The following is a 57,419-nucleotide window of genomic DNA, read 5'->3' on the forward strand; positions in this document are numbered from 1 at the left end:
CCAAGCCTGGTCGCTGAGAACGCAATACGGCTTCGTGCATGCTCGGTGCCCGTCAACTCCAGTCGCCAAGGCAGCAAGCTGATCGTTAATCGCCTGCCTTGCCCGACCGTGGGGCCGCGCAGCGAAACGATCAGCCTCTCAATGGCGCTGGCGCCAACACGTACTCAGACACGGCTCCGAACACCAACGATAAGTCAATCTTTCCTGAATTTTTATAGTGAACGCTTCGTTAACGCTTGTCCCCTAGCGTGGCGCACAGGGCGGGCTGTTTCGCTTGGTCGATTGATATTCCGGGAAATTGTGGATGCCGCGTAAGTACATGTTTACTCGCGCAAATTTCTTCCGAGCCTCCGCCCGGCAGTACGGCGGTCGATGCCGGACGGCGACGACCGCAAGCGGCGCGCGAGCAAGCACGAAGAAGAGACCGGCGTTTACCAAGACTCCGTTCGTTAATCTTCGTTAACCAGGGTCCAATGTCGTGCCGAGAAGTGCAGGCAAGAATAGTCAACGAACGCGGTGCCTGACCACTCGCGAAGTGGCGCCGGCGCATTCGGCTGGCAATTCCTCGCGTCTCAGTGGTGGCCGCCTATTGGGCGCTTTGGCCGTCACAGCGACAATCGCGCTCGCTGGCTGCTCGACCATGCCGACCTCGGGACCGGCAAGCTCCTATGTCCGCGCGGGGCAGACCGACCCTGAAAGCGTGCACTATGCTCTGGTACGTCTGACGACCGACACCGAGAGGGTGCTGGTGCGCAACTCTACGCGGATCGACCGCGTTTTCACGGATCGCCGCGGCCCGCCCGAGATTCGCTTTGGCATCGGCGACACGGTGAGCGTGACGTTGTTTGAATCGATGGCCGGTGGCCTGTTTACTCCGACCGAAGCCGGTACGCGTCAGGGTAATTACGTCAACTTGCCCAATCAGGCCGTGAATTACAAAGGCAACATCACGGTTCCGTACGGTGGCTCCATCCGCGCCGCGGGCCGGACACCGGACGAAGTCCAGAATGCAATCGTGAAGTCCCTGCAGGATCGTGCGATCGAACCACAGGCGGTGGTTGCGCTGGTGGATCAGAAGGCAACCTCGATCAGCGTATTGGGCGAGGTCGGACAGCCTGCGCGTTTGCCTGCAAGCGCCAGCGGCGAGCGGCTGCTCGACATCATCACGCGGGCGGGCGGCCCCAAAAATCCCGGCTTCGATACCTGGGTGACCCTCGAACGCGATGGACGGCACGGTACTGCACCGTTCGGATCGCTGCTCAGCCAACCGGCAAACAACATCTTTGTTCGTCCCCAGGATACGGTCTACGTGTACACGCAGCCGCAAACCTTCCTCGCGATGGGCGCCGCCGGGCAACAGGGGCAGTTCTCGTTCGGGGCCTGGCGCCTGTCACTGGCCGAGGCCATGGCGAAGGCGGGTGGCCTTAAGGATGATCACGCTGACCCTGGGTCGGTGTTTATCTACCGAGGAGAACCACGCGAAGTTGCCAAGCAGCTCGGCGTCGACTGCACTCGCTATAGCGGGCCCCTTGTCCCCGTTATCTATATTCTCGATTTGAGAGATCCCGGCGGGTACTTCATCGCGACAGAATTCGAGATGCGGAATAAGGATGTCATCTTCGCGTCCAACGCAACATCTGTCGAAGCGACAAAGTTCATGACTTACCTTCGGATGATCATCGGCACCGTGAGCGATCCAATCGTCGCCGGGATCGATGCCTACACGCTGAAGGGACTCGCCAACGGCAGCATCTCCGGAGCGACAACCATCGTTACGTCGTCCCGATGACATCAATTGGCTTGGCGGAATCGACTCCCGCGGCAGGTATGCTGCCGGCAACCGAATCCGCCGAGGCAACTGTCCGCGACCGGTGGCCCCGCCTTCACGGACACATTCCTGCGCTCGACGGAGTGCGGGGACTTGCCATCGTGTTGGTGATGCTACTGCACTTCGTCGGCAACACGTTGCCGACCAACGCTGTCGAGAAGATCGTCGTCGGAATCACCAACTACGGCTCCTATGGCGTCGAGTTGTTCTTCGTCCTGTCCGGCTTTCTCATCACCGGAATCCTCTATGATTCACGGGAGGAGCCGAACTTCTTTCGCAATTTCTATATACGGCGAGTGCTGCGTATTTTTCCGCTCTATTATGGCGTGCTCGCGCTCGTCTTCTTCGTCGCTCCGCTTTTGAGCCCGCTGCGTGGTCCGACCCTCGACTATCTGATAGATCGCCAGGCCTGGGCCTGGCTGTACGGAGTCAATGTCTACATCGCATGGAACGGTGACTGGTCATTCTCGTATCTGGAGCATCTCTGGTCGCTTTGCATCGAAGAACATTTCTATTTCTTCTGGCCGCTCGTCGTATATCTGGTCGCGAAGCAACCGAGAAAGTTGATTGTGGTCAGCCTCGGCCTATCGGTCGCTGCGATGCTCGCTCGCCTGGGCGGCTCCTTGGCCGGACTTAGCTGGTGGACAACCTATGTGTTGACACCGTTTCGGCTGGACGGTCTGGCACTCGGCGCCTTTCTCGCCGTGGTGGTCCGACAACAGGGCGGACTTCAGCGACTTGTGGGCGCCCTTCCATACGTTGCGACCTCTGCATTTGCCTTGCTATCCCTGACTTTCATCTGGACGCGCCTGGTGACCGACCAAGGTAACGCTTTCGTCCTTCCGGTTCGGTCTTCCATCATCACCGTGCTGTTGGCTTGTCTCCTCATCTGGGTGCTTGTTGCGCCAAGGCGTTCCTTGGTATCGCGCCTTTTCTGCAGCCGACCCTTGATGCTTCTCGGGACCTATAGCTACGGCCTATACGTCTACCATCACTTCATATCATACTACCTTGTGACTCATCGAACCGAACTGACACTCGGCGAATGGCTTGGCTCTCACAGCGCAGCCGTGGCAATACAGGCGACAGCGGGCGCGCTCGTCTCGCTGCTAATCGCTTATCTGAGCTATGAATTCGTCGAAAAGCGCTTCCTGGACCTGAAGCGGTTCTTCAACGCTCGGCGCGCCGTTGCTGCTGGCGAAGCGTTGGCGCCTTCCCATCCGTACCGCAACTGATGGCGAGCCTCGTACGGTAAAAACCCTCGAGAGCGTGAGCTGCTGAACTCCAGGCATACTTGCTTTCGGCCAAAAGCCTTGCGGAACGTCCGAGATCCGCAGCGCGATCGGCATCGCCCAGCAGGCCGCTGACACGGGCGGCAAAGCTCTCGACATCGTCCGCGATCATGATGTCACGATCCGGCACGGCCTCGATCCCCTCGGCGCCCAAGGTTGTCGAGACGATTGCCTTGCCCATCGCCATAGCCTCGACAATCTTAAGCCGTGTCCCGCCTCCCAATCGCAGAGGGACGACGACGACTGCCGCCTCGGCGAGATGCGGTCTCAAATCCGGCACGAAGCCGGTGAACTCGATTCGGGGACCTGCCAGCGCTAACAGGGCGGAGGGCGGCGAACCGCCAATGATCTTGCAACGCGCATCCGGATGGCTGGCCGCGATGCGCGGCCATATATCGTTGATGAAGTGGATGACACCGTCGACATTCGGTGCATATGACAAGAGGCCAAAGAACACGACAGTGCGTCCGTCAGGCTTCGGATCGTCGGCACGCGGGCGATAGAACTCGATATCCGCGGCATTTGGAATGACAGTAGTCCTGGCTTCCGGCATTTCTTCAAGCAGCCGACGTTCGTCAGTCGCGCTGCACAGATAGACGCCATCCGCGTCACGATAGGTCCCGAGCTCCTCCTTCCGAAGCTTGCGCCAATTGACCTCGGAATAAAGGCGACGAAACAGACTGTCGCCGCTTTGGGCGTACTGGCGGGCAAGGTCGTAGTCGATATTGTGAGAATCCACGACCAATACCGGAAGCTTCTCTCCTGCCGGCGCCTTGCGCAGCTCGTAGTGTCCAAGGAACGTGAACTCGAGATTAACCACGTCGAAGCGCGTCGACCCCAGCAAGTCGTCCAGCGTCTGACGCACTACGTCTGCCGTGATTCGCAAACGCTCGAAGCTGAGGGGCGATACCAGGGAGCGCAGTTGAAGCAGGCGCTTCGGCATCCCATCGCGACCGAACGGGTTACGCACGAGCACCACCTTGCGGCAGTAGGCCTGCATGGCAGTTCGGCATTCCTCGATGTCGTGCTCGTCATCCACGAGCATGACTGACGTCAGGTCGTGACGTTGAGCCAATTCCGTCATCAAACCGTGCATGCGTGCCTGCGCGCCGATCCGCGGCGGGCTCGCAGGCATCTGTGACACGAAGAGAACATTTAGGCGGTCTGAGTGCATCGATCCAAACCTGCCTGCCACATCGGCAGGTACTGAGATGCTCGCTGGGGCCCACATTCACACAGCTCGGCTTACTCAATGCTTAAGCCGGAGCTTTGCGTTAATAGTTGCCGCGTTCCTCTTAACGAAACAATGATAGAAAGGCGGCGTATCCATTTATCCGCTTGGATTTTCGACGTAGAAGCATTGCCGAAGCAGTCTTGGTAGGTTCTCCGCAACGTTACCTCGTGCGGGCCAGCTCAAGCTCAAGCCGCGAAGGCGACGATTGAATGTGCGGTATCTCCGGTATCATCGGCCGGCTTGACGAAAACAACCGGGCCGCGCTCGCTCGGATGAGCAAGGCCATGATCCATCGCGGGCCGGACGGCCATGGCTCGTGGGCTTCAACGCCGGATGCCCGCGGCTGGGGTGTCATGCTTGATCACCGCCGTCTCTCGATCCTTGATCTGTCGTCCGCCGGCGCTCAACCGATGGTGGACGATACAACCGGGCACGTGATTTCGTTCAACGGCGAAATCTACAACTATGTCGCCCTGCGCAAACGCCTCGAGAGCGAAGGACAATCTTTTCGGTCTAGCGGCGACACCGCCGTCATGCTGCGGGCACTCGGGCTGCATGGCCTGGAGGCAGTCGGATGGCTGCGCGGCATGTTCGCATTCGCAAGCTGGGATCCGCAACAGCGACGACTTCTGCTCGCGCGCGACCAGCTCGGCATCAAGCCGCTCTATATCGCACAGTCCAGTAATCCGAACACGACGTGGTCGCTGATCTTTGCATCCGAACTACGTGCATTGCTGGCCTCAGGCTTGCTCGGAACGCCGCGCCTTGATCCGCAGGCGGTTGCGAGCAATGTATGGAACGGGTTTGTTGTCGGCCCTTGCACCACGGTCCAGGGTGTTGAACTTCTTGCGCCGGGTCACTACGCCGAGTTTGACGGGGCAGGCCGTAAAATAAGCGAGCACGATTTCTGGCGCATTCCCGGAGAGTCGCCAAAGCCGACAATGGACGAAGCGACGCTTGCCTCGATCCTCGACGAAGGGATGAGGCTTCACCTCGCCAGTGATGTGCCGCTCGCGGTTTTCCTGTCGGGCGGCATCGATTCCTCCGCGATGGCGAATCTCGCGCAACTGACCGCTGACGCCCCGGTTCATACTTTCACGCTCGCGTTCGAGGACCAGCAGTTCAACGAAGCGCCGTTCGCAAGGCAGACCGCTGCGGCAATCGGCACTCAGCATCATGAGGTAGTGTTGTCCGAGCAGCGGTTCGTCGACAGTCTGGACGACGCCCTCGATAGTCTCGACCAGCCAACCTTCGATGGACTGAACGCCTATTTCATCTCCCGGGCTATTCGCGAAGCAGGCTTTACCGTCGCGCTGTCGGGAACCGGGGGCGACGAGCTGTTCGGCGGGTATCCGACGTATCGCGATCTTCCGATCTTGCAGCAGTGGTGTCATCGGGGCCGCGCCTTTCCAAGAAAATGGCAAGCCAAGGCTGCAGCCTTGCTGACATGGCCCTTGCGACGATCCTCGCATCCCGTAGCGCCTCAAACGCGCTGGGCGAAGCTTCCGGATATGGTCGATCGTAGCGAGGATCTGCTGGCGTTATACCAGATGGCCTACGCACTCTTCCTGCCTGGATTTCAGGGTGAATTGCTTGCACCGGATTTCGCGAGCGCGCTCGTGGACGGCCTTCCCGACGCGATGCGCCGGCGGCTGATGGCCGAAACGGCAGGCCGTACCCCTGTTTCCGCTATTAGCGTGATGGAACAACGTCTCTTTTTGGGTGAACGCCTCCTGCGCGATAATGATGCAGCAAGCATGGCCAGTTCGCTCGAGCAGCGCGTTCCGCTGGTCGACCACGTATTGTTTGAAAGCGTCGACGCCCTGTCGGACCAAGCGCGATATCAGCCCTTGGGGCGCAAAGATATGCTTCGGCGGATCGGATTGCGCGGTCTCGATCCTGCGCTCTTCGAGCGCCCAAAGACCGGCTTCGTCATGCCCTTTGACCGGTGGATTCGCCGCGGATTGAAGGACGCCATGGATCGGACCATGCGCGATCCGCAGGCGATCGCGCCTACGGGCCTAAATCCCGCCGCGGTCGAGCGACTTTGGCGAGCCTTTCTCGACGGAGCGCCCGGCATGTACTGGTCGCGGGTCTGGTCCATCTACACGTTTGTCCGTTGGTGCCATCGCAACGGCGTTTACGCATGATCAGCGAGTGCCTTCACCGGCTTTCCCGCCGTTCGCTCTGACCATTCGTCCAATCGATAACGTCGAACTCGAGCCCTCGCTTCAGCATCTCCGCCTCAAGATCGGTGGCATGCCGCTTCCATTCGGCCGTCGACCGGACTCGGAATTTGGGATCTTTGCCGCTTGCCTCGAATTCATCGTCGGCCTCGAGCGCGCCGCGGATAGCTTCATATATCATCCTCAGACTGGGATCGGTGATGGCGCCGCAGGCCATTGGTTTCAGTGTCTCGATCTCGTCGAAGTTTTTGCTCATGACTATGGTCGATCCTCATCCACGCGCGCTAGCGCGCCTTCGATGACCTCGATCTCCTCGCGAAGGATATCGCTCACAATCGACGGCTTGAACCCTGGAATGGTGTGCATCTGAACATCATCCAGCAATTGCTGACGATGGTGCCTCAGCTTTTCCAAGGCTTGGCGATCCTTCAATGAAACGTAGCCGGCAACGATCTGCTCGATGGCTTTCATCGGAAATGCGCTCTACAATAAGAATAACGTACTGCAATCTCTCGAATAAACTGGCCAAATCGCTTCCTGACAAGACCCCCGCCTTTGTGCTCGTGCGGTAGCGTTAACGCTCAGCCCGTAAAAACCCGGACCCTCCACGAAATGATTTCGCCGCCGTTTGTCGGGATCCGGCAAAGCGAAGACGTCAGTTCGATCGTCGTTGCCGAGTCACTTCCACGCAACGCGACGGGGAAGGTGCAGAAGAGCCTGTTGTGCGACCGCTTCGCCGATATCTCCTCGGCGGAAGTTCAGCAGCGAATCTGAAACGGACTCCTGCGACCCGCGACATGATGCCCGTCGCGCGGTACTGCGGATCCTCGAAGATAGCAGCGATGCTGTGGGCGGCGTTCCGTTCACCGGCCGCGAGCGACGTGCGTGACGCCAGTCAGGAGTGGCGCATAACGACACCCGTCGGCGTGGCAAAGCCCTGGAGTGTCTTGATCCGCTTCTCGAGCCACCAGCCGAACTCCGGCGACCAATCTTCGAAACGGCTGTTGATGCCGAGATCGTGCGCCCAGTGGTGGGCGATGTTGGGATTGAACTGCGACTGCCGCCCGACGGCAATGAGGTCGGCCTGGCCTTTTTGAAGGATGGCCTCGGCCTGCTGCGCCTCGAGAATGATGCCGACGGCCATGGTGGTGATATCCACCTCCTTGCGCACGCGCTCGGCGAAGGGAACCTGGAAGCCAAGGCTGCGCGGCACTTGCGCTGCCGTAGCCGCGCCGGAGATTCCGCCGGAGGAACAGTCGACGACGTCGACGCCGCGCGCCTTCAGCTCGTGCGCGAAGGCGACCGTATCATCCATGTTCCAGCCCTCGACGGTGCCGTCGACGGACGAGACGCGCACGAACAGCGGCATGTCCGCCGGCATTTCGCGGCGCACCGCCTCGACGATCTCGAGCGGCAGACGCATGCGGCCAGCGCGGTCGCCGCCGTACTCGTCATTGCGTGTGTTGGAGACCGGCGACAGGAACGAGGCCAGCAGATAGCCGTGCGCGGTGTGGATCTCGATGGTGTCGAACCCGGCGGCAACCGCTCGCCTTGCAGCGGCTGCCCAGGTACCGACCATGGCCTTGCACTCGGCAGTGGTCAATTGCCGTGGCGTCAGCCAGCCCTTGGCGACCGGCTCGGCGGTCGGGCCGACCGGCTGCCAGATCCTGGCGCCGGCTTTCAGATTCTCCTCGGTCAGCGGCCCCATGCCCTGCATGGCGGACTGTGCCGACGACTTGCGGCCGCCATGGCCGATCTGGATGCCGATCGCCGTCCCCTGACGCTTCATGAAGGCGACCAGCGGCTTGAAGCTCTCGGCCTGCTCGTCAGTCCAGATGCCGAGATCGTTTTCGTTGGTGAGCCCGACTTCCTCCACCGCCGTCACTTCGACGAAGACGAGCCCGAATCCACCGAGCGCATAGCGACCAAGATGAACGAGATGAAACGCTCCGCAGGTATTTCCCGGTTCGCAGCTGTAATGGACCATCGGCGGCACGACGAGACGGTTCTTCAGCGTAAGGCCTCGAATCGTGAGTGGCTGGAACAGCATCGGCCGCTCGTCTTCTTTGCCGTTGATCATTTCACCACTCATGGAACTGTCTCCTTGCATGCTATGGCCGTCCGGTCGTGCCATGGACGGCAAGTCTTCAGGTACGTCTTGGGGGCCCCAGCGACGCGCGCGGGATGAACTCGTTGGGCACGAGCACGCGCCGCGGCTCGCGCGGACCGTCGTTTCGGATGCGATCGAGCAGCATGCCGGCCGCAATCCGGCCGACCTCCGCCTGATCCCAGCCGATGATGGCGACCGCCGGCGAGACGAGCTCGGCGAGTTCGGAATGGCCCGACGCGATCAGCGACACGTCCTCCGGTATCCGCAGGCCTCGCCCGCGCACCGCGCGCAGCACGCCAGACAGCATGTCGATGCCGCCGGAAATGATCGCGGTCGGAGGGTTGCGCTGGCCGAGCAATGCCGAGGTGATACGAAATCCCGCGCCGGGCAGGAAGCTCCCCGCGTGAACGAGCGAAGGATCAGGCTCGAGATTTCGCGCGGCAAAAGCCTCCTGATAGCCGCGAACGCGTTCGCGCGCCGGATAGAGCCCGGCGTCGCCGGTGATCAGCGCCACGCGCCGATGACCGAGATCCAGCAAATGACTGACCGCGACGCGCATCCCTTCAGCGTGATCGGCCATAACGGCATCAGTCCAATCCGGCTGATCACGATCGATCAGCACGATCGGAATATCGAGATCGCGCAGGAAGGCCTCGAACTCACCGGCGACCGGCGTGTACGGCCCCATCATCACGCCGTCGGCCTGCCGCCGCGACAGCCGGCTGAGCAGCTCCCGCTCACGCTCCTTGCGGCCTTCCGAGTTGGAGATGAGCAGCGAGAAGCCGACCTCGTCCAGCACGTCGTGCGCGGCTTTGACGAAACCCGCGAGTTGCGGAATGTTGATCTCACGCAAGATGCAGCCGATCGTGTGGGTCGACCGGATGCGCATGCTCTGCGCCACCGCGTTCGGCGTATAGCCCAGATCGTCGATTGCGCGCTGGACCTTCCGGCGGATGTCGGGATGGACGGTGGCATTGGCATTGAGCACCCGCGACACCGTGCCGGTCGAAACGCCCGCTGCGGTCGCCACGTCGCGGATCGTCAATTTGCTTCCGCGACCTGCCGTTTGCTGTTCTGCCATCACCATCACCGGGGCTGAGACCTCAATCCCCTGCACAATACGCGGAAGCCAATTCGGCCGCAGGTGCTATCAGCCGGCCGAAGGCAAATGATTTGTGCATTTCTCCACCGTGATCCAAACGGCCTGGCCTCCCGTCCTTGTTCCGGAACGATCAGATGGCGTCGGCTTCGACGATATTGCGGCTCATACTTCGAACGCCCACTGCTCCGCCACCAGGCTGTATCGGCCTGCCTCGCGCCGCATATGTCCGAACCCGGGGAAATGCAGATGCATGCCGCCGACCAGCATGTCGTCAGTGACCACCATGTCGAACATCATCTGACGAGCGGCCGCGGCGGCCTCGGGGTCGGTGTCGAATTCCATCGTCACTTCCGGACGTGCAACCTGGATCTCCGGCACATGGACCGTGTCCCCCCAAACCACCATTGATTCGCCGCCGCACGATACGACATAGGCGGCGTGGCCGGGGGTATGACCGTGGATCGGGATCGCCGTGACGCCCGGGAGCACCTCGCCCTTCCGGAAAGTCTTGACGCGATCGGCAGCCATATAGGGCTTCAGCTGGGTGCGGCCGGCCTCGAAATAGCGGCGCCGGGGCCGCTCGGCCGCCTTGGCCATCGCCTCATCGTTGAACCAGTGATTGATCTCGTTCTCATGGACGATGACTTCCGCATTGGGAAACAGCCGCGTTCCGGTTGCGGCATCTGTCAGCCCGTTGGAATGGTCGGGATGAACATGGGTCAGCAGCACCGCGTCGACCGAGGCCGGATCGATGCCGGCGGCAGCGAGATTTGCCGGCAGGCGGCCGCAGGTCGGCCCCATCAGATCCGCTGATCCGCAGTCGATCAGGTAGGTCCGGTTGTCCATGCGCACGGCAAAGGCGTTGACCGAGATGCGCGGCGGCGAGGTGCGATGATCGCGCGCCAGAATGGCTTTGGTTTCCTCCTCGGGGATATTGCGAAAGATCGTGTATCCCATGTCGACGTAACCATCGCTGAGGCCTGTGACCAGCGCATCGCCAAGCTTGCGGTGATAGACTCCTGCGACTTGCGTTGAGGGTGAAGTGCTCATTGTGCGTCCCCTTGCCAAAATCTTGCAACGATCGCTGCATCGTCGCGCCTGTGGTGCCAGCTCCGGCCCACGCCAAGTTGTGCCTTCGACCAGAGCCTGATCTGCATCAGCGCGTAGGCCCAGGTGACGGCAAACACGTCCATCACGGGAGCGCCGGCGATGCGATGGACGCCGTGACGAACAAGGAGTTCCGCCAGCACACCTTCCGCCGGAATGATGACGTCAGCGCCGCGCGCCACCAGGCGCTCGGCCGCGGCCGTGAAATTTGCGATGACCGGAGCCGGGTCGGCGTAAGCACGCGCCAGCTGCGGCTCGTCGAGCGGCGGATCCATCGCCGCGACCTCCAGCACACGCGCGGCGAGCTTGTGCTTGTCGACCGCAACCTTGGTCATCCACTGCACCGCCGGCGCATTGGAGATCAATGCCACATAGCTGCCGAGCGAGCAGCCGACCAGCAGGCCGCTCTCGGTCAGCGAGGCGACGGGAATATCCACCGCGGAGCGGATCTCGCGCAGAAACGGTTCGCTGAACGAACCGATCACGAAGGCATCATAACCCTGCCGCTCGGCCGCGATCGCATTGTCGATCACCCGGCTGAGAATGCGGTGATAGGCGAATGCATTGCCGAGCACCGCAGTGGCCGAAGCGCCGGCGTATGATCCGGACGGAAGCCCGTGGACGACGACCTCGGCGTCGTCGCCAAGAATTTCCGCCGCATGGGCCTCGAGCGCGCGCTTGTAGACTTCGAGATGATCGAGCTCGTTGACCGACTGGTGCCAGATGCGCGGCGTCGATCCCTTCCCAGCCATTGCCGCGCTCATGCGTCGCTCCGGTCGTTGGTCAGGCGCAGCGAACGGATCGACCTGAGGTCCTCGATATTCCAGAGCTGCTCGAACAGGGCGTCGGCCTCGCCTTGCTTGAACACCCGGGTCGCGCAGTCCATGAACTTATCCTGCAGTTCGTCGCGCGAAAGCGGGCGCTGCCAGCTGCCCTTGGCATGAACCACCGGCGCGTGCTCAAGCACTTCGCCCGATGTCAACACGACGCTGACGCAGTCGGCCGGCGCGAACGGCTGATCTCCCGGCATGATTTCATCGGTTGTCGTACAGTGGACCTTGGCGAAGGTAGCGCCGACGTCGGGCCGCGAGACGAACTCGTCGGTGAGCTCGGACAGCCCGACGCGGCCGGCGATCAGCGCGGCGGTCATCGCGAATTCCATGCTGAACTTGGCCTCGAGACCGGTCTGCGGATTGGTGTTGCGCAACATCAGCCTTTGGGTGACGCCGGTGTGGACCCGAATTTCCTTCACGTCGTCGGGTTTGAGCTTGTGCGCATTCACCAGGCCAATCATCGCGTCGATCGAACGATGGGTCGCATAGCAGGTCGGATAGCGCTTTACATTGATGCCGAGATCGGCAAGCCGCCAGTTGCGGCCGATATCGATCGTGCCGTTTTCGATATCCGGCGTGCCCGAGGGCGAATGGGCGCGCAGGAAGCCGGTTTGGTGCTCGAGCACGTCCAGCGATGCGGTAAATCCCTGATCGGCGAGACGCGCGGCAAGCACGCCAGATTGGGCGGTGCGACCGGCATGCAGCGATTTGGTCATGGTGCCGAAATTGGCGACCAGTCCGGAGGCGAGCGAAGCGGCGATCGCGATGGCATGCGCGGTCTTCGTGGAGTCGAGATTGCGCAGCCGCGCACAGGCGGCCGCGGTGGCAAGCGCACCCATCACGGCCGTCGGATGAAAGCCGCGCTCATGGAGGTGACCGGGCTCCAGCGCAATGACCTGCGCCCAAACTTCGTAGCCCGCGGCATAGGCGGCAAGCGCGTCGGCGCCGCCGGAGTCGAGCGACCAGCCTTCGGCCAGGATGGCCGGCACCAGCACGGTGCTCGGATGTCCGGCCAGCGCCACGTCGTCATAGTCGAGCACATGCGCCGCGACACCGTTGACGAGCGCGGCATCCGGCGCCGCGAGATTGCGACCCGACGGAACCTCGGGCGCGCCGTCGTTCTGGGTGGACGCGGCCACCATCGCCGACACGATCCGCACCGGCTGCTCGGCGGCGCCAGCGATCATGACGCCGACGCAGTCGATGATGCCGGTCCGCGCCGCCTCGCGGCAGCGGCCGGACAGATCGGACAGCTTGAGGCCGGCTACAAAATTCGCCGTCTGACGCGTGATATCCAGCATGGGTCGTCTCCTCAGTAGGAACGCGGAAGACCGAGCACGTGCTGCGCCACAAAGGCCAGCACCATGTTGGTCGAGATTGGGGCTGTCTGGTAAAGACGGACCTCACGCCATTTGCGCTCGACGTCGTATTCCTGCGCAAAGGCGAAGCCGCCATGGGTCTGGAATGTCGTATCGGCCGCCTTCCAGGTGGCCTCCGACGCCAGCAGCTTGGCGATGTTGGCGTCTGCTCCGCAGGGCTGCCCAGCCTGGAACAGCGCGGCGGCACGGCGGCACATCATGTCGGCGGCTTCGAGTTCGGCGTAGGCACGCGCCAGTGGAAACTGGATGCCCTGATTCTGGCCGATCGATCGTCCGAAGACGCGCCGCTCATTGGCATAGGCGACACCCTTGCCGAGAAGCCAGCGCCCGTCGCCCACACATTCGGAGGCGACCAGGATCCGCTCGGCGTTCATGCCGTCGAGGATGTAGCGAAAGCCCTTGCCTTCCTCCCCGATGAGATTGGCGGCGGGCACTTTCAGGTTCTCGATGAACACCTCTGTCGTGTTGTGATTGACCATCGCCTTGATCGGACGGATTTCGACGCCGTTGCCCTTGGCCTCACGCAAGTCGACGAGGAACACCGAAAGTCCGTCGGTGCGCCGCTTCACCTGATCGACCGGACTGGTGCGCGCCAGCAGCAGCATCAGGTCGGAGTGCAGCGCCCGCGACGTCCAGACCTTCTGGCCGTTGACGACATAGACATCCCCCTGACGCTCGGCGCGAGTCTTGAGCTGGGTGGTATCGGAGCCGGTATTGGGCTCGGTCACGCCAAAGGCCTGCAGCCGCAGCCGGCCCGCCGCGATCTCCGGCAGGTAGGTCCGCTTCTGGGTCTCGTTGCCGTGACGGAGCAATGTACCCATGATGTACATCTGGGCATGCGCGGGACTGGCGCTGCAGCCGTTCGCATTGATCTCTTCGAGGATCACCGCGGCCGCACGCAGCGGCAGGCCCGAACCGCCATACTCCTCCGGGATCAGCGCGCCGAGGAATCCCGCTTCCGTCAACGCCGCGACGAATTCGGTCGGATAGGCGCTTTGATCGTCGAGCTTGCGCCAGTATTCGCCCGGAAAGCCCTTGCAGATCTGCCGCACCGTGTTGCGCAGGTCGGAGAAATCCTCGCCCAACGCGACGGTGACCTCCATGTCGGCGGGTTGGGCGGCGTCGTGATAGTTCATGTCATATCCTTTCAGGCGGCGGCGCTGGCCGACACGCGGAACGTTTTGGGCAGGCCGGCGCGGGCGATCGCGCCGGAGAACCGTTCGCCGGGCAGCCAGCTCTCGACCTCGCGTCGCAAGGCAACCAGCCGCTCGACATCGGCGCCGGTATCGAAACCAAGTTGTTCGAGCAGGAAAACGGTATCCTCGGTGTCGATGTTGCCGGTGGCGCCGGGTGCGAACGGACAGCCGCCGAGTCCGGCGAGGGATGCATCGAACGCGCGTACACCCGCATCCAGTGCCGCCGTCACATTGGCGAGACCGAGACCGCGCGTGTCGTGGAAGTGGCAGGCGACCGGCAGTGGACGCACCGCTGCGATCACTGCGCCCATCAGGCGGCGGACCTGACCCGGATCGCCATAGCCGACCGTGTCGGCGACGATGATCTCGTCGGCGCCCATCCCGGCGAGCCGCACCGCGATCTCGACCACTCGTGCCTCCGATACCGCCCCCGAGATCGTGCAGCCGAACGCGGTCGCGATGCCCGCACCAAGTCCGATTCGTGCTCCGGGGCGCTGATCGCGCGCCGCAGCGATGCGCGCGAAGTCCTGCAACGACTCCTCGGTGCTGCGGCGAACATTGGCCTGATTGTGCTCCTCGCTCGCCGAAAGCACGTAGTTGACGATTGGCACACCGAGCGCGAAGGCGCGCTCGGCCCCCTTCAGATTCGGAACCAGAACCGACGGCCGCAAGCCCGGCATTGTCAGTGCCCCGCGGGCCACCTCCTCCGCGTCGGCAAATTGCGGGATCACCTTGGCCGGCACGAATGAGGTCACCTCGATCTCGCGGATTCCGGCCTCCACCGCGCCACGGCACCAGGACAGCTTGCGCGCGCTCGGCAAGATGGTCTTGACCATCTGAATGCCGTCGCGGGGTCCGACCTCGCGAACATGAGCTTTCTCACGCACTTCGCGCCTCCTCCTACTTGCCTTGAAAGTTGGGTTTGCGGCGCTCGTTGAACGCCAGCACGCCTTCGCGTCGGTCCGCCGTCGGGACCAGACGGTTGTAGGCTTCGATCTCGAAGGCGAGGCCATCGGCGAGCGACATCTGCAAACCGCGATGGATCGCCTGCTTGGCCTGGCGCACCGAGATCGGGCCATTGGCAGCGATGCGATGGGCGATGGCGAAGGTCGCCTCCAGCAATTCCCCTGGCCGCAGCACCCGATTGACCAGCCCCCACTGCTCGGCCTCGGCGGCCGAGAACGGCTGCCCGGACAGGATCAATTCCTTGGCGCGGCGCTCGCCGACGGCGCGCGGCAGATTCTGCGTGCCGCCGCCACCTGGCATGATGCCGAGCGTCACTTCGGTCAGCGCGAAGCGTGCATTGGTCGAGGCGTAGACGAAGTCGAGCGCCGCCGCGATCTCGCAGCCGCCGCCATAGGCCGCACCATTGATCGCGCCGATCACGGGAATCGGACAGCCCAGCAGAGCGCGCAGCATGCGCTCGAAGACCAGATGCTGCGCCTGCCAGGCCTCGTCCGTCATGCCGTTGCGCTGCTTCAGATCGCCCCCGGCGCAGAACGCCTTGTCGCCGTGTCCGGTCAGGATCACCGCGCGCAACCCCTCGATGTCGGTCGAGAAGCCCTCGAACAGTTCCACCAGATCGAGGCCCATCTGGGTGTTCATCGCATTCGACGCTTCCGGCCGGTGCAACGTGACCAGCAGGATATCGCCATCACGCCGTTCGACCTTGATGGTCTGGAAATCAGTTCGCATTGATGGCTCCCTTGCTCGCAGGCTTTCGAAGAATGGCATTGTGCTGGCCGAGCGCCGGCGCAGCGGTGCGTGCGCGCGGTCGCGTACCGTCGAAGGCAAGCGGAACGCCGACAAGATCGATATCGTCGCCGGCACATCGCACCATCATGTCGAGCGCGCGGGTTTGCGGATGCTCCGCAACCTGATCGGTGGTCAGCAGCGGTGCATTGGGAACCCCGGCCCCGTCGAGAATGCCGCCAAGCGCATCGGCCGTATACTTACGCACCGCGGCCGCGATTTGCGGGATCAGTCGTTCGCGGTTGACGACCCTTGCCGCGTTGGTCGCGAAGTCAGGATCATGCGCAAGCGCTTCGAGATTCAACGCCACGCACAGCTTGCGGAACAGATTGTCGTTGCCGGCGGCAATCATCAGCCATCCGTCGGACGCCTCAAATGCCTGATAGGGCGCGATTTCCGCGGTGCCCGATCCATAGGGCTTGCGCACCTCACCTGACGCCGCATAGCCGGCCAGCGGAACGGTCATCCACGCGAGCCCGGTCTCGTAAAGCGAGGTCGCAATGCTGCGACCCTGACCGCCCTTGTTGCGCGCCACCAACGCAGCGAGCATGCCGATCACTGCCCACATGCCGGACCCCATGTCGACCAGCGAGACGCCGACACGCACCGGCGGCCGTCCGCCCTCGCCGGTGACGCTCATGATGCCGGTGCTGGCCTGGGCGAGCGGATCGTAGCCGGGCTTGCTGGCGAGCGGCCCCTTGGCGCCGAACGCGCCGATGTCGCACCAGATCAGCGATGGCTTCGCGGCGCTAAGCGCATCCGCGGTGAGACCAAACTTGTCCAGAATGCCGGGCCGCAGATTCTGGATGACGGCATCCGCCTCGTTCAGGATCAGCGACTTCAGCCTCTCGCAATCCTCCGCTGCACCGAAATCGACGGTGATGCCTTCCTTGCCGCGATTGAGACTATGGAACACACTTGCCGTCCCGTTCCAGAACGGCGGCCCCCAGCCACGCGCATAATCGCCACTCTTGGGATTTTCGACCTTGACCACGCGAGCGCCGAGATCGGCCAGAATCAGTCCGGCATAGGGGGCGGCCACGCTGTGTCCGAGTTCAACCACGGTGATACCAGCGAGCGGCTTGTCAACGTCCATCAAATCCTCCCGGCCGCCGCAAGGGCCGCCGCCGTTCCTGTTGTCATCAATCGGTTCATCACGTCGAGCGGCGTCGCTTTCACGACTTGTCCTGCGCATTGTCGGCAACCAGCACCGCGCCGTTGACGAAGCTCGCGCGGTCGGACAGCGCGAAGACAATCAAATTGGCGAGTTCCTCCGGCGTGCCCCAGCGCGTGTTGCGCATCGAATTATTTTCCGACCAGCGCTTGCGTTCGGCTTCCGCCTCCTCTTCGCCCAGATTGCGCTTGGCGAGTTCGCGCTCCCATTTTGCAAAACGTTCCGGAGTATTGACGAACCCAGGAACGACGCAGTTGACGCGAATGTTGTGCGGCCCGAATTCGTTGGCGAGAATCTTGGAGAAGCGGATTTCGGCCGACTTGGCCGGACCGGTGCAGGACGACAGGAACGGCGGCATCGTCACCATGATCCCGGTTTCGCCCGACACGTTGACGATGCTGCCGCCGTTCTGCTCGATCATGATCGGGATGATGCGCTGACAGATACGGAACTGAGCGAAGAAATTGATCGCCATGCCGTATTGCAATTCCTCGTCGGTGACTTCGAGGAACGGCTTGTAGGTGCCGGTGCCGGCATTGTTGACCAGGATGTCGATACGGCCGAGACGGTCGCGGGCGACCGCCGGCAGCCGCTCGATCTGCTTCAGATCCGTCACATCAAGCGACAGCGTTTCGACCTTGACGCCGGTGCTCCGCTCGACGTCAGAACGACATTCGGCCAGCGCGTCCTCGCGGCGCGCGCAGACCAGAACCTTGACACCCTCCTCCGCCAGCAAGCGTACGGTCTCGAGACCAATGCCCTTGCTGCCGCCGGTGACGATCGCAGTCTTGCCTTCAAGTCCAAGTTTCATCTGATCGCATCCCTCTGAGATCGGGTCAGGCGGTCGAGCAGCCTGCGCACAGGCATCGATCCGCCGCTACGTGCCGAAGCGAAAACCTCGGCCGCAAGGCTGGCGCCTTCGCCGGCCGGAATTCCGGTTCCGGCCAGGCGGCTCTCAAAAACCTCAGTGGCACGGGCTTCGTCCTGGAACACCAGAACCTTGGGCGCCTCGCGCGCGGTCCGGCGAAGACGCGCACCATTTTCCATCTCCAGTTCGACGGTCGCGTCGAGATGGGTACCGATCGCGTCCGGCTCGACGATCATCTTGTCGACGAGTGCCATGATCTCCCGGTCCTGGCGGTGCTCGACGCCCATCTCGTAGTCGAGGCGGCCGTAGCGCAGCATGGCGGCGACCGCAAAGGCGGTGCTGGCCTGGGTCTGCACCGTCCGCGTGAACGGTCCCTTGAAGGACGTTCCCGGATACTGCGTATAGGGCTCCCAGATCGTCACGGTGATCAGCTTTACCTGCGGCAGATCGATGCCGTCGCGGTGAAGCACATGCGCCGCCAGCACCGCCGACATATTGTCGCCCAGGGTTGCGAACGGCTTTGCCATGATGCCGATCATCGTCGCGACATCGGGGCCTCGCTGCCATTGTTCTGGCGTGCGATCGAGGCCGGCAAGCGAGCGCAACAACCCCTTCGGTCCTTCCAGCGCATCAGGCGCCCCCTGGACGCCGCGCGCCGCAAGCTCCGCGGCCACCAGCCCGCCCTGGGCGGCGCGCCCGTTCTGTACGCGCCATTCATCGGAGCCGCAGCGCACCGGCTCCAGCGTGCCGCCGGTCGTACAGGCCGCGATTGCAACCGCGCTGGTGGACCTCGATGGATCGAGCCCAAGTGCGGCTGCGGCCGCCGCCGCGGCACCGATCGTGCCGAAGGTCGGGCTGGTCCGTACGCCCCTGCGGATCAGGCCGCGGGCAACGACTTCACCCGCACCAAGCCATTTGAGCGCGGAATAGCCGACCGTAAGAGCGGTCAATACGGTGCGCAGCGGCGCATCCAGCGTTTCGCCAAGCGACACCGCGACCGGCGCAATCAGGGATCCCGGGTGCGTCCATGAATCGTGGTCGGTATCGTCCTGAAAATGGGCATGAACGGCAATGCCATTGGCGAGAACCGCCTCGGACAGCGCGGCATGTTTGCCGCTCGCCCAGATGCGCGCGGTACGCGGTCCAGGCAGCACCTCCGCGGCCATCGCGCGCGCGGCCGCGGCCGTCGGCTCGTGCCGCGCCGCGAGCGCGAGCCCCAGCGAGTCGAGCAGGCAAATGGCTGCCTTCGTGGCGACATCCGGGGACAGTTCGCTCGCCGACGTCGTTGTGGCGAAGGTCCCGAGCAGCGCAGTGGCGTTCAGAGTAGCTGACATCATAGATACTCCTCGGCAAGCGCAACGTCGCGAATTTCGGCAACGGTGCCGCTCCGCCTGACCTCACCACCGCGCATCACGTAGCCGCGTGTGGCAAGCTTGAGCGCCGGACGCGCCATCTGCTCGGTCATGAGAATGGTCGTGCCGCGCTGTTGCATATGGCGGATCGCCTCGCTGATCTGCGCGATCCACACCGGCGCAAGTCCGAGAAACGGCTCATCCAGCAGCAGCAGCTTGGGAAACGAACTCATGGCGCGCGCCAGGGCGACGATCTGCTGTTGTCCCCCCGACAATTGTCCGGCCGGCTGGCTGGCGCGCTCCTTCAGGATCGGGAAGATGCCACAGAGCCAGGCCCAGGCTTGGCGCTGGCTCGCCCCGCCGTGCCAGCAGGCGCCACTCAGGACGTTGTCGGCGACCGACATGGTCGGGAATACGCGGCGGCCTTCGGGCGAATAACCAATTCCGGCCCGCGCGCGCCCGTCGCAGGAAACGGCACTGAGATCACGGCCCGCGAAGCGCACGCTGCCATGCGAGGCCTGGACCAGACCGATGATAGCGTTGATCAGGCTCGACTTGCCGGCGCCATTGGCGCCGATCAGCAGGACCGTCTCGCCCTCGGCGACGTCGATCGAGACGCCGCTGATTGCCGTGATGCCGCCGTAGCGGACTTCGAGGTCTTTCACCGCCAGCATCAGGCCGCCTCCTCGTCCACTGTCCCGAGATAGGCGTCGATGACATCCTTGCGTGCCAGGACGTCGGCGGGAGCGCCCTCGGCCAGAACACGGCCGGAATCGAGCACCAGTATTCTCGGACAGAGGCGGCGCACGAGATCCATGTCATGCTCGACGATCAGGACCCCGCAACCGAGCACCGTCCTCACGTGGCGCACGAAAGCATCGACCCGCAGGCGCTCCCGCCGCTCGAGACCGGCCGCCGGCTCGTCGAGCAGCAGGACTTTCGGCCGAGCGGCGCAAGCCAGAATGAGGCCCAGCATCTTCTGGAGCCCGTACGGCAGCTTGTCGCTCTGCTCGTCGAGTTGCGGTTCGAGCTCGAACTCGTCGATCAGCGGCGCGACGCTGTCCCATCCGGGCCCACTGCCGCTGAAGCGAAGGGCCCGCGAAATGTTCTCGCGGACCGACGCCGTACGAAAGGTGTTGGTCTGTTGAAAGCTGCGGATAATTCCCATGCGACTGACGGCATGCAGCGGCTTGCCGGTCATATCCTTGCCGTCGAGCCGCACCCGGCCGGTGGTCGGCGGCAGCATGCCGCAAATGACGTTGATGAGCGTGGTCTTGCCGGCGCCGTTCGGCCCGATGACGCCAAGGACGTCGCCTGGCGGGATGGCGAAGCTGATATTGTCGAAGACATGCAGCCCGCCGAAACGCTTGGAGATGGCTGCGACCTCGAGCAGCGCGCCGCCGTCGGTCCGTCCGGTGCGTTCAGTCGTCATTGCAGGGGCTCCATCGCATTGGGCACGCTCAGCGTCGGCGACGAGGCGACGGTGGAAGACCGCGACGGCGACGGCGGAGAAAACACGCGGACGCCGAGGCGATGGATCGTCCCGACGACGCCCTCGCGCGCGACCAGCACCACCACCACGATCAGGAAGCCGAACAGGAACTGGGAATACTCCCCGCGCAGTGCGAAGACGTCTCCCGCCCAGATCAGGAGAGCGCCACCGACAACCGGGCCAAGCATGCTGCTCTTCCCACCGATGATCGCATAGGCAATGTAGTTGACCGATGACAGCGCGCTGAACGAGGTCGGATGAGCGGTGAGCAGCATGTTGACGAGAGCGAAGCCGGCGAGCCCGGATACACCCGCCGCGATGGCGAAGCCGAACGCCTTGTAGTGCCAGACGACAAGGCCGAGACTCTGGGCGAGCAGTTCGTTCTCCTCGATCGCCGCGAAATGCTGGCGCAGCGTGCGGGTCACCGCAGCGGTGACGATAGCGCCGGCGAGCGCCAGCCCGATCGTGACCTGCAGCACCGCGCGGTTGTCGGCGAGCTCCAGCCCGAACAGCGTCACGGCCGGCATGCCGACCAGTCCATTGGACCCGCCGGTCCATCCCGGCGTTTCAAACAGCAACAGTTGCGTGATCTCGGTGAGAACGAACGTGACCAGCACGAAATAGACGCCGGTCAGACGGAGCACCAGCGCACCGAGCGGCAGCGCAAACAGCGCCGGCACCACGAAGCTCGCAAGCCCCAGCAGCAGCACATCGGTCACGCCGTGACGAAGCCCCAGGATCGCGACGGTGTAACCGCCGATCGCCATGAAGGTCGGCACCGCGAAGGTCATCAGATTCATGCGCAGCATGATGTAGACGCTGAACGCGGCCGTAATCGCGATCAGCATCTGGTTGGCCAGCGAATAGACCATCGGGTTCTGGCTGAGCCAGGGAACTACGAAAGCGGCCGCGATAACCACGACGCTTGCTGCCTCGGCCAGGTCGCCGCGCTTGGAAAGGGTGCGGGCTGTCATGTGCTCAAGCTCCCCGAACCCGGTGGCCGAACAGACCCGATGGCTTGACGACCAGCATGACCAGGACGAGCACGAACAGCGCGAGTGCGCCCTTCGAGCCACCGAGATAGACCGCCGAGAACGCCTCCGCCATGCCGACGATGAAAGCCGCGACTGTCGCACCACCGACGCTACCGAGACCGCCGAGAATGACGATCAGGAAGGACGTCGCCAGCACAGGATCGCCGATATGCGGCGCAAGCGACAGGATCGGTGTGACCAGCGCGCCGGTGAGGCCGGCGAGCCCCGTCGCCAGGGCGAAGGCGGCCGGAAACAGAATCGCCGGACGCAGTCCCTGCGCCGTCGCCACCGCGCGGTCATCAGCCAGCGCACGCAGCGCGCGACCGAAATCGGTGTAATAGATCAGGCCGTAGATCGACAGGATTCCGACGATGCAGACGCCCAGCACCACGAGATTCTCGATCGGCACAAAGAAGCCATGGCCGTGAATGACACCGGTCAATGGAAAGGCGAAGGCCGGAGATTGCGGTCCGAATACCACCAATATGCCGCTCGACATCATCAAATAGAGGCCGAGCGTCAGCATCAGTGTCGCCAGATGATCGTCGATCACGCGATCCAGCACGAAGCGTTCGAACAGGAATCCGAGCAGCGTGGTGCCCAGCGCCGCGCAGATCACCGCCAGCGCGTAGGGCATACCGAGATAGGTCACCGCGGAATAGGCGAGATATCCTCCGAGAACGTAGAAGCCGCCATGTGCGAAATTGACGACTCCGAGAATGCCGAAGATCAGGGTGAAGCCGAGGGCGAGCAGCGCGTACTGCGCACCCAGGCTGATGCCGATGAGGCAGGTGGCGACAAAACCTTGCACGGAGTACCCGCTACTTGCCGCCGGCCGCTTCGACCCTGATGGTCGGTTGCAGCTTGCCTTTTTCCACTAGCCCGACGCCGAACGGGAACGACAGTTCCTGGTTGATGCCGAAGAAATCCTGCCCGATCCAGTGACCGGGACCGATATTGGGATCCTCAACCGGCAACGATCGCAGGGCCTCGGCAACCTTGGCCGTGTCCGAGATGGTACCGGCCTTGGCGATGGCTTTGGTTACCATGCGGGCGGCGGAGACCCACTGAAAGAACAGATTGTTTTCCGGCCGCTCGGCGCCGAGCAGCTTCTTGTACTCGTCGGCGATCAATTGCACTTTCTCGTCAATGAGAACCGGCTCGTACCAATAGAAGTCCTTCAGCACCTCATCGCCACCGGCGACGCGGGAGATTTCGGTGTATCCCGGACCGCCGAGACGTCCGATCGGTCCCTCAAAGCCAGCCTGACGCAATTGCTTCACGATGATGCCGGCGTCGCCAGGTGGCGATGAAGCGAGATCGACGGCATCAGGCTTGGCGTTCATGATCCGGGTCACGATCGGCGCGAAATTGGTGGTGCCACGCTGATAATATTCTTCAGAAGCGGTGATGCCGGTTCTCTTGTATGCGTCGGCGTCGACGCTCGCGATATCCGTGCCGCCCTGGTCGTTCGGCGCGACCAGCACCACGCTCTTCATGCCGAACTTCTGCTTGGCGATCTTGATGATCGGCTCGGCCCAGCCCGAAGGACCCGGCCCCATGTGAAAGACCAGCGGCAACTGCGGCGATAGTGCATCCTTGGCGTAGCCGTTGCCCATCACCAGCATCGAATTGCGCTTGGCGATCGGCTTCACGCCGGTGAGCTCGGGCGAGCCGATCGGGCCGATGATGAATTTGACGCCCTGCCCTGCCAGCGTGTTGGCTGCAGCGGCAGCGCCTTCGGCCGTGTACTTGCTGTCGATGGCGACGACGTTGACCTTGCATGGCGCCCCGTCGACCTTGATCAGGCCGTCCCGGTTGGCCTCGGCAGCGACGAGTTCGACCGCGCCGCGCAGCGCGAGGCCCCATTGCGCAGCGGGACCCGACAGAACGCCGACGACGCCGAGCGTCAATTCCTGTCCCGCCGCCATCACCGAGACATTCGAACTGGCCAGCGCAGCGCCGACGGCGATGCCGGACAACAGCAGATTTCTCCGCGTAGTGCTCATCACTCCCCCCGTAATTTGTTGCGGCTCATGCGCCGTCCACTTGTTGCGTGGAAACCCGAAGCGTTCCGCTCCGGGGCCGCGCGTATCGCTCGGCGCCGGGACGCTAGGCGCGCGGAGGCTGCCTTGTCAATGAAACGTTTCATGAAAAATAGGGCAGATCAGCTATGCTTGAGATGAGTCACCGTTCCGAACGTACAATAAATGCAAATAATAACAGTATCTTACGCTATCGATCGAACGATCCATCAGAACTCCCAACGACGCGCCGCTACTGACACACCCGCACAATGAAACGTTCCACTTGAATCAATCTGGCCCGGCCGTTAGCTTCCGTGACCCGTCGCGCACAGAAGACGACGGCCAAGGGGAGAAACTCGATGATGCGGGGCGCCGTGACGGCCGTGCTTGCCGTGCTTGCGATTCAGTGCAGCCAGGGAGCGCTAGCAGCCGAACCTCAGTTCAAGCTGCGGGCTTCGGTGGACACCTCGGCGACACACGGACGGACATTGTCTGCCGCCGACTACCTGAAGAAGCTGCAGGAAAAATCCGGCGGCCGGATCACGACCGAGCTGTTCCACAGCGGCCAGTTGTTTCGCGACCGCGACGTGGTGAAGGCGCTGCGTCAGGGCGCCGTCGAGATGGCGATCCCCGGCACCTGGGTGCTGACCGGCTTCGTCCCCGATGCAGACGTCTTCCAGCTGCCGGCATTTTTCGGGCAGCCCTATCCGGTGGTCTATGCTGCTGCCGACGGCAAGATCGGCGAGATCATCAACAAGCAATTCGAGAGCAAGCTCGATGTCAAATTGCTCGGCCCCTGGCTGCAGCTCGGATATCAAAACACCTACAGCACCAACAAGCCGATCCGCGACTTCGCCGATCAGGCCGGCATGAAGATCCGCAACTCCGGCGGTGCCGGACAATCGGCGCGGGCCAAGTTCTTCAATGCAACACCGAACGTCACAGCCTGGCCGGACGTTCCGCTGGCGCTGTCGCAAGGCACGTTCGACGGGCTGAGCTCGACCGATGAAAGCCTTGCCAGCGCAAAGCTCTGGGAATCCGGCGTGAAGTATGGCTTTGCGGATCGCGAATTCGTCGGGTTCTACGTGCCGATGATCAGCGAGAGCTTCTACAAGAAGCTGCCGCCGGATCTCCAGAAGCTGGTCGTCGACCTCTGGCAGGAGAACATCGATGCCTACCGCAAGAGCATGGAAGAGGCTCAGACCGAGGCGCGCCATACGCTGGAAAAGAACGGCATCGTGTTCGTTTCGCCGTCCGAGAGCGCGCTCGCTGAGGTCCGCGCCAAGATGCTGCCTTTGCAGGACGGCATCGCGAAGGAGTTGCGGATTTCGCCCGCCTTGCTGCAGCAGGTGCAGGCGGATGTAACGACCGTCGGCCATTGATTGCCACCCATGATGAAGATCTGGAACAGGCTTGAACTCCTGTTGATAGGAGTTCTTGGTGCCGCCGCGCTGACGGTCGGGACCGCTCAGGTCATCGGCCGTTACGTGAACAAGAATTTCGCTTTCATCAATGGCGAGGAGGTAGTGGTCTATCTGACGGTCTGGGCGGTGTTTCTGGCGTCGAGCCAGTTGGTCCGGACCGATGGGCATGTCAGGCCCGACGTCGTCCTGCGACTGTTGCCGCCGCAAGGGCAAAGATGGGTCGAGGCATTCAACTGCTGTGTCGCGATCTTGTTTTGTGGCGGCCTGGCCTATTGCGGCTTCCAGGTTTCCGACGTCGCCCGCAGCCTCGACGAGCGCAGCATCACGGGCCTCGAATTCCCGATGTGGATCTACTACTCGGCCATCCTGACCGGCGCCGTGCTGATGCTGTTGCGCTACGTCATCAAGCTATATTTGCTCGTCTTCCGCTTCGATCCCGCCACCATGGTCATCGCCGTTCACGATCACTGAGCGATCGGCGGCGACGTCAGCCGTCTTGATGACCGATCTGCCATCGGCAAACTGACCGTCGTGGTCCCGCATCGGGACGCTTCAGGTCCAGCAACAACGAGACCGACACGATGTGGACGATGCTTTTCCTGCTGATGTTCTTCGGGCTGCTCTGCGCGGGAATGCCGATCTTTCTGGTGTTGGGTCTCTGCGCGGCGGTCCTGTTCGGCTTCAGCGACCAGCCTCTGGTGGCGATCGCGCAGAAGATCGCCGATGAAATGAATTCCAGCACACTGATGGCCTTGCCGTTGTTCGTGATGGCTGCCGCATTCATGCGGCGCGGCGGCGTCGCCAAGGCACTGGTCGATGTCGCGATCGCCTGGTTCGGACGATTGCGGGGCGCGCTCGGTCTCGTGACGGTGGTGTCATGTACCCTGTTTGCCGCGATCTGCGGCTCCTCGGTCGCGACTGCGCTCGCCATGGGCACCATTCTGGTGCCGGCGATGATCGAGCGCGGCTATCCGCGTCATTTTGCGCTTGGCGTGGTCGGCGCTTCCGGCACGATCGGCATCGTGATTCCACCCAGCCTGTCGCTGATTCTTTACGGGCTGATCGCAGAGCAGTCCGTGCCGCGCCTGTTCCTGGCCGGCATCATGCCCGGGCTGCTGCAGGCAGCGATGTTCTTCGGCTGGGTGTTCTACTACTCGCACAAATACGAGCTGCCGCGCGAGCCGGCCGTGCCACGCACCGAACTGGTGCGGATGAGCCTCAATGCCCTGCCCGCGCTTTGCGTACCTTTCATCGTGATGGTCGGAATCTACGGCGGCCTGATGACGGTCACCGAAGCAGCCGCGGTCTCGGCCACGGTGGCTCTTCTCGTCAGCCTGTTCTTCTATCGCGGCTTTAAGGTCAGCCAGACGCTCGAGGTGATCGCCGAGGCAATCAAGAGCGCCGCGACGATCATGATCATCGTCGCGACCGCTTTGGCGTTCGGCCACTGGATGACGGACTCGGGCATCCCGGCCTCGCTGGTGAAGTTCACGCTCGACAACCAGCTTCATCCCTGGCAATTCCTGCTCGCGATCAACGTGCTGCTGCTCGTGCTCGGATGCTTTCTCGAGGTCGCCGCCACGCTGCTGGTGGTGATGCCGATCCTTGCGCCTGCGCTGAAACCGCTCGGAATCGATCCCGTCCATTTCGCGATCGTCTTCACCCACAACATGGAGATCGCGCTGGTTCATCCCCCGGTCGGACTGAACCTCTACGTGCTGGCCACGATTTCGACGGCGCCGGTCACCGAAGTGGTGCGCGGCGTTCTGCCGTTCCTCGGCCTGCTGCTGCTGTGCCTTGCGATCATCACCTATGTCCCACAGCTTTCGCTTTGGCTGCCCAATCTGGTCTACGGCGCGGGCTAGCAACGCGGATCGTCTCGACGGAGAGCTCGAGCATGTCATCGAAATCGATCCATTGGGCCGGCGAATTCTCCGCGCTCGCGCTCCGCTACGGCAACAGGCCGGCCGTCGTCGACGCCGCCGGCACAACGTCCTATGCGGAGTTGTTCGCCAAAGCCGCCGGCGTTGCGGATGCCCTGATCCAGGCCGGGGTCGGCCCGACAGATGCCGTGGCTACCTTGTTCCGCAACAGCGCCGACGCCGTTGCGGCCACTTTCGGCGTCATGCTGGCGGGCGCCGTCGAAGTCCCGATCAACCCTGCGCTGAGCAGCGACGAACGCGCTTACTGCCTCGCGGTCTCCAACGTTCGCCTGTTGATCACCGGCGCGGCCATCGCGACCGAAAGGACTGCCGGCGGTCCGAACATCATCGAGGTCGAAAGCATCGAACGGACCGCGTTGGATCCGGCCGCCTTCCCGCAGGTCGACGGCGACGCGCCGGCGCGTATCGTCTTCACCTCTGGTACCACTGGTCGCCCGAAAGGCGCGGTTCACACCCAGATCGGCCGCTGGACGGCCAACATATTGCTGCGGGCGAACCTGCCGTTCCGGCCGGGTACCGGCAGCAATGTGCTGCTGATGACACCATTCTCGCACGGCTCCTCGTTGATGACGCATGCCTATCTGTCGTCGGGTGCGGCCGTGACACTGCTCGACGGCGTCGACCCGCCGCGCGTACTTGATATCCTCGCACGCGGCGCATGCGATGCGATGTTTGCGCCGCCGACCGTGCTGGCAAAGATCGTGGCCGCCGCGGGCACGTGCCAGTTCTCGTCGCTGCGCACGATCTTCTGCGGCACGGCGGTGCTGAAGCCCACGCTCTATGTGCGCGTCAGGGAGATGTTCGGCCCGGTGGTGCGGGTCACCTATGGCAAGAGCGAGGTATTCAATCCGATCACGGTGCTCGAAGCCGAGGAGACCGAGTCCTGGTATGCATCCGGAGGCGAGGACGCCTGCGTCGGCTGGCCCGCTCCTGGTGTTGAGGTCGTCATCCGCGGCGAGGACGGCCGGCCGGCCGCGGCGGGCGGCGACGGCGAGGTTCTGATCCGTGCACAACACCTGATGACCGGGTATCTCACCACCGATGGTTTTAGCGCGCTCGCACCGAATGAATTCCACGAAACCGGCGATCTCGGCTATCTCGATGCATGCGGCCGGCTGCACCTCACCGGCCGTAGCGCCGACGTCATCAAGTCGGGCGGCTACAAAGTAGCGCCGGAAGAGGTCGAACGATTGCTTGCGCCGGCGCTGCAGCCATCGGAAGTCGCGGTGGTCGGCATTCCCTCGGACTATTGGGGCGAGGTCATTCTGGCGGCGGTGGAAAATCCTGCGCCAGGCTGGGAGGAGCGTATCAATCGCGTGGTGCCGACCATGACCGACTACAAGCGCCCGCGCCTGCTGATTGCCCTCGACGAATTGCCGCGCAATGGGATCGGCAAGATCCTCCGCGGCGCCATTCGCACCGACGTGCTGTCCCGGTTCCGCATCACCGAAGGGCCGCGGCCGCGGCTCGAAAAGCGCTCCTAGTTCAGCGCGAGCGACGAAGCCGAGTTCGCGTTGCAGGCGCAGAGAGTGTGGCCGCATTACGGGCACTTTACTCCGGCGGAACGCACAGCACGCCGGTTTCACGAGAACGGCGCCGTCCAGCGAACGAGAAGGCTTACGTAGCGCCCCAATCGATGACCTGTCGCCATTATGTGGCGTTTGCCCCAATAGTTGGAGTCGTCATCGCCCCCTTGGCCTTAGCTCGTGGCTCATCGGCCGAGTCTGACGCTACATCCTCTCCGGTAATTGACGCAGCCCGGTTCGGGACTCCCATCATCGGGACGCTGCCCTGCATTATCGCTGGATCAATCCGCCAGAGATATCGGGCGGGTGTTGCGTGCACGCAAAAAGACTGCGACGCGGGGCTGGTATGCGTCGGGCCTCCCACTTCGTTCCGCTGCGGGACAGAAGCCCGACAGTGAGTCTCCCTTTTGGCTCGACAAGCACTGCAGGCCCGCGCTTCGCTCTCATTCGTCTTCGGGCTCGCCCCAGTTCCATGCGAACACAACCATCTATCCACCGGCGCGTTGCGCCGGAATGTGATCTGCAATGCATAACCCGCGTCACGAAAGTTCCGAGCTCGCCTAACGCCAAGCGTTCCTTGTCCTTGCCGTGAGCGGCCCGCGTTTGGCGCCGCCTGTTGCAGCCAGGTTACAGCAATTCCGCACGTGTCTGATAGGCGATGAACTTGGGGCCGGGCTAGTACAAGAAAGTTGGAATGAAAAAGATGAAGAAAATTCTGCTTGTCACCGCCAGCATGATCGCGCTCGGCGCGGTCGCGCCCGCTTCCGCGGCTGATCTCGCGCCTCAGCCCTACACCAAGGCTCCGCCCTATGTTGCTCCGACCCCGATCTACAACTGGACCGGGTTCTACATCGGTGGTCACGTCGGTGGTGCGTTCGGTGGCAACGACAACGTCCTCGCCCCCGGCTTCGGCGGTGGCAACGACGGTGTGTTCATGGGCGGCGTGCAGGCTGGCTATGATTACCAGTTCGCGCCGAACTGGGTGATGGGTCTTGAAGCCAACTACAGTTTTCTGGATACCAGTTCGAGCTTCGCTAATCGCGGCCTCGGTTCGGTAACCGGCCGCCTCGGCTACACCTGGGGTCCGGCGCTGCTTTACGTCAAGGGCGGCTATGCCTGGGCTGACACGCGCTTCTCAAACGGCTTCGGCGGCGACGGCGGCCGTGACGGCTACACCGTCGGTGCCGGTCTCGAATACATGTTTACCCAGAACTGGTCGGGCAAGCTCGAATACCAGTACTATGACTTCGGCACCGTCAACGTGTCCGATTCTCTCGGCTTTATCGGCAGCTTCCGCAACGACCAGCACACCATCAAGGCGGGCTTGAACTACAGGTTCAACCTGGGCGGCCCGGCCGTCGCTAGGTACTGATCGCTCGCTTAACTCCAAGCGACATGAAAGCTCCGGGCCCAGACAAAGGCCCGGAGCTTTTTCGTTGGAGCGGTGGTTCCTCCCGGATTGGAAGCCTCCAGCGCGGTCGACTGACGCAACGCCGTGAGCGCCAATACGAGGCGACCGCGCACTACTCCGAGCATCCTCAACGGACCGATCAGTGACGACATGACGCACGACGATCAATGCGTCATGGAACTGACCTCCAGAGGACGATGGCAGCTAACGCTCATCGGGCTGATGGAGCGCGAACAGGAGGCCCGTTGCGAGCGGTTCGGCCAGGCTGGTTGATTTGGGCAGGCCGGTCGGATTTGCCGCATGGGCGCCGCGCGCCGCGAGGCTTCAGCGCCGATGCCTGATCTGCACGGCCTTCAGATAGTCGGCAACCTGCTCAGCCCAATCGGCGGGTGGCGCCACGCCTGTAACTTGCGGGCTGCGACCGCAGCCAACGCAGATCGGGTGAGTGTCCTGATCGCTCTCGAAGCTATAGGCATCCGCGCCGTCGGTAATCACGCACGGCGTCATGTCGGAGCGCTTGCGGTCGCAGCGTTTCATCATGGCCTCCGTTCCCCGGCGAGTGCTAGCCGACACACTTTGCGAGTCCAGTGCTGGATCATGAGTCGCCCACCACCGCCGAGGAAAATCCAAAGTGAAACGCATTCGATGGAACAGCAACACGCGTGGGCGTTTTGGTTGTTGATTGATTATGATGCAATCGTGACCATGGAACCTGTGCTGTTGGCACGGACTGCACATCCCATCACGAGGCGGTTGTGATCTCATTGCGTGCATCGGATCGACCGAGCACGCGCATCGGCTCGGCCAATCCGAAATACTGGCAAAGACGGCTCCGGCGCGGCCCTCAGACAGCACGTCGGGGCCGTCGCTTGCGTCAGCGGAGCTTGCGAGATGGGTCGGCAGCCATCAAGTGCCGTTGTCGGATATGCACGCGCGCGTGTTGACGCGGCGTTCCCGCGCTCAATAGCTTTGCCGGTTGGGGTGGCTTGATGCGCGGTGATGGCGATGTCGAGAATAGAAGTGAGCGCGGAAGAGAAGGAATTGATTCTAATGCTGCGTGAATGGAAACGCGACGTGCGCGGATTTGGATCGTCCGAGGTTTTGATTTCACGCCAGCATGGACGCGGATGGGAAATCAGGCTTGCGCTTAACACGGATCAAGTGTCGTCCATCGGACTGAGCTTCGGCTTGGCCTGGAATGCACTCGCGGCAACACAGTTGGGTGCCGCACGATAGGACGGGCAGCGGAACTGGTTGTGTTGGCACAAAGTGCACTTCTATCCAAGGCCGAGTGTGATCTGATCAATCGCTCGGATCAGCCGAGCCCCGCAGCGCATCAAACTCGGATAGTCCGAAGCACTGGCGAAGACGGCTTCGACGTTGAAGCCCCTCAGACTCACGTCGGAGCCGTCGAAAAAGGTGGCGCCAATGAAAACTCGAACAGGCACCGAATGGGCCATCATCGCCGCTGAATGCTGGCTCGCAGTGGTCGCGGTGGCGATCTTGCTGATCGCGCTACACCCGGAAGTTGGCTGATTGCGACACGCGCGGCTGTTGGGATCTATCGGACGATTTTGGCTAGGGTGGTACCCAAGCGCATGGCGCGGGCCGAGATTCGTCGTCGCCTTCAGGACGACCGCCGCAGGCGAGCGAGCGGAGCATCGCCGTCCCCTCGGCCAGCGCCTTGATCGCGTCTAGTGCCCAGGAACCCGAGAGATGGACCACGCTGCCGGCGATACCTAAAACAGCGTCTCGAACATGCTTCAACGGGCAACTGTAGACGGAGATTCAGGAGTTGCGCTCTTGGGCGCGTCGTTCGACTGTTCGGCGGCAACGACGGAACGAATCTCGTCGATTCGTCGACACGCGCGGATCGCACACTCTCTCAACTCATCGATCGATTGCGTTTCTGCCCGTGTCTTTTCGATCGCTTCGATTTGCGAATTGAGGGCTGCAAGTTCTGCCTGGAGCAGCTCGAGTAGCGATTGGTTGGAACCAACCGCCCTTTCCACTCTTTTTGCCCGCATTGTCATCCCCAAATACGGTTGTACGTTCGTGACAACGATTCGTGGCGTCATTATGAATCCGAATGCCCCCAGCTTGGACCGGAGCTTCGCGTCACCGCAAAAGCATTGCCAACGGCGCCCGACCACGCTGCCGAACTGATCGCTCATTGCAAGACGCGCAATTTCGTTCGGGACCTCGAGCGCGACTCATCGGCGATGGTCGAGCCTCGAACGAGAACGCTCCTGATCGTGTTCTCGTATTTATCGTGACTGCAAATGCACGGCCTTTGCCAAGGCTCGCGCTGCCTCTTCCGGAGACGCCTTGTCCGTATCACCGTCGACTAAGAGGTTAGCGGCGCGCATAGCCTCAACGGGAACCGAGCCGACAAGCGGAGCAAGTGCTCGCTTCAGCCGCGCATCGGCGGCGCGCTTCGGCGCGATGAGGATCAGCGCATCATAGGAAGGTATCGCGTGCTTCGGGTCAGCCAGCACGAGAAGATCAAGCGCCGCGATACGCCCGTCGCTCGAGAACGCGGAGATGACATCGGCCTCGCCGGCCTCGAGAGCATGATACATGATCGTCGGATTGAACGAGCGTCGCGTTCTGAACGACAGACCATAGGCATTCCTGAGCGAGCGCCATTCCGGTCGCCCCAGGAACTCAAGGTCATCGCCGATGGTGAGTTGAGGTGCAACACGAGCAAGATCAGCAATCGAGGTGACGTTTAGTGCCTGCGCTCTCTCCCGTTTCATCGCGAGAACGTAGGCGTTTTCGAAACCAAGCGCGCCAAGCACCGTGACGCCCTGCTCCGCTTTCATCCAGCGGACGATCTCCGCCTGCATCTCCTCGCGCGACGGCATATCGGTGCGACCAATAACGTTGCGCCAGAGCGTGCCGGAGTAATCGACGTAAGCATCAATGTCATTGTGAGCCAGCGCGCGAAAGGCGATAGCCGAACCGAGCCCATCCTTGCGCGTTACGCCGACTCCTTCAGCCTTCAGCCGGTCACCCATCAGGTTCGCCAGAATGAACTGTTCGGAGAAGCTCTTCGCGCCGATGACATAGGTTTCTGCTTCGTTCGAGAGCAGCGGCGTGAAACCGGCGAGCGTGCCGAGGGCAAGTCCGGCGACACCGAACACCACACGCTTCCTGCTGCGTTCAGACGCCCCTGTCTCCACGAGACCGAGACAGAAGTCGGTGATCAGAGCAAGCCCGGCCGCGGCGATGCAGCCGAACAGCACGGAAACCCAGTTCTCGGTTTGCAACCCCGTAAAGATGTAATTGCCAAGGCTGGTTTGGCCGACGGGCGTGGAAAGCGTGGCTGCTCCAATCGTCCATACAGCTGCAGTCCGCACCCCGGCCATGATGACGGGCGTGGCGAGCGGCGCCTTGACGCGTGTCAGAATCTGCTGAGGCGTCATACCAACGCCTTCTGCCGCTTCGACGATAGCAGGACTGACGCCATTCAAGCCAACCACACTGTTGCGCAAAATCGGAAGCATCGCATAGAGCGTCAATGCAATCAGCGTCGGCAGGAATCCCAGCGCGGGGATGCCGAAGCCGAAGAGCCGTGCCGTCAATGTCGAGAGCGCAAGGAGCAACGGATAGAACAGTGCGAGCAACGCAAGTCCCGGTATGGTCTGGATCAAGCTCGCGATCGCAAGCACCAGCCTGCGTAGCCATGGTCGTTCCGCCGCGAGGGCAGCCAGCGGCAGGCTGACGAGTAGTCCAAGCGCAAGCGCCGTGGCGCAAAGTACAATATGCGGTGTGAGATAGGTGGGAAGCAGGCGCCAGGCGTCGAACAAGGCGTCTAATCGGGCACTGGAAAGCAGCTCAGCGCCGGCATCAGGCACGGGCAGGTCCGTTCTGAGTCGCAAGCGCGGCGATGCGCTCCGCTTGACGTCGCGGCACTTCCATCAAGGCGGTCACGTCCGGATCGTCAGAACCAGAGCCCATCATCAAAGTGTGCGGCGTATCGTCCGCAAGTACGCGGCCGTTCTTCATGACGACGATTCGATCAGCCATCAACGCAGCTTCCTGGATGTCATGGGTCACCATCAGCGTCGTCATGCCGAACCGGTCGTGCAGCTCGCGGTAGGAAGAACCCAGGCTGTCGCGGGTGACAGGATCGAGTGCACCCAGCGGCTCATCCATCAGAACAATGCGCGGTCGGGCGGCGATTGCACGCGCGACGCCGACCCGTTGGCGCTGACCTCCGGACAGCATGTGCGGAAAGCGGCTGGCGTAATCCTGCGGCAAGTCCACCATATCCAGCATCTCGGCCACCCGCGCTTCGATCTCGCTCGCCTGCCAGCCACGCAATTTGAGCGTTACGGCAATGTTGTCGGCAACTCGCATGTGCGGAAACAAACCGATCCCCTGAAAGACGTAGCCGATGCTCCGCCGCAGCATCGGCGGTTCGGCTTCGCTTACAGGCACTCCGTCGATCCTGACTTCTCCAACGTCAGGATCGACCAGTCGATTGATGGTCTTCAGTAGCGTGGTCTTGCCGGATCCCGAGCCGCCCACGAGCGCGACCAGTGAACCCTGCTGTACGTCGAGCGATACGTTGGAAACAGCAACACTCCGCCCCCCATCGTAGGATTTTGATACGGCATCGATCTCGATATACGGCGCGGAATTAGACGGATTCGAAATCGGCGAAGCTGTCATGAACAGGGCCTCCCTGTAGACTGCAGAACTGGCAGAAAGTAGCCAAGCAGGAGTCAGGGCATGATCCACTTGGGTGCACGGGTTCCTGGGTCACACCCACGCCCATCTTCGGAAGGCGAGCCCGTCACGGCTCCAGCGCGACCTGCAGGCCGTCGTCGCCCTCAACATGGACATAACGGGGTCCGATCGGACGCCCCCTGCCGCTGGCAACAGTGACGATGTCTTCCAGGGGAGCGGCGCGCGCATCCGCCTCAGGCCGGGACAACATCAGATCGGCGTGAAACAGCCCTTCCGACTCAAGACCGGTGGCATCGATGCCAAGAGCCGCCAGGCTGGCCAAGCAACTCTCAAACTCATCAGCATCGCGAAAACGACGCTGGATAAAAGTCGCGCCGGCAAGACGCTCCGTCACAAGGCCACGCTTCGCGAACGTCGCGGCTAGAGAATCGAACGGGAACATTCGTAGCACGAACGAAATGATCCATGGACGCTTCTCCGTCGCATCGAGAATCTTGCTAAACGTCTTCTCGGTGACGTAGCCGATGCACCCCGTCGACATGATGACATCCGCGGATCGGATAAGATGCGCGCTGTCCGTCGAGAGCGCCTCCGTTTCAAGATCTGCGACAATGCCCTGCTCAAGCAGACCAACACCCGTTGCATACCTTATCGCCGGCGCCGATACATCGAGACCGATAAATCGCGCGAGACCGACATCCGGCCAGGCCGCATAAAAATTGCGATCGAGACGCACCAATGTCTCAGAACCGATCGCCCTCATCTCGCGTCGAGCGTAGCGATGGCGCAAGCCCCCGAAAGTCAGTGGAAACCGATGCACCGCTGCGTTGATTCCGTATGAACAGCCAACATCAAGCACGGTCGGCTTGACGCCGGTTTCCGAAACCTTCGCTGCCAGAATTTGGCGCACAACCGGCTCAGCCACGTCCGGGATCATGTAATCCAAATCTCCCAGGACAGAGAAATACGCCCTGGGATCATCCAGGGCATAAATATCATCGAAGACGGCCTTGGACTGATTGATGCGCGAAAAATGTGTTTGCAACCCGGTCTCCTATTTCAACTTACAAGCCACTCGACGGCTGCTGCGTTCAAGTGCTTGATACCTTATTGTAGAGATTGACCGACGCATAAACCCATTGCGCTTTTTCAACCTCGCTTCGTGGAACTGCGCTGCGCCCCGATGTGCACGCGCGTGTAACGCGGCCTCTTTTTCGAAACCATCGCTGGTTGGGGCGGCTTGATGTGCGGTCAGGATGATGCCGAACACGCCGGTCGCTCCGGCAGAGAAAGAAATCAATTCTAATGCTGCACGAATGAAAGCGTGCGGGCAGCCGGCCTCGATAGTCGACAATGCTGGTCAGGCACGGACGCGACAGTTGGGATATCACGCTCGCGTTGCGTGACCGGTGGCGCCAGTCGCCGCGCCGGAGAACATCTCGCAGAAGCATGGAATGCACTCGCACCAGCACAGTTGCCGACAACAGGTTGAGACCGCGCCAATAGGAAGGCCGCTCAGATGGGAATGATTGGCCCGCGTAGTTGGCCGATGGATCGAACTCGGCCTACGGATAAGGCGCGCTGGAGCAGTTCCTCGGCAACGGCAACTCACGCACGTGGTTTGGGGGCCATGTTAGAAAATGCGCCAAGTCGCCACGCCGAGGATGAACCAAGCTTGAAGCTGATTTGGTGGAACAGCAACTCGCGCATGCGCACAGGGCTATTGACGGTTTGCATCGCTCGCGAGGCCGATGTTCGGAACTTTGTCGGTTCCGCTCCAACGATGAGAGCCTGACAGCACTGAACGGACCGGGCTCCTCGCAGGGTATCGTCAGCGAGATTGAGCGTTTCCAAGCGTCTCGAACACTGTCTGCTGCCACCAATCACCTTCGATTTGATCGAGTACGGCGAGATCGAGCATCGGCCGCAAGGCGCTGTCTTTGGGCAGTACGATCGCATAGCTCTCGCTGCTGAAGCTGGTATCGACGACGCGAGCCGAGGCCGAGAAGTCGCTGCGAACCATCCAGGTCAGCAACGGCTTGTCATGAACAAAGGCATCGATTGTCCCGCGCCCCAGCGCGGAGAGGCCGCCTTGGATGTCCGGAAACGTTCGAAACGAAAGCCGCTGACGAGCGAGGTAGTCGGCAGTCGCGGAGTTCGCGACCGCGCCGACGCGCACGGAACGCAGGTCGTTGAAGCCGTGAACGGCGCCCTCGAGCCCTCTGCGCGTCAGGGTGGAGGTGATACCGGCGGTGAACACCGCAATCGCGATCACGGAAGCGATCATCCATCCCATTGCGACGATCCTGCCGGGGAGGGTTGTCGGAGCATTCTGAGCGGCCCCCGCTTGCGTCATGGCGATGGTCGACCACCAGAAGCTGGAGCCGAGTCCCTTGGCGCCGCCACCGAAGTGCTCGGTTTTGCGCCGTTCCAGCATCCAGATCAGGAATCCGACCGCCATTGCGAAACCAAGCAGCACCGCGACGGCCTGGAAGAATCCGAAAGAGAGAAGCGCCCGTCCGATCGCGACCCAGGGGTTTTCGTTGACCGGCACCGCAACGCCGAGCCCGGTGTTGTAAAACGGCTGTGTAAAATCGACCTTGCGCGCACGCTCGGCGGTCACAGTGACTGCCGCGACGCCAACGTCGAATCTGCCGTTTGCGACGCCGTCCAGCAAATCCGGCACGCCCTGGGTTTCGACCAGGCGAAAACGTAGGTGTGCCTGATCGGCGATCCTTTTCCAGAGCGCGATGCTCATACCGCTCCAGCTCCCATCCGGCTGCTTGATGGCAAATGGAGGGGCCTGCTTGGTCGCCACGACTAGTTCCCTGTCAGGGGCCGTGGCAGCTTGTGCGTGAAGGGCGCCGGAGCCGAACGCGGCCACCGCCAGCGTCAAGATGCATAACCAGACCGGTCGAATCGACGTCCGCTTGCGTTGCGAGATTGGATCTCCCCGCCTGGCGCTGTGGGCAGCCATCTCACGCGAGACCCCTCCCAAGTCGCGGTCGTGCAGAGCTAACGGGAAAGCCTCGAATGAACTCATTGCTCACCTCGATGCATACCGGGATTGCCGACCAGAGCACCGCTACTCTCTTGGCAGCACTTCGTCACACACCTGTCCGTCAAAACAATGGCGAAGGAGTCTTCGGCCATGTCCGGAGGGCCAACTGACCTCAGGTTGGATTCCACAACGCAGACGCTCGATCGTCGACGTTGCGGGTGACGGCCGAAGCTGCGTTCTCAGCATGGTCGGTTGACCGGTTGGTCCGTCAGCTCGCGGCGCTATCCTTCAACTGCAACTGCACGGCAAGATGCTCTGTCCACCAGAATGCAGGTGCAGCTCGCTTCATCGACAAGAACACGATCGAGACGAGCGCCGGACTGCGGATCTCCGCCGACAAGATCATCATTTGCACCGGCGGAGAGAGCCGGCTACTGCTTATCCCCCGGCTTCGAGCTGACAGGCACCCACGGCGATGCATGGGCCCTGACTTCGGTCTCGCCATCCATGATCGTCGTCGGGCAGGTGCGACGGGTGTTCAGGTTGCCTCGATCTTCAATGCATTCGGCTCACGCGTTCAGCTGTTCGAAGCCGGTCCGCGCATTCTGGCCACGGAAGACGCTGACATTTCAGCTGCGGCCGCGATCGCCCTGCGGCAATCGGGAATAGCGGTGCACGAGAGTTTCGGCACCATCGAGGCGTTCGCGAAGACACCCGCTGGCGTGCGCATGGTCTTTACGAAGAATGGAGCCCGGTTGGATGCTGAAGCCTCGCTTGCGGTTGTGGCGGTGGGTTGGGTCGCAGATACGAAGCGGCTGAACGTCGCGGCTGAGCCTACCCCACCTACGGAGGGATCTTGACCCGGGCTGCGGTGATGGCGGCAGGACAGATCGGCTTGAGCATAGGCTCGCAAGCGCACCGGTTCGAGAATGTATCGCCTGCGACCCAGTCGGGAGAGGTTGGGGACCTTCCCGGTCGCCCGTCGCAAGGGAGATTTCCGCAAATTTCGGCAAGTATCGCGACGTTCGAACGGCCCACGGAGACGGGCTAGCAGTCCCGACCAGTAAGCCGATCCTGGTCAACCCACAGCACTGAAAACCATCCAATCCCTGCAGTCGGGCAGCCCCCGCGACAGGCAGAATGGCTAGTCCGTTTTGTTCAATATCCCTTTCAGCGACGAACACGGCAGCCACCACAACGAAAACGCTGGGCAATGGCGGCATTATTCGCGGGGTTATCCAGTCCATGCCATTGAATTTGCTTGAGATATCCCTCCTGCCGGGATCGCCACGTCATTTTCCGCTCCAGTGTTTTCAATACGTTGAGCCTCAATTTGGAAGTTGAGCTTGTTCAGAAGGCGCAGCCTCATGAAGACTGGAACGAAAGCAAAGCGTCGAAAGCTAAGAGAGCCAGTGACCGTCCTTTGGCGCGCGTTCGCGCCGCGTCATGCACACGGCTCGGCCAGCCCTTCATGTGCACGTCGACATGAAAACACCGAGCCTCGCTCAAGCCCACATCTGCTCGGCGTGTGAGTGACAAGTCATCGCCTGTGGTCGCGTTCTTTCCGGATCACGAACGGACCCGAAGTTTGACGATCATTGTGAGCCACCCCACAGCCCGCATGCCACCGAAGTGATAAAAGGCATTTTTAGACATAAAGGCATAGTGTCAAAGCAATTGGACAAGACCGCTGACGGTCTCCGGCGGTCCGAGAACCGCAGGTTTGTTGATTTTCTCTCCAAGACAGGGTTCCATTCCGGCTCCATTGAGCCGAGGTCGTGCAATGCCTGCCGGAGCTGTCGCGAGGGAGCAAGCCGCCCACACGCCAAAATGGGTGAATGCACGCCTCCGGTCTCAGGAGTGGACCAACAACCCTCGCGCGGACGCCCGGACCGCGGCGGTGCTACTTATCGACATTGCCGGCTTCACAGCGAAGACCGACCGAGCTGTCGGCGACGGCGCTGAAAGCCTTACCTACTTCATCAACGATTGCTTTGCCATACTGGCCGACGTGATTGATTCAGAGGGAGGCGACATCGTCGCTTTCGCCGGCGACGCCATTCTCGCGATTTGGGTCGATCCGGACGCTGCCGTCGCGACCGCGCAGGCCGTGCGCTGCGGCCTTGCGCTGCGACAGGCCATGACCGCCGGGCCGGGCCGAGAAGCGATCAGTGCGCGTACGGCGGTGGAAACCGGCGAAGTGTTCTTCTGCAGGCTCGGCGGCTGGCAGGACAAATGGCACTATGTTGCGGCCGGAGAACCCTTTTACAGCATCGGCCTCGCCTATCAGAAAGCCGCGATCGGCGACATCGCGTTGTGTGCAAACGCCGCGCGGCTGTTGACGGGCTCGTGCGAACTCGAGCCCATGCCCTATGGGGCACGGCTCCTTGGAATGAACTCGCCCGATGCCGTCGCACCGATAGACGGCACTATCTTCGGAAGCCACACGGGCAAAGCCGATGCCAGCGACTGGGTCGGCGAGTTTCGCACGCTCACAGTGGCGCGGGTCGGCCTCCCCGATTTCAATTTCGATGATGATTTCTTGACGAGACTGCAGGCCTTCGTCGTTGACGTCCAGCAAATCGCCGAACGGCTCGAGGGAACCGTTCATCAGGTCCTGATGGACGACAAGGGCCTGACTCTTACGCTCGTCTTCGGATTGGCTCCGCTTGCCCACGAAGACGATCCCTTCAGGGCAGTCGAGGCGTGTCTGCGCCTCCGTCGCCAGCTGGAGGCGAAGGCCATTCCGATTTCTGTCGGCCTGGCGACCGGCCGCCTGTTCTGCAGCAATTATGGCGGCCTCGATCAAAGGACATTCGGGATTTTTGGGCAGGCGATCAATGTGGCCGCGCATTTCGCCGAGGCCGCACAAGGCGACATCGTCTGCGACGCCACGACGGCCCAGGCCGTCGGGCGCAGGATCGTGTTCAATCTGCTGCCACATCTCCAGGTTAAGGGGACGGGCGCATCGATGTTGGCGTTCAGTCCGGCGGCAGTAACCGACGATTTCCATGCTCCACCCCGGCGCACCATCATCGACCGCGTCAGCGAAACCGCGATGCTCAGGAGCTGTCTCGACGGTCTGAAGACAGGAACCGGTAAGCTCGTCCTCATTGCAGGCGAAGCCGGCATCGGAAAATCGCGCCTGCTCGAAGACTTCATCGGATCGGCGCAGGCCGACAATCACGCCGTCCTGGTTGCAAATGCCACGGCGATCGAAAGATCGACGCCCTATTTCGTGTGGCGCGCCGTATTGCGGCAGATCTTGCAGTTTGAAGGACCGGGCGACGGACCGCGGGTTCGACGCGAATTGTCGGAAGCGCTGCTCGAAAACGAGTCGCTGCTGAATTGGCTTCCGCTGCTCGAAGAAGTCATTCCACTGGGATTTTCCGAATTCGCCTTCACCGAACAGATCGTCGGCTCGGCTCGCGCGAGCGCGATCGAAGAACTCGTGATCTTCATCCTACGCCGATCGAGCGTTCGCATCCTCCTGATGGAGGACGTCCACTGGTTCGACGGCCCCTCGATCGAACTGCTTGGCGCCGTCGCGCGCCGGCTTTCGGACTTCCTGATCGTGGTTACTCAGCGGACCCAGACGACAGCGATCGCAGAGCAGCGTCTTGCCGTCGAACTCGCCTCATCGCTGCAGCTGCGGCTCGACCGGCTGTCGCGCGACGACGTGCGGCTGCTGGTGAAACGGCGCCTGAGATCGTCCGAGGTTCCGCCGGAACTGGTGCGATATGTCTACGGTCATGCCAGTGGAAATCCGTTCTTCAGCGAGGAGCTCGCGCTCGCGCTCAGGGACACTGGAAAGATTCAGGTTACGCGGGGGATATGTTCGTTCGATGAACAGAGCCTCGCCGATTCCAGTATCTCGCTCTCGACCAGCGTTGAACGCGCAATCGTCAGCCGGATCGACCTGCTATCGCTCGACGACCAGCTGGTGCTCAAGGCCGCCAGCGCAGTCGGCGACGCCTTCTCCTCCGAGTTGCTGGATCAAATCGTCCCGGAGTTGTCCGCTGCCACCAAGGCGGAATGCATCCGCCGATTGATCGACTTCGACTTCCTGCAACTCGATCGCGAGACGCGGCCACTTTCCTTTGTGTTTAGGCACTCCATAACGATGGAGGTTGCCTATCATGTCTTGTCTTTTGCGCAGCGAAAAACCCTCCATCGGCGGATTGCCGGCTTTATCGAGCAGCATCACGCCGAGGAGCTGCAACCGAATTATGCGCGCCTGGCAAGGCATCTCGAACTTGGCGGCGAGCCGTTGCGGGCGATCACTTACCTCGAGCTTGCGGCGCAACAGTCGCGCAACAACTCGGCAAACCGCGAAGCGATCCGTTACGTGGAGAAGCTATTCGATCTCACGCAGCGCGAAGCAATCCAGATCGGACGCAGCCGCAAGGCGGCTTGGGAGGTCATCCTCGGTGACGCTTGTCACGAATTGTCGGACTACGAGAGCTCCGCCAACCACTACCACCGCGCGATGGAGTTGCTTGGTCATCGTCTCCCGGCGAGCAAGACCGAACGAATCGGCGCGCTTATTCGCAACGCCGCAACCCAGTTGAGGTTACGGTTTACTTCGTCGAAACAAGTGGTCCTGGCTGAGCAGGACAGGTCCGACATGCAGCGCGTCGCTCATATGCACGAATTTCTGTCGGAGCAGTATTTCTACCAGAATGACTCGCTGGCCGTGCTCAACGGAACCCTGGCCTCGTTGAACCTGGCCGAAAAATGCGGCGCGACCCCGGAGACGATTCGAGGATACAGCGCGCTAGCGCTCGGAATGGGGATGTCCGGCATGGTGGGGATCGGCCGCAGTTACGCAGCGCGCGCGATCCAACTGGCGGAAGATTACGGCTCGCTGCCCGAGATCGCGCGGGTCCGACTCGTGCTCGGCGTTCTCTCTTACGGCCTCGCCGAATGGGACAATGCCGAGGCGCATGGCGAGCATGCAAGACGTTGTTACGAGCGCCTAGGAGACCGAAAACGTGCGCAGAACAGCGAGACGATGTTGATCTTCATAGCGCTGTTGCGGGGGTATATTTCGCTCGCCGACGAGCGGCTTGCCAGGCTGTTCGCGGAACTCTCCGACGATTCCCCGCCGCAGATTCGCGCTTGGAGTCTTTCCTTACGGGCATTGATCGACATCACCCGGGGCGGGGCCGATAACGGATGCCTCGACAAACTGAAGGCGCTGGCGGGCCAGCGGTTGATCCGCACCGAACAATTGCTTTGCACGGGCGTGGCCGCGGCCGGCTATCTCGAGCGTGGCGAGGCCGCGGTCGCCCTTGAGCTTGCGGAACGGGGACTTCCAATCTTGCGCGAATGCGGCGTTGTGTGGGGCGGATATGCCTTCGGACCGGCAGGAATCGCCGATGTCTTACTGAGCCATTGGGAGCAAGCTTCCGGCGCGGTCTCTTCGAACATTCAAAGCCAGGCGAAGCTGGCGTGCCGGGAGCTTTCCCGGCTCGCTCGAACATCGCCGATCTGCCGTCTCTACAGCTTGTTAATGAACGGCCGATTGTGCTTCCTGACCGGTCAACCGGCGCGCGCGCTCGAGAATTGGAAGCGCGCCGGCGAAGTGGCCGAGCTGCTGCAAACCCCCCGCGAGCAGGCGCAGGCGATCTATCGAACCGGCCTTGCGACCAGCGCGAGCGATCCTGAGCGTGAGTCTCGCCTGCGGCAGGCGGCCGACATCTTTGAACGCCTCGGCGCCGCCAAGGAGCTCGCCGAACTGAAACGTGTCCATCCATCGCCGTCGTCGCAATGGAGACAGGCTTGAGCCAACGCCGCATCATCATCGTGGGCGGCGGAATGGCGGGACTTTCCGCCGCCTATCAGCTCAGCCTTACACCGGAATTGCGCAAGCAATATCACGTCACGGTCTATCAGCTGGGATGGCGGCTCGGAGGCAAGTGCGCCAGCGGGCGCGATGCGCAGGGCCGCAACATCGAGCATGGCCTGCATATCTGGTTCGGCCACTACCTGAACGCCTTCCAGATGTTGGCTGAGGTCTACCAGAACTTGCCGCGGGAAGGAGCGAAAGTCGAATTAAACACCTTGATTCTCCCACAGGGTTACACGCCGATCGGCGATCCCGATGGGGCCAAGCCGAGGGTGTATGACGTCAACTTTCCGACATCGAAGAAGATCGGTATACCCGGCAGAGAACCGGCTGACCTCAGCATCGCCAATTGTCTGTCGCACGCGATAGGACTGCTGATAGACTTCCACGACTATGCGCTCGGGTCAGACTCGCCGATCGTCAAGCTCGACGAAGTTTCGATCGAAACGATCAAAATGCGCGACGATCCGCTGTTTCCACCCTCAAGACTACTCGGTGTGGTGACGGCAAGAACCTGTCTGGAGATTGCCTCGGCATGGCTGTCGCATCTCGACGAAGACATGATCTCGTTTGGCCGCGCGGACATGGAATTAGTCCGCCGGGTGCTTCAGGGCGCTGCTGGCGCTAGTTGTCATATGACCTTTGCGAATACCGCAGCTGGTCACTTGTTCGACCAGGCCTTGCGACTAGCGTGGCCGCTGGTGGACGGCATTTTCGACGACATCGTGATTGAGCAACGATCCATCCAGCAGATGGACGGCGAGGACTTTCGCCGCTGGTTGGTCCGTCATGGCGCCGAGCCCTCACTGGTCAGGCAGTCGCCAATGGTGAGAGCGCTCTACGACACGATGTTTCAGTATCCGGACGGAGACATCGCCAACGCGAGCTACGGCGCAGGAACCGCGGTGCAGGTCCTGCTTCGAGCACTCGGAACCTATCAAGGAGCCGTGGCGTGGGAGCTGCAGGCCGGTGCAGGCGAAGTGATTGTCGCTCCCCTGTTCGAGATACTCAAGCAGCGAGACGTCGAGTTTCGGTTCTTTCACAAACTGACCGATATCAGGGTCTCGTCGGATGGGCGATCTGTCGATTCACTGCACTTTGACGTGCAGGCGATACCGAAGTGCGGCTATGAATGGACCGTGCCGATTGGCCATGGACTGTTCGGCTGGAGCAGCCAACCCGACTGGCTTCACCTCGACGCGCCCCCGAACGGCTGCGTTGATTTTGAATCGTTCTGGTGCAACGAGCGGGTCGACACCGACGTAAAGACACGACTCGACGATTTCGACGATGTCGTCCTGGCGATACCGCTCGGCGCTTTCAAGAAGTTCACGGGCAACAAGAGTGTCGAGCGACCGCCCGGACCAGGACCAGGCCTATTTAGCATTGAAGAAAAGCACGAGCCGTTCGACGACCTTTACAACTACAGCACCGGCTTCTGGAATATGGCGGCAAAGCTTCGCCTGGTGCCCAGCATCGCAGTTCAGCTCTGGAGCACGCGCTCGCTTGCCGGCCTCGGCTGGTCTGGACAAAAGCCCGCGCTGGTGTCAGGCCCCAATCCTCTCGACATCTGGGCGGACATGTCCCAGCTCCTGCGATATGAGCGCCGCGACCCTCCCTATTCGCTTCACTACCTCTGTGACGTCTTCCCTTCGAAATTGTACGCAGCGCCGCGGACAAGCCGGCATGCCCAGGAGATGGCAAATCTGCTGGCCTATCTCAAGACGTTGGATTGGCTCGAGCACAAGGCCAAATTCATCTGGCCGAAGGTGATGACGAACGGTGCGTTTGACTGGACCGTGCTCTACGACGACCAGGATCGCGACGACTATCGCCGGATCAGGGCGCAGCACGTCAAAGCCAATATCAGTCCCTGGGACTGCTGTGTCGCGACCGCGGCCGGCACCAGCGCCTGGCGCCTGAAGACCGACGAGTCCGGCTTCAAGCACCTGTACCTCGCCGGAACCTGGATCGACACCGGCTTCAACACCGAATGCGTTGAAACAGCCGTGATCTCGGGAATGCAGGCGGCGCGCGCGATCATCGGCGCAGAGCTCGAAATTCCCGGCGAGCGTTTCCTCCACGCTACCCGACAATATGTGTCTCTCTGTGATTTTATGCGCAGCTGCGCGCCCGCTCCCGCTGAATGAGGATCGGCCGCATGGCGCGCAGAAAGATTGCAATCCTGGGAGGCGGTGTCGCAGCGCTCAGCGCGGCGTTCGAGCTGACGGAGCAGGATCCCCAGCATCAGCTGTTCGACATCACCGTCTACACGATCGGCTGGCGGCTTGGCGGCAAGGGAGCGGTCGGCCGCGACAAGGAAAAAGGGTATCGCGCCGAAGAACACGGACTTCATGTCTGGACCGGTTTTTACGATAACGCATTCGAACTGGTCGACCGGCTTTATGCCGCGATGATCGATCTCGATCTCAGCCCGCCGTTCGGGTCACGCGAGAACGCCTTCGAGGGCCTCGATCGATCCGTGCTCATGGAGCCGTTCAATTCCGGTTGGACTTCATGGACTATCGACATTCCACCCCATGAAGGAATTCCGGGCACACCGCGTCCCGCATTATCGCTCGTCGATTTTCTGCGCTCACTGCTCGAATGCTCGGTGCAGCAGAGCCAGTCGATCGCTGGTTTCACCGACCAATGGCCGGCGGGGACCCAGCACTCCGCCGTGGCGGCCGGAACGACCGACGGTCCGTTCAGAACGGCGCGGGCGAAGATCGATATCCTGCCGCAGGATCCCAGGACGGTCAGCCCGAGTGACGCCGCCGAACTACAGACGATACTAAGGCATGCGCGGACTCAGCTCTGCGACAAGCCGGCGTCAGCCGCCATGTCTCGCGACCCGCGCGAGATCGTGGCGGAGGTCGCGCTGACGATCGCGATCGGCATGTTGAGCGACGGCGTGCTGTGGCAGGGCTTCGACTGCATCGACCATCAGGAGTGGACCGATTGGATGAGGTCGAACGGTTGCTCGGATTCGACGCTGGATTCCGCCATCGTCCGTGGCTGCTATGATTATGTGTTCGGGTTCTTCGGTAGCCACACGGAACACGGGAATGTCGTTCCCTGCAGGAATGTGGCGGCTGGCACCGGCACCCGCATCCTGTTGAAGCTGCTCTTCACATATCGCGGGTCGTTCTTCTACCTTCTCAAGGCGACCATGGGCGAGCTGCTGTTCGCTCCGCTCTACCAGGTCCTCACGAAACGCCATGTCAAGTTCGAATTCTTTACCAAGGTCGAGCACATCGGACTGTCTCAAGACAAAGCTTCGATCGAATTCATCGACACCACCGTGCAGGCGACCACCCACTCCGGCAATTCTTACGATCCGCTGATCTGGATCGGCGCAGATGGCACAATCCCGAGCTGGCCTTCCCATCCAGACTACTGTCAGCTGGTCCAAGGACAGGATCTGCGGGACCAAAGAATAGACCTGGAATCGGCATGGACGAAGTGGCCCGGCGTCGACCCTCCCCGAAAGCTGCTGCGAGGGAGGGATTTCGACGATGTCGTGCTCGGCATCGGCATCGGCGCATTTTGCACGATATGCAGCGACCTGATCTGCCACACGCCCGGCTGGCGAGAGATGGTCGATGCCATCAAAACGACGGCGACGGTAGCCTTTCAAGCATGGACAAGCGTCGGCATGCGAGAGCTCGGTTGCAAGCAGGATCGAACGGCTCTTTCGGGATTCGTATTGCCGCTCGATACCTGGGCCGACCTCAGCCTGATGTTGCCACTGGAAAAATGGCCTCAACCGTCTCCCAAGGGGTTGGCATATTTCGTTGGCTCCCTGGTCGACGATCCCCTGGATCCGCCGCCCCCGTTCTGCAAACACAGCTATCCGGCCAGGATGCTCGCGCGGCAAAGGCGAAGGATGCTGCGCTGGGTCGAGAGCGACCTTCACTTCCTATGGCCCGGAATTGAAGGCCCCGGCCATGCCATTCGTTGGGAGCGATTCTTCGACTATCGTGCTTATTCCCCACCCACTCGAAGGCGGTTCTTCGCGCAATATCCGAGGGTGAACATCAATCCCTCGGACCGATATGTGTTATCGGTTCCCGGCAGCGTGTTCAAACGCATGGAGGCCGGCAATTCGGGGGTCGACAATCTCTTTCTCGCCGGCGACTGGGTTCGTACCGGTATTAATGCGGGTTGTATTGAAGCATCGGTCATGGCGGGCCGCGCCGCGGCAGCCGCAATTGCAGGAGTAGATATTGCCATGCCAAACGCCAACGACTTCGACGACGTTTCGCTGCCAACCGCCTTGTTGCCGGCATTGGACCTGTTGCGCAAGCTTGCCACTAACGCCGTCGCCGGTACCGGCGAAATCGAGGCGTTCTGCGTCGTCCAACAACGGCCGCGCTGCGAACTCGAGAAAATGCTACCCGATGGGCTGACACTCCTCGAACCTCCAGCGCCCCACAGCACGATCAAGACAGCGCATCACGGCGCGTCGTCCGATGCAGAGGGCAAGACGGAAAAGACAGCGGGGAATATTCCCGAGCCACCGCATCATGTCGTCCTGATCTTTGCCCGGCAACGCAACGTGCGTCCGGGACCACTACCCTTCGGCGGCGCGCACTACCTCGAAATCGCCCAGCTGATTCCCGACGTTATCCATAAGAACGCACCTTCATTGCAGAACGTCCTGTTCAGCTACATGCCGCATTTGTTCGTGAGCTCGCTGGCAGCCACGTTGATCGGCCAGAATTTTTACGGCTTCAACAAACAGGTCGCACGAATCCAGGATGATAATGACTCCTTCTCCATGCGAAGCTCATCCGGCACCATAAGAACCTGGTTCGAGCGCGACGGCGTGCCCGGTGGTATCGACAGTTATCTCGTCATCAAGCAACTCCGCGACAAACTGGATCAGCCGCTGGTCGGCGTCCAGCCGGATGGCAATTTCGTCTACTCGATGCTGAAATACGGTCTAGGCGGCGCGGTCGTTCAACCCATCAAAGGCAAGATCGCGCTATCCTCGCCTTTCGCCCATAAGGCAGACGAGATCGAACTCGCACCGATCTCAAAGCCGCCGCAAAAGGACGACTCTTGGGGATTCCGGTTCATCGCGCCTTGGACGCTCAGCCTGCCCTTCAACTTTCCGGCCGGGCAGCCGAGTTCGAGCGCAAGAAATCTGGCGAGGGCCACCGGCGAGTACAGCACGGCATTGCTGGGCCGTATCTTGGTACGACGCTGACGGCCGGGAATTGGCGCCACTAATTCGCTCAATGGTCACCAAGACACTGCACTCGCACGAAGCCCTTAGGATGACGACAGCCATCAAAACGGCGAGAGTCGAGCATGAGGATGCAGCGCCCCGGACCCGACAGCCGAACGCCAGGCAGCCTTTCACTCGTTACTCGTGCCTTGGCCGCAGAGCGCGCCCGCCCCCGAGCCGGCGGACCGCGTGGAAAGTACCATCCCTTTGGAGGCTGGATAAGGCAATGAACCGCGACGGTATGACGAATGCCGCATGGTAGCGGGGGAGGGACTCGAACCCCCGACCCCAGGATTATGATTCCCGTGCTCTAACCAGCTGAGCTACCCCGCCATGGGCTCGCCATCGGCGGCCGGTGAGCCGCGGGTGCGAACGCGCGGCATATAAAGAGTGGCATGCGCGCCTGTCAAGCAAACCCGGACGGGGCAGCAACTTATTGCAGGCAGAGGCTATTTCGGCCTCACCGATGGGTCGCCGCCGGGGCTGCCGGGCGGTGGAATCACCGGCGTGTTGCCGCCTTGCGGGGTCGGCGCACGCATTTCGGGATCGACCCCGGCCGGCGGACACAACACCCCGTCGGATTTGGCGAGCTTGTCGCCCAGCGGCTGGCTGCTCTGCCCGGTGGTGGTTCCCTCGGGAGCCGGCGCGCCGGGATGCGACGGCTGCTGCTGCGGCGCGCAATTCGCAGCGGCGCGCTGCGGCGCCGGCGGCGCGGTCTGTGCCGGCGGCGTGGCGGGCGTCGGCGGCGCCTGCGCCGCGGCAACAGCGGGTGCCAGCATCAGCACACAGGATAAAGCGAGTGTTCGATTGATCCTCATGACGGGAAAACCGTGACGACGCGCCGATGTTCCCTCGCAAAATCGCCGCAACCTCACGATTTGCGGAAGCGGATCAGCGAGAAATGCCCCATCGGCGGCATCGGCCGGCGCTCCGCAAGGCTGACCCCGCCATGCTTCGCCGCCCAATTGGTCAGCCGCTCCCACGGAAACTCCGGACGCCAGCCGAGCCGCCGCGCCAGCGGCGCGAAGGCGAGCTCGAAGACGCGGCGCGGGCCGCTCTCGGCGCCGATGTGATTGACCAGGATCAGCTCGCCGCCGGGCTTCAGCACGCGGATGAAATCGTCGAGCGTCGCCTCGGGATCCGGCACCGCGGTGATGACATATTGCGCGACCACCGCGTCGAAGAACGCATCCGGAAACGCGAGATTCTTGGCGTCCATCACCGCCAGCGCCTCGACATTGCTGAGGCCCTGCGTGCGCACGCGCTTGAGCGCCCGCCGCAGCATCGGTTCGGAAATATCGACGCCGCATAGTTTTGTGGTGCGCTTGTATTCCGACAGCGACAGCCCGGTGCCGACGCCGACGTCAAGCACGCGGCCGCCGATCCGGTCGGCTTCCGCGATCGTCGACTGACGGCCTTGGTCGAACACCTTGCCGAACACCAGATCGTAGATCGGTGCCCAGCGGCCATACGCCTTTTCGACCCCTTCGCGGTCGATGTCCCCAGCCATTCCCCTGCCCCGACGTTTCTTCTGTCTATCCGCGAACCGCTTCCGCAAGCGGCGCCAACGCGTCCCGCGTCGCGGCCCGTGTTGCGCGGCTTGCGCTTGCACTTCTGATGAAGCCGCCGCCGAGCACACGCGCTTGCCCGGAGGGCGCGTCGTAGAACACGCAGGCCTGGCCGGGCGACACGCCCTCCTCGCCGGCGACGAGCTCGACCTCATAGCCGCCATCGACGGCGCGCAACCACGCCGGCTGCGGCGCGCGCGTCGAACGCACGCGGACATAGATCTCGATGCCCTCGCCGATCACGCGATCCAGCGCGCCGTCGCCGATCCAGTTGACGTCGCGCAGCGCGATGCGATCCATCCGCAGCGCCTCGCGCGGCCCGACCACGACACGGCGCGTCGCCGCATCGAGCTTGACCACATAGAGCGGGCTGCCGGAGGCAATGCCGAGCCCCTTGCGCTGGCCGACGGTGAAATGAACGATGCCCTGGTGCTGGCCGATCACATGACCGTCGAGATCGACGATGTCGCCCGGCGCGATCGCATTCGGCTTCAGCCGTCCGATGATGTCGGTGTAGCGGCCGGTCGGCACGAAGCAGATGTCCTGGCTGTCCTGCTTGTCGGCGACCTCGAGATCGAAGCGCCGCGCCAGCTCGCGGGTCTGCGGCTTGGTCATGTCGCCGAGCGGGAAGCGCAGGAAGTCGAGCTGCTCGCGCGTGGTCGCGAACAGGAAATAGCTCTGGTCGCGATCGGCATCCGCGGCACAGACCAGCGAGCGCGATCCGTCGGCAAGCCGCCGCGAGGCGACATAGTGGCCGGTAGCGAGCGCCTGCGCGCCGAGCTCGCGCGCGGTCGCGAGCAGGTCGCGAAACTTGACCGAACGGTTGCACTCGATGCACGGCACCGGCGTCTCGCCGAGCGCGTAGCTGTCGGCGAAATTGTCGATCACCGATTGCTTGAAGCGGCTTTCGTAGTCGAGCACGTAATGCGGGATGCCGATCCGCTCGGCGACATTGCGCGCATCGTGGATGTCGCGGCCGGCGCAGCAGGCGCCCTTGCGATGGGTCGCGGCGCCGTGGTCGTAGAGCTGCAGCGTGATCCCGACCACGTCGTAACCCTGCGACTTCAACAGCGCAGCCGTCACCGACGAGTCGACGCCGCCGGACATGGCAACGACGATCCGTGTGTCTTCAGGGCGGCCTTCGAGATCCAGACTGTTGAGCATCTTTAAGCGGTCATTGGTCACTGTCGCGGCGAGCATATGCGCTCCGCGACGATATTGGAAAAAGCCTTTTGTCCAGAGAGCCTTAGAACACATCCAAGGCCGGTTCGGTCGGTTCGGACGGGTTGGAGGCCACCTTTTAATATAGGCCGTATTCCGGTGAGGCAATCCGCCGGAAGCCGTGCCGTGCCGCGCGTGGACGGCAAATCTTGCCGCCGGGCAAAAAGGAGACCTGCCGGGAACCTGCTTCAGCCGGCCAAGACAGCTCGTAACCTTCTGAAATAACTCATTATTTATTGCCATCCCCGGTTGGCCCACTCCTTGCTGACAAAACGCTGGAAGTCTCATTTGCGAGGGTTGGCAGTGGTCAGCGTCACGTCGGAAGCATTGGCAGGCCGGTCTTTTCAGGGCGCGACGCAGCGGTCGTCGCGGCCCGATCCCGCTTCGCAGACGGGGAACGACGGCTTTGCCGCGCTGGTCGACAGCAACACTGCGTCCACAAACGACGGCAGCCGCTACGACTCCCAGCCAGCGCCCTCGCGGCGGTCCGACGATCCGCCCTCGACGACCGACGCACGCCCCCGCGACACCAGCACGGGCCCCGACCGGACGTCGCGGGATTCCGCCAGTTCGCGCAACGACAACAAGGTCGAGAGCGACGCGCCGTCCAAGACCAAGTCGAAATCGAAATCGGACGACTCGAAATCGAACTCCGATGCGAAATCGACCAGTGACAAGCCGGACGCGACGCAGGCCGCTGCGCAGCAGGATCCGGGTGCGGCAACCGTGAATGCCGTGATTGCTCCTGTTGCCGCGACACCGGCGACTGCCCCGACACCGGCGGCCATCGCGCCGTCGGACCAGCCGGCCGCACCGCTCGCGATCGCCGCAGCGGCCATCGCGGCAAGCTCGGCCAATGCCGGCACCGGCGCTGCTGGCGGCAGCGGCGCGCCTGCCGGCGCCGACACCGCAGCGGCGGCGGCCACCACAGCGAATGCCGACAAGGTCGCCAAGGCCGCCGGCGTCAAGACCGACGCACAGGTCATCACCACCAGCGATGCGGCAACGGCTTCGGGCGCAGCGACAGCGACCGGCGATGCGACATTCGCCGCCACAGTTGCCGCCGGAACGCCCGCCACCAAGACGACGACACAGGCCAAGACACAGCTCACCGCGAAGGACGCGACGGCGACGATGCCGGCCGACCAGGACGGCGCCGCCGCGGGCAGCGCCAACACCGCGCAGGCTGCTCCGACCAACATCGTTCCCGCTACCGCGCAGCCGGCCGCAGTTGCCGGCAAGGCAAAGGCCGCCACCGACGGTGCCGCCGATGCCATCAAGGCCGACGCAAACGGCGACGGCAATGCCGCGCCGACGCCGGCGGTCGGCGGCCACGCGACCGCGCAGACCCAGCTCACAACCCCCGATCCCAGCGCGCAGGCAGCGAACGCACTGCAGCCGCAACCCGCGACCACCCAGACGACGCCGTCTGCGACCGCACAATTGACCGTGACCAACGCTGCGCAGAGCGCCGCCGTGCCGCTCAGCGGGCTTGCGATGCAGATCGCCGCCTCCGCCAAGAGCGGCAAGAGTCGCTTCGAGATCCGGCTCGACCCCGCCGAGCTCGGCCGCATCGATGTCCGCATCGATGTCGATCGCAACGGCCAGGTCACCTCGCATCTCACCGTCGAACGCCCGGAAACGCTGTCGATGCTGCGCCAGGACGCCAACCAGTTGCAGCGCGCGCTCGACAATGCCGGCCTCTCGACCGGCAATGGCGGATTGCAGTTCAGCCTGCGCGACCAGTCGCAGTCGGGCCAGAACAACAATGGCCAGTCCAATCCGAACGCCCATCGTTTGATCGTTACCGAGGAGGACAGCGTTCCCGCCGCAGCGGCGGGCCGCTCCTACGGCCGTGCAACCGGCGCCCTCGGCGGCGTCGATATCAGAGTGTAAGGAGTTCACCATGGCAGTCGATGCAACCATGCCGACGCCCGTCGTCTCGGCACCGGGCACCAGCAACGGAACGAACTCAAGCAGCAGCGGCAGCGGCCTGACGACCTCCTCGCAGGGCATTGCCGACAATTTCCAGACCTTCCTGACGCTGCTGACCACGCAATTGCAGAACCAGAACCCGCTCGACCCGCTCGACACCAACCAGTTCACCCAGCAACTGGTGCAGTTCGCGGGCGTCGAGCAGCAGCTGAAATCCAACGATCAGCTGAAGTCGCTGATCGAGATCGAGAAGAGCGCGCAGTCGACCCAGGCGCTGGTCTATGTCGGCAACACGGTCGCGGTCGACGGCAGCAAGACGCAGTTCGACAAATCCGCGACCTGGAATCTGGTGTCCCCGCAAGCCACCAGCGCCACCATCACGATCACGAGCGCGACCGGACAGACCGCCTATTCCGGCAATTTCAGCCTGAAGCAGGGCAACGCCAGCTTCGTCTGGGACGGCAAGGGCAATGACGGCACGCAATGGCCGGCCGGCACCTACACGCTGACCGCCACCGGCAAGGATTCCAAGGGCAATCCGATCGCCATCTCGACCGAGGTGCAGGGCGTCGTCGACTCCGTCGACCTGACCGCCTCCCCGCCGCTGCTCTCGATCGGCGGGCAGACCTACACCACCGACAAGATCAAGCGCGTGGTGCGCGGGGCGACTGGCTCGAGCTAAGCACATTGCGACGATCCGTAGCTGCGCGTTGAGCGGGCGACCCGCTCACCACACTGTATCGTCGTCCTGGCGAAAGCCAGGACCCATAACCACCGCAATTGATGATGAACGGGATCGTGGCCCCAGCGTCGCGCAACAATTGAGAGTTGGGGTAATGGGTCCTGGCTTTCGCCAGGACGACGCTGAGTGTGTGGCGCGGTTCTTGCGGGCCACACGATCGCATTCTCGCGACATGATTTGCCCGAGCTTTTTTGCTTCTCGTTTCGCCCTCCCTTGAAGGGGGCGCAGGGAAAGCCGGGTGCCGGTCGCGACGGTTCCATGCTATAGCCACGTCACTTGGCTGCTTGCTGTGGGGCTCGACAATGCCGATCAATCGCTTGCTGAAGACGGGCGAATACACGCCGGAGCAAATCGAGCTCTTCAACAGGGCGTTCAGCCTGGCGCTGCATTCGATGGGTCTGGTTGATCGGAACGATCCGCTTTGCGAGATCGTGGCCCGCAAGGTCATCGAGATCGGCAAGACCGGGGACCTCGACGCGAAGGGCATCGCGGAAGCCGCTGTCGCCAGCATCGGTCTCTGACGGCCGACGCGGTCGATGGCCGCTGACGGAACGGCGCTTGCCCCCGCGGATCAGACGTTCCGGCTGAGCGCGGGCCGCCGCCGTTGCTGGCGGCCCGTCATCAGAGCGGCCTCACTCGACTTCCTGCACGACCGTACGGGTGTCGGGATCGACCAGCATCACGCGCTGGCCGGTATAGACATAGCGATATCTGGTGAGCAACGGGCCCCAATCGGCAGGCACCGCTTCAAGCTCGACCTCGCGCGGCACAGGCGAGCCGACGACGATCCTCTCCCGCGTCTCGACGGGACGGATCTTGTGTTCGGTCACATAGCTGTGGATTCGCGTGCGGTACTGCGGCTCGATCTGCACGGTGGCGGCATGTCCGGCACCGGTCGTGCCGACAATCGTGCTCTGGGCGAAAGCGCCCGTCGACGCCAATACGGCGGCAACAGAAATCAGAACCAGCTTTTTCATAACGTCCTCCTCACCGCTCCATGCGGCGTTTCGAGAACCGCGACAGAATGGCAATGTTCCTAACGGAGGATCCCGATCAATCGCGCCGCCGGCGCGCTCCTCGCGCCAAGGCGTTCATCCGGGAATGGTCGTCTTGTTCGGCTGGTCCAGTGTTGGCGCGTCCGGACTTTCGCTCTCCGCATTCAGCTCGACCTCGGCCGCGTGCCGGAATTCCTTGTCCCTGCCGTCGGGCTTTCCGGCCTTCTCCCAGAGCTGCCGCGCGTAGTCCCTGATCTGCTGTTCGGTGGCCATGTCATTCCTCTGGAATTCCGAGCTCCTTGCGAACCGTCACGGCCGAGTCACCGACCTTCTCGACGGCTTTACGCAGCTGTTCGCGCGACACACCGAGGGCATGTGTCCAGCATCTCACCTGAAGCAGATCGTGCATGTTGATCTTCGAACGATCGAACTGCTCTTTCCTGGTCAGGCGCTTGGTCACTGAACTTCTCGCGTCAGCGCTCGGCCTGAGCCTCGGCCGTTGCTGGCGATCCAATCTTCAGGACAGCCATTTGTTCCTTTCTTGGATGGATCGGTCGTCACCCCTCGGAGGAACATTATCCGCGAGCGATACTTCAGTCGTGAGAGGCAGAGCGGGCGGCAGCACGAACAAGGGCGAGCCATGACAGGCATTGCAGACAGGATCGGCGGACGGGTCAAGCAGCTCATCGCCGAGATCATCAACGATGGCAGACTTGCCGAGGAAGGCACGCAGCAGATCAAGAAGGCCGAGAACGCGCCGCCTGCGAAGCCGTTCGGCAATTTGGACAAGCTGACCTAGATGCCCAGATACTTCTTCCATCTCGCGGGCGACATCCCCGCACACGACGTCGTCGGTCACGACTGTGCCGACGACAAGGACGCCCAGGATCACGGCAGCTTCATCGCTCACCGGATCGGGACCGAAAAGCCGGAGATGGTTCGCGACGGCAATTTCATTTCGGTTCGCGATGCGGGCGATAGCGAGCTCTTCCGCATCCCGCTGGCTTCGACGAGCGTCTGACAGGGAGCGGTCTTTCCCGGCTCGGCTCGCTTCCCGCAAACCGACGCTACCGGCCGATGTCCGGCATTCCTTCGCCGGCCCGCCGCATGGTGCTCTCGAGGACGCGGTCAGGACAGGCCACGCCCGCCGTTCAATAGGAACAAACGACGACGAGCGCGGTTCGGAGCTACACCAGGGTTTGAAACACCAATTTGCACACATGAAACGCCGCAATCGCTTCAAGCAAACCACGACGCTCGCATACCGCCTGATTCAGCTGGAGGAAGCGGCCCGCGCGAGGGCTTCGCACCTGCCTCCCGGCACCGAGCGGGAACGACTTCTCAAGAAGGCCCGTGAGGCCGAGCGCGCCGTTCAGATCGAACAATGGCTCGCCACTCCCGGAGCAGAGCCGCCGCCATAGCGCTTCGATTCACATAAGTTGCTTCGATTCACATAAGCTAATGCGCATTGCCGACCCGTGCGTCATTCGAAAACGCATTGGTGTCACGGCCACGCGAGGGGCTCGACAGCGTCGAGAGCAGTGAGCCAGACTTGGCAAGAACACACCGAGTGGCTGGCCCCGGCCTGTCCGACGCCAGCCGCGCAACCGATGCGGCCGGCGCCATGTTCGCGCGGCGTCAAGAGAGGCGGACGTGGTCGGCCTCGAACGTGATCTGAAAATTACTCCGATCGCTCCGATGCGACGCCGAACACGGCTGCCTCCCGCGCACCCGCGCCGTGCGATAACTCACCCTGCCTTGCAGCCGCGCCAGCAACCTGCCCAGCTCTTGCAAAGGACGCCTTGCCTGAGCGACACTCCCAATTCCTGATATTGCGAGCTCGATACTCCCGCACGCGATGAGTTCATCGAATGAAAACAGCTCCGAGCGATCGACGACCAA

The 57,419-nt window shown here is 62.4% G+C and carries 53 protein-coding genes and 1 tRNA gene (1 of these 54 cut by a window edge); 19 read left to right on the plus strand and 35 right to left on the minus strand.

All coding sequences use genetic code 11. The features are described from left to right. A protein-coding gene (locus tag AKL29_RS36700; protein WP_244482623.1) for an O-antigen ligase family protein crosses the window boundary here: on the minus strand, window positions 1–40 show its start. Its footprint begins 1,337 nt before the window's first position; 40 of the gene's 1,377 nt are visible here — the first part of the coding sequence; the start codon lies at window positions 38–40; the stop codon falls past the left edge of the window. A gap of 600 nt (window positions 41–640) precedes the next feature. Between AKL29_RS36700 and AKL29_RS36705 the strand changes: the two genes are divergently transcribed. Both AKL29_RS36705 and AKL29_RS36710 read left to right on the plus strand, forming a co-directional pair. Then, window positions 641–1,789, plus strand: a complete 1,149-nt coding sequence (locus AKL29_RS36705; RefSeq protein ID WP_317250112.1) for a polysaccharide biosynthesis/export family protein — start codon at window positions 641–643, stop codon at window positions 1,787–1,789. Next, complete coding sequence (locus tag AKL29_RS36710; protein ID WP_050387508.1) at window positions 1,786–3,063, plus strand: acyltransferase family protein; 1,278 nt, start codon at window positions 1,786–1,788, stop codon at window positions 3,061–3,063. The genes AKL29_RS36705 and AKL29_RS36710 overlap by 4 nt, the downstream gene beginning before the upstream one ends. On the opposite strand, the gene AKL29_RS36715 is transcribed toward AKL29_RS36710, so the two are convergent. Further along, the gene (locus AKL29_RS36715) at window positions 2,999–4,216 is read right to left on the minus strand and encodes a glycosyltransferase family 4 protein (protein ID WP_244482624.1); all 1,218 of its coding nucleotides are present in this window, start codon (window positions 4,214–4,216) and stop codon (window positions 2,999–3,001) included. The genes AKL29_RS36710 and AKL29_RS36715 overlap by 65 nt on opposite strands. 347 nt (window positions 4,217–4,563) lie before the next feature. Between AKL29_RS36715 and asnB the strand changes: the two genes are divergently transcribed. Further along, the gene (gene asnB / locus AKL29_RS36720; protein ID WP_050387510.1) at window positions 4,564–6,504 is read left to right on the plus strand and encodes an asparagine synthase (glutamine-hydrolyzing); all 1,941 of its coding nucleotides are present in this window, start codon (window positions 4,564–4,566) and stop codon (window positions 6,502–6,504) included. Between the two features lie 13 nt (window positions 6,505–6,517). Here asnB and AKL29_RS36725 read toward each other — a convergent pair whose 3' ends face one another. Both AKL29_RS36725 and AKL29_RS36730 read right to left on the minus strand, forming a co-directional pair. Continuing rightward, complete coding sequence (locus AKL29_RS36725; RefSeq protein WP_038377337.1) at window positions 6,518–6,796, minus strand: hypothetical protein; 279 nt, start codon at window positions 6,794–6,796, stop codon at window positions 6,518–6,520. Between the two features lie 2 nt (window positions 6,797–6,798). After that, a complete protein-coding gene (locus tag AKL29_RS36730; RefSeq protein ID WP_028333410.1) occupies window positions 6,799–7,011 on the minus strand; it encodes a hypothetical protein in 213 nt (70 codons plus the stop codon). A gap of 141 nt (window positions 7,012–7,152) precedes the next feature. Between AKL29_RS36730 and AKL29_RS43100 the strand changes: the two genes are divergently transcribed. Beyond that, window positions 7,153–7,314 (plus strand): hypothetical protein, encoded by a 162-nt coding sequence (locus tag AKL29_RS43100; RefSeq protein ID WP_160321820.1) that lies wholly within the window; start codon window positions 7,153–7,155, stop codon window positions 7,312–7,314. 121 nt (window positions 7,315–7,435) lie between these two features. Here AKL29_RS43100 and AKL29_RS36735 read toward each other — a convergent pair whose 3' ends face one another. The 16 genes from AKL29_RS36735 to AKL29_RS36810 form a co-directional block, all read right to left on the minus strand. After that, window positions 7,436–8,632 (minus strand): NADH:flavin oxidoreductase/NADH oxidase, encoded by a 1,197-nt coding sequence (locus AKL29_RS36735; protein ID WP_244482625.1) that lies wholly within the window; start codon window positions 8,630–8,632, stop codon window positions 7,436–7,438. A gap of 55 nt (window positions 8,633–8,687) precedes the next feature. Then, on the minus strand, window positions 8,688–9,680 hold the full coding sequence (locus AKL29_RS36740; RefSeq protein WP_244482626.1) for a LacI family DNA-binding transcriptional regulator: 993 nt from the start codon (window positions 9,678–9,680) through the stop codon (window positions 8,688–8,690). Between the two features lie 234 nt (window positions 9,681–9,914). After that, window positions 9,915–10,802, minus strand: a complete 888-nt coding sequence (locus AKL29_RS36745; protein WP_028333413.1) for an MBL fold metallo-hydrolase — start codon at window positions 10,800–10,802, stop codon at window positions 9,915–9,917. Then, on the minus strand, window positions 10,799–11,623 hold the full coding sequence (locus tag AKL29_RS36750; protein ID WP_028333414.1) for an aspartate/glutamate racemase family protein: 825 nt from the start codon (window positions 11,621–11,623) through the stop codon (window positions 10,799–10,801). The genes AKL29_RS36745 and AKL29_RS36750 overlap by 4 nt, the downstream gene beginning before the upstream one ends. Continuing rightward, a complete protein-coding gene (locus AKL29_RS36755; protein ID WP_050387512.1) occupies window positions 11,620–12,993 on the minus strand; it encodes an MmgE/PrpD family protein in 1,374 nt (457 codons plus the stop codon). The genes AKL29_RS36750 and AKL29_RS36755 overlap by 4 nt, the downstream gene beginning before the upstream one ends. An 11-nt stretch (window positions 12,994–13,004) precedes the next feature. After that, window positions 13,005–14,207: an acyl-CoA dehydrogenase family protein gene (locus AKL29_RS36760; RefSeq protein ID WP_050387513.1), complete on the minus strand. Its 1,203-nt coding sequence runs from the start codon at window positions 14,205–14,207 to the stop codon at window positions 13,005–13,007. 11 nt (window positions 14,208–14,218) lie between these two features. Continuing rightward, complete coding sequence (locus AKL29_RS36765) at window positions 14,219–15,154, minus strand: hydroxymethylglutaryl-CoA lyase (RefSeq protein WP_050387514.1); 936 nt, start codon at window positions 15,152–15,154, stop codon at window positions 14,219–14,221. Window positions 15,155–15,167: 13 nt separating this feature from the next. Then, window positions 15,168–15,962, minus strand: coding sequence for an enoyl-CoA hydratase/isomerase family protein (locus AKL29_RS36770; protein ID WP_050387515.1), 795 nt, complete (start codon window positions 15,960–15,962; stop codon window positions 15,168–15,170). Beyond that, a complete protein-coding gene (locus AKL29_RS36775) occupies window positions 15,952–17,115 on the minus strand; it encodes a CaiB/BaiF CoA transferase family protein (RefSeq protein WP_050387516.1) in 1,164 nt (387 codons plus the stop codon). Before AKL29_RS36775 ends, AKL29_RS36770 begins: the two co-directional genes overlap by 11 nt. A 79-nt stretch (window positions 17,116–17,194) precedes the next feature. Then, the gene (locus AKL29_RS36780) at window positions 17,195–18,004 is read right to left on the minus strand and encodes an SDR family NAD(P)-dependent oxidoreductase (RefSeq protein ID WP_050387517.1); all 810 of its coding nucleotides are present in this window, start codon (window positions 18,002–18,004) and stop codon (window positions 17,195–17,197) included. After that, a complete protein-coding gene (locus AKL29_RS36785) occupies window positions 18,001–19,395 on the minus strand; it encodes an MmgE/PrpD family protein (protein ID WP_050387596.1) in 1,395 nt (464 codons plus the stop codon). The genes AKL29_RS36780 and AKL29_RS36785 overlap by 4 nt, the downstream gene beginning before the upstream one ends. Further along, complete coding sequence (locus AKL29_RS36790) at window positions 19,395–20,087, minus strand: ABC transporter ATP-binding protein (protein ID WP_050387518.1); 693 nt, start codon at window positions 20,085–20,087, stop codon at window positions 19,395–19,397. The genes AKL29_RS36785 and AKL29_RS36790 overlap by 1 nt, the downstream gene beginning before the upstream one ends. Next, window positions 20,087–20,845 carry an ABC transporter ATP-binding protein gene (locus AKL29_RS36795; protein WP_050387519.1) on the minus strand — a complete coding sequence of 253 codons (759 nt, stop codon included), beginning with the start codon at window positions 20,843–20,845 and terminating at the stop codon, window positions 20,087–20,089. The genes AKL29_RS36790 and AKL29_RS36795 overlap by 1 nt, the downstream gene beginning before the upstream one ends. Then, window positions 20,842–21,879 carry a branched-chain amino acid ABC transporter permease gene (locus AKL29_RS36800; RefSeq protein ID WP_028333423.1) on the minus strand — a complete coding sequence of 346 codons (1,038 nt, stop codon included), beginning with the start codon at window positions 21,877–21,879 and terminating at the stop codon, window positions 20,842–20,844. Before AKL29_RS36800 ends, AKL29_RS36795 begins: the two co-directional genes overlap by 4 nt. A 4-nt stretch (window positions 21,880–21,883) precedes the next feature. Further along, on the minus strand, window positions 21,884–22,750 hold the full coding sequence (locus AKL29_RS36805) for a branched-chain amino acid ABC transporter permease (RefSeq protein ID WP_028333424.1): 867 nt from the start codon (window positions 22,748–22,750) through the stop codon (window positions 21,884–21,886). Between the two features lie 10 nt (window positions 22,751–22,760). Further along, window positions 22,761–23,948: an ABC transporter substrate-binding protein gene (locus AKL29_RS36810; RefSeq protein WP_152977919.1), complete on the minus strand. Its 1,188-nt coding sequence runs from the start codon at window positions 23,946–23,948 to the stop codon at window positions 22,761–22,763. 377 nt (window positions 23,949–24,325) lie between these two features. On the opposite strand from AKL29_RS36810, the gene dctP reads away from it, so the two are divergent. From dctP to AKL29_RS36835, 5 genes are all read left to right on the plus strand, one after another. After that, the gene (dctP, locus tag AKL29_RS36815; protein ID WP_050387520.1) at window positions 24,326–25,348 is read left to right on the plus strand and encodes a TRAP transporter substrate-binding protein DctP; all 1,023 of its coding nucleotides are present in this window, start codon (window positions 24,326–24,328) and stop codon (window positions 25,346–25,348) included. A 9-nt stretch (window positions 25,349–25,357) separates the two neighbouring features. Further along, window positions 25,358–25,861, plus strand: a complete 504-nt coding sequence (locus tag AKL29_RS36820) for a TRAP transporter small permease (protein WP_028333427.1) — start codon at window positions 25,358–25,360, stop codon at window positions 25,859–25,861. A gap of 110 nt (window positions 25,862–25,971) precedes the next feature. Then, complete coding sequence (locus AKL29_RS36825) at window positions 25,972–27,255, plus strand: TRAP transporter large permease (RefSeq protein ID WP_028333428.1); 1,284 nt, start codon at window positions 25,972–25,974, stop codon at window positions 27,253–27,255. A 32-nt stretch (window positions 27,256–27,287) separates the two neighbouring features. Then, on the plus strand, window positions 27,288–28,817 hold the full coding sequence (locus AKL29_RS36830; protein WP_063779994.1) for a class I adenylate-forming enzyme family protein: 1,530 nt from the start codon (window positions 27,288–27,290) through the stop codon (window positions 28,815–28,817). Between the two features lie 745 nt (window positions 28,818–29,562). After that, entirely contained in the window at window positions 29,563–30,231 is a 669-nt protein-coding gene (locus AKL29_RS36835; protein ID WP_028333430.1) for an outer membrane protein, read from the plus strand. A gap of 363 nt (window positions 30,232–30,594) precedes the next feature. Here AKL29_RS36835 and AKL29_RS36840 read toward each other — a convergent pair whose 3' ends face one another. Then, entirely contained in the window at window positions 30,595–30,810 is a 216-nt protein-coding gene (locus tag AKL29_RS36840; protein WP_050387521.1) for a hypothetical protein, read from the minus strand. Between the two features lie 459 nt (window positions 30,811–31,269). Between AKL29_RS36840 and AKL29_RS42490 the strand changes: the two genes are divergently transcribed. Then, a complete protein-coding gene (locus AKL29_RS42490) occupies window positions 31,270–31,506 on the plus strand; it encodes a hypothetical protein (protein ID WP_028352098.1) in 237 nt (78 codons plus the stop codon). A 527-nt stretch (window positions 31,507–32,033) separates the two neighbouring features. Here the strand turns inward: AKL29_RS42490 and AKL29_RS36850 are convergent. The 5 genes from AKL29_RS36850 to AKL29_RS36870 form a co-directional block, all read right to left on the minus strand. Next, window positions 32,034–32,444: a hypothetical protein gene (locus AKL29_RS36850; protein ID WP_028333433.1), complete on the minus strand. Its 411-nt coding sequence runs from the start codon at window positions 32,442–32,444 to the stop codon at window positions 32,034–32,036. Between the two features lie 93 nt (window positions 32,445–32,537). Next, window positions 32,538–34,082 carry an ABC transporter permease/substrate-binding protein gene (locus AKL29_RS36855; RefSeq protein ID WP_050387598.1) on the minus strand — a complete coding sequence of 515 codons (1,545 nt, stop codon included), beginning with the start codon at window positions 34,080–34,082 and terminating at the stop codon, window positions 32,538–32,540. Between the two features lie 40 nt (window positions 34,083–34,122). Further along, window positions 34,123–34,950 carry an ATP-binding cassette domain-containing protein gene (locus tag AKL29_RS36860; RefSeq protein ID WP_050387523.1) on the minus strand — a complete coding sequence of 276 codons (828 nt, stop codon included), beginning with the start codon at window positions 34,948–34,950 and terminating at the stop codon, window positions 34,123–34,125. 124 nt (window positions 34,951–35,074) lie between these two features. Next, window positions 35,075–36,013 carry a hypothetical protein gene (locus AKL29_RS36865; RefSeq protein WP_050387524.1) on the minus strand — a complete coding sequence of 313 codons (939 nt, stop codon included), beginning with the start codon at window positions 36,011–36,013 and terminating at the stop codon, window positions 35,075–35,077. Window positions 36,014–36,799: 786 nt separating this feature from the next. Beyond that, window positions 36,800–37,786 carry a transporter substrate-binding domain-containing protein gene (locus tag AKL29_RS36870; RefSeq protein ID WP_244482627.1) on the minus strand — a complete coding sequence of 329 codons (987 nt, stop codon included), beginning with the start codon at window positions 37,784–37,786 and terminating at the stop codon, window positions 36,800–36,802. A gap of 401 nt (window positions 37,787–38,187) precedes the next feature. On the opposite strand from AKL29_RS36870, the gene AKL29_RS36875 reads away from it, so the two are divergent. The 4 genes from AKL29_RS36875 to AKL29_RS36890 all read left to right on the plus strand — a co-directional run bounded on the left by AKL29_RS36875 (window position 38,188) and on the right by AKL29_RS36890 (window position 49,035). After that, complete coding sequence (locus tag AKL29_RS36875; protein WP_050387525.1) at window positions 38,188–38,829, plus strand: FAD-dependent oxidoreductase; 642 nt, start codon at window positions 38,188–38,190, stop codon at window positions 38,827–38,829. 1,040 nt (window positions 38,830–39,869) lie between these two features. Then, window positions 39,870–43,757, plus strand: coding sequence for an AAA family ATPase (locus AKL29_RS36880; protein WP_050387526.1), 3,888 nt, complete (start codon window positions 39,870–39,872; stop codon window positions 43,755–43,757). Next, window positions 43,754–45,970, plus strand: a complete 2,217-nt coding sequence (locus AKL29_RS36885) for an NAD(P)-binding protein (RefSeq protein WP_160321821.1) — start codon at window positions 43,754–43,756, stop codon at window positions 45,968–45,970. Before AKL29_RS36880 ends, AKL29_RS36885 begins: the two co-directional genes overlap by 4 nt. An 11-nt stretch (window positions 45,971–45,981) precedes the next feature. Then, window positions 45,982–49,035: an NAD(P)-binding protein gene (locus tag AKL29_RS36890; protein WP_202814571.1), complete on the plus strand. Its 3,054-nt coding sequence runs from the start codon at window positions 45,982–45,984 to the stop codon at window positions 49,033–49,035. Between the two features lie 277 nt (window positions 49,036–49,312). On the opposite strand, the gene AKL29_RS36895 is transcribed toward AKL29_RS36890, so the two are convergent. The 4 genes from AKL29_RS36895 to mnmA all read right to left on the minus strand — a co-directional run bounded on the left by AKL29_RS36895 (window position 49,313) and on the right by mnmA (window position 51,788). Further along, window positions 49,313–49,389, minus strand: a tRNA-Met gene (locus tag AKL29_RS36895). 116 nt (window positions 49,390–49,505) lie between these two features. Then, window positions 49,506–49,874: a hypothetical protein gene (locus AKL29_RS36900; RefSeq protein ID WP_028333442.1), complete on the minus strand. Its 369-nt coding sequence runs from the start codon at window positions 49,872–49,874 to the stop codon at window positions 49,506–49,508. A 53-nt stretch (window positions 49,875–49,927) separates the two neighbouring features. After that, window positions 49,928–50,566: a class I SAM-dependent methyltransferase gene (locus tag AKL29_RS36905; RefSeq protein ID WP_028333443.1), complete on the minus strand. Its 639-nt coding sequence runs from the start codon at window positions 50,564–50,566 to the stop codon at window positions 49,928–49,930. A 25-nt stretch (window positions 50,567–50,591) separates the two neighbouring features. Further along, window positions 50,592–51,788, minus strand: a complete 1,197-nt coding sequence (mnmA, locus tag AKL29_RS36910) for a tRNA 2-thiouridine(34) synthase MnmA (protein ID WP_050387599.1) — start codon at window positions 51,786–51,788, stop codon at window positions 50,592–50,594. Window positions 51,789–52,148: 360 nt separating this feature from the next. Between mnmA and AKL29_RS36915 the strand changes: the two genes are divergently transcribed. The 3 genes from AKL29_RS36915 to AKL29_RS43105 all read left to right on the plus strand — a co-directional run bounded on the left by AKL29_RS36915 (window position 52,149) and on the right by AKL29_RS43105 (window position 55,043). Beyond that, complete coding sequence (locus tag AKL29_RS36915; protein WP_050387529.1) at window positions 52,149–53,741, plus strand: flagellar hook-length control protein FliK; 1,593 nt, start codon at window positions 52,149–52,151, stop codon at window positions 53,739–53,741. A gap of 10 nt (window positions 53,742–53,751) precedes the next feature. Next, entirely contained in the window at window positions 53,752–54,462 is a 711-nt protein-coding gene (locus AKL29_RS36920) for a flagellar hook assembly protein FlgD (protein WP_050387530.1), read from the plus strand. 362 nt (window positions 54,463–54,824) lie between these two features. Further along, on the plus strand, window positions 54,825–55,043 hold the full coding sequence (locus AKL29_RS43105) for a hypothetical protein (RefSeq protein ID WP_050387531.1): 219 nt from the start codon (window positions 54,825–54,827) through the stop codon (window positions 55,041–55,043). A gap of 111 nt (window positions 55,044–55,154) precedes the next feature. On the opposite strand, the gene AKL29_RS46770 is transcribed toward AKL29_RS43105, so the two are convergent. From AKL29_RS46770 to AKL29_RS36935, 4 genes are all read right to left on the minus strand, one after another. Beyond that, the gene (locus AKL29_RS46770; RefSeq protein WP_410712218.1) at window positions 55,155–55,352 is read right to left on the minus strand and encodes a DUF1236 domain-containing protein; all 198 of its coding nucleotides are present in this window, start codon (window positions 55,350–55,352) and stop codon (window positions 55,155–55,157) included. Next, window positions 55,270–55,464: a 2Fe-2S iron-sulfur cluster-binding protein gene (locus tag AKL29_RS46775; protein ID WP_410712219.1), complete on the minus strand. Its 195-nt coding sequence runs from the start codon at window positions 55,462–55,464 to the stop codon at window positions 55,270–55,272. Before AKL29_RS46775 ends, AKL29_RS46770 begins: the two co-directional genes overlap by 83 nt. Window positions 55,465–55,613: 149 nt before the next feature. Continuing rightward, complete coding sequence (locus AKL29_RS41390; protein ID WP_152977920.1) at window positions 55,614–55,790, minus strand: DUF2934 domain-containing protein; 177 nt, start codon at window positions 55,788–55,790, stop codon at window positions 55,614–55,616. Window position 55,791: 1 nt separating this feature from the next. Beyond that, complete coding sequence (locus AKL29_RS36935; protein WP_028333447.1) at window positions 55,792–55,977, minus strand: DUF3606 domain-containing protein; 186 nt, start codon at window positions 55,975–55,977, stop codon at window positions 55,792–55,794. Window positions 55,978–56,157: 180 nt separating this feature from the next. Here AKL29_RS36935 and AKL29_RS43550 point away from each other — a divergent pair, with 180 nt between their 5' ends. Further along, the gene (locus AKL29_RS43550) at window positions 56,158–56,316 is read left to right on the plus strand and encodes a hypothetical protein (RefSeq protein WP_167350461.1); all 159 of its coding nucleotides are present in this window, start codon (window positions 56,158–56,160) and stop codon (window positions 56,314–56,316) included. Continuing rightward, a complete protein-coding gene (locus AKL29_RS36940; protein ID WP_028333448.1) occupies window positions 56,317–56,538 on the plus strand; it encodes a DUF6894 family protein in 222 nt (73 codons plus the stop codon). 166 nt (window positions 56,539–56,704) lie between these two features. Here AKL29_RS36940 and AKL29_RS43110 read toward each other — a convergent pair whose 3' ends face one another. Continuing rightward, window positions 56,705–56,902, minus strand: a complete 198-nt coding sequence (locus tag AKL29_RS43110) for a hypothetical protein (RefSeq protein ID WP_157348128.1) — start codon at window positions 56,900–56,902, stop codon at window positions 56,705–56,707. Between the last annotated feature and the right edge of the window lie 517 nt (window positions 56,903–57,419).

The organism is Bradyrhizobium pachyrhizi (assembly GCF_001189245.1).
GTDB classification, from domain to species: domain Bacteria; phylum Pseudomonadota; class Alphaproteobacteria; order Rhizobiales; family Xanthobacteraceae; genus Bradyrhizobium; species Bradyrhizobium pachyrhizi.

Bases quoted from the DNA above. Each gene is read 5' to 3' on its own strand.
- AKL29_RS36705 (WP_317250112.1), top strand. From the start codon at position 641: ATGCCGACCTCGGGACCGGCAAGCTCCTATGTCCGCGCGGGGCAGACC.
- AKL29_RS36710 (WP_050387508.1), top strand. From the start codon at position 1,786: ATGACATCAATTGGCTTGGCGGAATCGACTCCCGCGGCAGGTATGCTG.
- AKL29_RS36715 (WP_244482624.1), bottom strand. From the start codon at position 4,216: ATGCACGGTTTGATGACGGAATTGGCTCAACGTCACGACCTGACGTCA.
- asnB (WP_050387510.1), top strand. From the start codon at position 4,564: ATGTGCGGTATCTCCGGTATCATCGGCCGGCTTGACGAAAACAACCGG.
- AKL29_RS36725 (WP_038377337.1), bottom strand. From the start codon at position 6,796: ATGAGCAAAAACTTCGACGAGATCGAGACACTGAAACCAATGGCCTGC.
- AKL29_RS36730 (WP_028333410.1), bottom strand. From the start codon at position 7,011: ATGAAAGCCATCGAGCAGATCGTTGCCGGCTACGTTTCATTGAAGGAT.
- AKL29_RS43100 (WP_160321820.1), top strand. From the start codon at position 7,153: ATGATTTCGCCGCCGTTTGTCGGGATCCGGCAAAGCGAAGACGTCAGT.
- AKL29_RS36735 (WP_244482625.1), bottom strand. From the start codon at position 8,632: ATGAGTGGTGAAATGATCAACGGCAAAGAAGACGAGCGGCCGATGCTG.
- AKL29_RS36745 (WP_028333413.1), bottom strand. From the start codon at position 10,802: ATGAGCACTTCACCCTCAACGCAAGTCGCAGGAGTCTATCACCGCAAG.
- AKL29_RS36750 (WP_028333414.1), bottom strand. From the start codon at position 11,623: ATGAGCGCGGCAATGGCTGGGAAGGGATCGACGCCGCGCATCTGGCAC.
- AKL29_RS36755 (WP_050387512.1), bottom strand. From the start codon at position 12,993: ATGCTGGATATCACGCGTCAGACGGCGAATTTTGTAGCCGGCCTCAAG.
- AKL29_RS36760 (WP_050387513.1), bottom strand. From the start codon at position 14,207: ATGAACTATCACGACGCCGCCCAACCCGCCGACATGGAGGTCACCGTC.
- AKL29_RS36770 (WP_050387515.1), bottom strand. From the start codon at position 15,962: ATGCGAACTGATTTCCAGACCATCAAGGTCGAACGGCGTGATGGCGAT.
- AKL29_RS36775 (WP_050387516.1), bottom strand. From the start codon at position 17,115: ATGGACGTTGACAAGCCGCTCGCTGGTATCACCGTGGTTGAACTCGGA.
- AKL29_RS36780 (WP_050387517.1), bottom strand. From the start codon at position 18,004: ATGAAACTTGGACTTGAAGGCAAGACTGCGATCGTCACCGGCGGCAGC.
- AKL29_RS36785 (WP_050387596.1), bottom strand. From the start codon at position 19,395: ATGTCAGCTACTCTGAACGCCACTGCGCTGCTCGGGACCTTCGCCACA.
- AKL29_RS36790 (WP_050387518.1), bottom strand. From the start codon at position 20,087: ATGCTGGCGGTGAAAGACCTCGAAGTCCGCTACGGCGGCATCACGGCA.
- AKL29_RS36795 (WP_050387519.1), bottom strand. From the start codon at position 20,845: ATGACGACTGAACGCACCGGACGGACCGACGGCGGCGCGCTGCTCGAG.
- AKL29_RS36800 (WP_028333423.1), bottom strand. From the start codon at position 21,879: ATGACAGCCCGCACCCTTTCCAAGCGCGGCGACCTGGCCGAGGCAGCA.
- AKL29_RS36810 (WP_152977919.1), bottom strand. From the start codon at position 23,948: ATGAGCACTACGCGGAGAAATCTGCTGTTGTCCGGCATCGCCGTCGGC.
- dctP (WP_050387520.1), top strand. From the start codon at position 24,326: ATGATGCGGGGCGCCGTGACGGCCGTGCTTGCCGTGCTTGCGATTCAG.
- AKL29_RS36820 (WP_028333427.1), top strand. From the start codon at position 25,358: ATGATGAAGATCTGGAACAGGCTTGAACTCCTGTTGATAGGAGTTCTT.
- AKL29_RS36825 (WP_028333428.1), top strand. From the start codon at position 25,972: ATGTGGACGATGCTTTTCCTGCTGATGTTCTTCGGGCTGCTCTGCGCG.
- AKL29_RS36830 (WP_063779994.1), top strand. From the start codon at position 27,288: ATGTCATCGAAATCGATCCATTGGGCCGGCGAATTCTCCGCGCTCGCG.
- AKL29_RS36835 (WP_028333430.1), top strand. From the start codon at position 29,563: ATGAAGAAAATTCTGCTTGTCACCGCCAGCATGATCGCGCTCGGCGCG.
- AKL29_RS36840 (WP_050387521.1), bottom strand. From the start codon at position 30,810: ATGATGAAACGCTGCGACCGCAAGCGCTCCGACATGACGCCGTGCGTG.
- AKL29_RS42490 (WP_028352098.1), top strand. From the start codon at position 31,270: ATGGCGATGTCGAGAATAGAAGTGAGCGCGGAAGAGAAGGAATTGATT.
- AKL29_RS36850 (WP_028333433.1), bottom strand. From the start codon at position 32,444: ATGAGCGATCAGTTCGGCAGCGTGGTCGGGCGCCGTTGGCAATGCTTT.
- AKL29_RS36860 (WP_050387523.1), bottom strand. From the start codon at position 34,950: ATGACAGCTTCGCCGATTTCGAATCCGTCTAATTCCGCGCCGTATATC.
- AKL29_RS36890 (WP_202814571.1), top strand. From the start codon at position 45,982: ATGGCGCGCAGAAAGATTGCAATCCTGGGAGGCGGTGTCGCAGCGCTC.
- AKL29_RS36900 (WP_028333442.1), bottom strand. From the start codon at position 49,874: ATGAGGATCAATCGAACACTCGCTTTATCCTGTGTGCTGATGCTGGCA.
- AKL29_RS36905 (WP_028333443.1), bottom strand. From the start codon at position 50,566: ATGGCTGGGGACATCGACCGCGAAGGGGTCGAAAAGGCGTATGGCCGC.
- mnmA (WP_050387599.1), bottom strand. From the start codon at position 51,788: ATGCTCAACAGTCTGGATCTCGAAGGCCGCCCTGAAGACACACGGATC.
- AKL29_RS36920 (WP_050387530.1), top strand. From the start codon at position 53,752: ATGGCAGTCGATGCAACCATGCCGACGCCCGTCGTCTCGGCACCGGGC.
- AKL29_RS43105 (WP_050387531.1), top strand. From the start codon at position 54,825: ATGCCGATCAATCGCTTGCTGAAGACGGGCGAATACACGCCGGAGCAA.
- AKL29_RS41390 (WP_152977920.1), bottom strand. From the start codon at position 55,790: ATGGCCACCGAACAGCAGATCAGGGACTACGCGCGGCAGCTCTGGGAG.
- AKL29_RS43550 (WP_167350461.1), top strand. From the start codon at position 56,158: ATGACAGGCATTGCAGACAGGATCGGCGGACGGGTCAAGCAGCTCATC.
- AKL29_RS36940 (WP_028333448.1), top strand. From the start codon at position 56,317: ATGCCCAGATACTTCTTCCATCTCGCGGGCGACATCCCCGCACACGAC.